We start from the raw sequence: 48,499 nt of genomic DNA, 5'->3' as shown, positions 1-48,499 counted from the left end.
GTGACCGGGGGCGCGACCGGCGGGGCCACCGAGCGGCGGCCGCGCTTCTGCTCGATCAGCTGCAGTGCGCTGGGCGGCAGCCAGTCGCCGGCGTCACCGAGCGCGTCGTCCCGGGAGAACAGGTGCGGGGCGAGCTCGGCCTGGATCTGCGCGGGCGTCGGCCGGTGCTCCGGCGCGGGCCGCATGCAGGCCCGGACGAGGTCGGCCAGCTCGAGCGGCAGCCCGGAGAGGTCCGGCTGCTCGCGCAGCAGCTGGAAGACCGTCTCGACCGGGTTGGCGCCGCGGTACGGGGGGTGGCCGGTCGCGCAGAAGACCAGCAGCGAGCCGAGCGAGAAGACGTCGCTGGCGCCGGTGACGCTGCGGCTGTCGCGGGCCTGCTCGGGCGACATGTAGGCGGGCGTGCCGACGGCGACGTTGGTCATGGTGAGCCGGGTGTGCGAGACGCCGGCCGCGATGCCGAAGTCGATCACCCGCGGGCCGTCCTCGACCACCAGGACGTTGGACGGCTTGAGGTCGCGGTGGACGAGGCCGGCGGCGTGGATCGACTGGAGCGCCTCGGCGATGCCGGCGACCAGCCAGCGGACCGCGTCCACCGGCAACGGACCGCAGTGGTTGACCAGGTCCTCCAGCGAGGGGGCCGGTACGTACGCGGTGGCGAGCCAGGGCACCCGGGCGTCCGCGTCCGCGTCGACCACGGCGGCGGTGTAGAAGCCGCCGACCGTCTTGGCCGCGGCGATCTCGCGGGCGAAGCGGACCCGGAACAGGTCGTCCTCGGCCAGCTCGGTGCGCACGGTCTTGATGGCGACCCGCCGGCCCGATGCGGAGCGCGCCAGGTAGACCAGCCCCATCCCGCCCGCGCCGAGCCGTCCCAGCACCTCGAAGGGCCCGATCCGCCTTGGATCGTGCGCCGTCAGCTGGTCCACTGAGCTGCCACCTCCCCGTTGTGCCGTCCCCCGTCCGGGGTGCGCACCCGATTCTCCAATGCCCACCCCCCGGGAGCCAATCTCCCCCGCCCGCGCCGCGCGGGCAGGCCGTTCCGGACGGGCCGCGTCCGCTCCGGACGTGCGCCCGGCGCCGCCCCGGGCGGTCCCGGGCACGACCGCGCGCGACCCCGGCCGGCCCTCCGGCGGAGCCGGGTCCGACCGCTCCGGCGATCACTGCCTGTCATCCGACCACCCCTCAGCAGACCGGTCGTCACGCTGTGGGGTCATCAGTGCACGGGGGGGCTACAACGGGAGCGCTGAATATCCGTCCAGGCGCTCCATTACCACCACGAGCGGCCTAATTGTCGCATCACCGAATCGCGCCAAGATCGTGCCACGGTAAGCTGACGGCATGACAGGACAAGTTCGCACCGTCGACGGTCGCGTCGCCGGGCGACGCGGACAGGAGACGCGGCAGAAGCTGCTCGACTGCCTCCGCGAGATGCTCAGCACGTCGCCTTACCGGGACGTCAAGGTCATCGACGTCGCCCGTATGGCGGGTACCTCCCCCGCGACCTTCTACCAGTACTTCCCGGATGTCGAGGGCGCTGTCCTCGAGATCGCAGAGGAAATGGCCGAGGACAGCGGCGGGCTCAAAGAGCTCGTCGAAGGAAAGTCCTGGGCGGGAAAGACCGGTGCCGCCACTTCGGAAGAACTGGTGGACGGTTTCCTCGCCTTCTGGCGCAAGAACGATGCCATTCTTCGAGTGGTCACTCTCGGTGCTGCCGAGGGGGACAAACGGTTCTTCAAGATCCGGATGAAGGTGCTCAACTCGGTGGTCGCCCCGCTCACCGAGGCCGTCCGGACGAACCAGGGCAAGACAGACAAGACGATCGATCCGGCCGCTGTGGCGGGCTCACTGGTCTCCCTGCTCGCCTCGGCGGCGGAGCACCAGAAGGCCTTCACCTCCTGGGGCGTCAAGGTGAAGGACCTCAAGCCCAACCTGGCCCTGCAGGTCTACATGGGCGTCGCCGGCAAGAAGCCGCCCAAGTAGGCCCGCTCCACCATCGTCCACCTCGCACGTGCGCCCCGGCCTCCTGTCCGGGGCGTGGCGGGCGGCGGCCGTGTCCTCGGGGGAGGTTCGCCGACGCACCGTGACGTGCCCGAGCAGCAGTGGGGCGCCGGAATCCGCGGATTCCGGCGCCCCACTGCTCTGTCCCCGGCCCCGACGCGCACCCGGCGCGCTACGGGCAGCGCACCACCTGGCCGGCGTAGGCCAGACCGCCGCCGAAGCCGAACAGCAGCACCGGGTCGCCCGAGCGCAGTTCGCCGCGCTCGACGAGCTTGCTGAGGGCGAGCGGGATCGAGGCGGCGGAGGTGTTGCCGGAGTCCACCACGTCGCGGGCGATCACCGCGTCCGGGGCGGTGCCGAGCTTGGCCGCGATGGCGTCGATGATCCGCAGGTTCGCCTGGTGCGCGACGAAGCCGCGCAGCTCGGACGGGTCCAGCCCGGCCTTGAGGCAGGTCTCCCGTGCCAGCGGAGCGATCTTGGTGGTGGCCCAGCGGAACACCGCCTGGCCCTGCTGGCTGATGGTCGGGTCCCAGCCGGTGATGACCACCGCGTCGCCCTTCTCGGGCTCCGAGCCCCACACCACCGGGCCGATGCCGGCACGCTCGTCGGGAACGGCCTCCACCACGGCGGCACCGGCCCCGTCGCCGAAGATCACGCAGGTGGAGCGGTCCGTCCAGTCGATGGTGTCGGACATCCGCTCGGCGCCGATCACCAGCGCCCGGGTGGCCGCGCCGGCGCGGAGCGCGTGGTCCGCGGTGGCCAGCGCGTACGAGAAGCCCGAGCAGACGGTGTTGATGTCGAACGCCGCCGGGGCGGTGATGCCGAGCCGGGCGGCGACCGCGGCGGCGGTGTTGGGGCTGCGCTCCACCGCGGTGCAGGTGGCGACCACCACGAGGTCGATCTCGTGGGCCAGGCGCCCGCTCGCGGCGAGCGCCTTCTGCGCCGCCTCGGCGGCGAGGTCGACGAGGGTCTCGTCGACCGCGATGTGCCTGGTGCGGATGCCCACCCTGGAGCGGATCCACTCGTCGTCGGTGTCGACCAGCTTCGCCAGGTCGTCGTTGGTGAGGACCTTGGGCGGCTGGTAGTGGCCGAGCGACACGATGCGGGAGGCGGTCATACATCAACTCAACCGGGTTACCCATCAGTCGCCCGGTGACGCACCGGAACAGTATCCGGGGAGTTTGGCTGTAGAAGGGTGACAAATCCCCGCAAACAGACGGGTCAGGCGGCCAGCGCTGCGGCGTCGCCCATCGCGATGACCGGGTGCGCCGCCGGGTCGAGGGCGCGGATCAGCTCGATCATGTTCGCCTCGGGCAGCGAGATGCAGGCGTGGGTGGGGCCGCCGTGGTCGACGTGCAGCCAGACGCCGCCGCCCTTGGCCTTGCCCTCGGGCGCCGCGGTGTCCAGCGGGGAGCGGCCGGTCACCCGGTTGTAGTTGATCGCCACGACGTAGTCGAAGGAGCCGGCCAGCGGCTCGCCGTTGAAGCCCTTGCCGCCGACCACGAAGCCCGGGTCCTTGTCGTAGGGCAGCTTGCTGCCCGGGTCGGCCTTGCGGCCGCCGGCGTCGGTGAGGCCGAAGACCCCGATCGGGCTGTGCAGGTCGCCCGAGCGCTTGTCCGCGGACCAGCCCTTGTAGCCGTTGTGGGCGGCCCACGCCTGGCCGGCCCGCCAGCGGCCGTCCGGGGTGCGCGTCCAGAGCGTGACGACGGTGTCCGAGGAGTCCTTGTCCTTGCCGGAGGCCACCACGACCTGGTTGGTCTCGGCGGGGATCTTGGCCAGGAAGGACGCGCCGAGGCCGGGGATGACCGCGACCGTGCCGTCGTTGCGGTCGGAGCGGTTCGCGGCCGCCGGGTCCTGGGTGTGGCCGCCGGCCGACAGCGGGGCGATGTCGGCGTGCGTCACGTCGGCCTCGGGCCGCTCGGGCGCACCGGCGCTGGTGAACGAGGGGATGCCCCGGCCCTGGCCGACGGTGAACCAGCCCGCCGTGGCGGCCAGCAGCACCGCCGTACTCCCCATCAGCGCCTTGCCGCCGCGGCGCTTCGGCTTGGCCTTCCGCCGGTGTCCGCGCGGCCGCGGTGCCTGACCGTCCGCACTGCTGCGGGGCCCCGGCACGTCGGCCGGGTGGAGGTGGCTGGTGGCGCGATGGGAACCGGACATGGGGACGATCCTCCCAAAGTCCCGGGCCTGGACGAAACCCGGGGCGTGTGGTGAGCCTGTGAGCATACGCGGTCGGCGGGGCGTCAGTGGTGAAGGCTGCGCCGATCGGACAAACCCCGCAGGGGTGTTGCCACGGCCGGGGCGCGCGGGCGACGGAAACGCGCCGGGGCCCGTCGGCGCGGTGCCGACGGGCCCCGGTGCGGCGGCGGAAAGGATCCGCTCCGACTGTCGGGGTGTCAGAGGCGCATGGCCTGCGGGGTCTCCCGGCGGGTCAGGTCCGGGCCCTCGTACTCGCGGATGATCTCGTAGCGGGTGTTCCGCTCGACCGGGCGGAAGCCCGCGTCGCGGATCAGTTCGAGCAGGTCGTCACGGCCGAGCTTGTTCGGCGTGCCGAAGTTGTCCGCGTCGTGGGTGATCTTGTACTCGACGACCGAGCCGTCCATGTCGTCGGCGCCGTGGCTGAGCGCCAGCTGCGCGGTGGTGACGCCGTGCATCACCCAGAACACCTTGACGTGCTGGACGTTGTCGAAGAGCAGGCGGGAGACCGCGAAGGTCTTCAGCGCCTCGGCGCCGGTGGCCATCTCGGTGCGGTCCATCAGTCGGTTGCGCACGACGCCGTCCTTGGAGTCGTGGAAGTCGTGCTGGTAGCGCAGCGGGATGAAGACCTGGAAGCCGCCGGTCTCGTCCTGCAGCTCGCGCAGGCGCAGCACGTGGTCGACCCGGTGCCGGGGCTCCTCGATGTGGCCGTACAGCATGGTGCACGGGGTCTTGAGACCCTTCTCGTGCGCCAGGCGGTGGATCCGCGACCAGTCCTCCCAGTGGGTGGCGTGGTCGACGATGTGCTGCCGGACCTCCCAGTCGAAGATCTCCGCGCCGCCGCCGGTGAGGGACTCCAGGCCGGCGTCGATCAGCTCGTCGAGGATCTCGCTCGCCGTCAGACCGCTGATCTTCTCGAACCAGTGGATCTCGGTGGCGGTGAAGGCCTTCAGCGAGACGTTCGGCAGGGCGGCCTTCAGCTCGCGCAGCGAACGCGGGTAGTAGCGCCAGGGCAGTGTGGGGTGCAGGCCGTTGACGATGTGCAGCTCGGTGAGGGACTCGACCTCCATGGCCTTGGCCAGGCGGACGGCCTCCTCGATGCGCATGGTGTACGCGTCCTTCTCGCCCGGCTTGCGCTGGAACGAGCAGTAGGCGCAGGAGGCGCTGCACACATTGGTCATGTTGAGGTGGCGGTTGACGTTGAAGTGGACGACATCGCCGTTCTTCCGCGTCCGCACGTGGTGGGCGAGGCCGCCCAGCCAGGCCAGGTCGTCGCTCTCGTAGAGCGCGATGCCGTCCTCGCGGGTCAGCCGCTCACCCGCGTAGACCTTCGCCTCCAGCTCGCGCTTCAGCCCTGCGTCCATGCGGTGACCCCGCCTCTCGTACCTGCCGAAACAATGCCGGAACCGAGCCTACGCCTCGGTATACGGGGGCCGGCCACAGGGGCGCGGGAAGCCCGCGGCGCGCCGCGGCCCTGCACGAGGCGGACTGGTGGCACTCGGGGGCGCCCTGCCCCCCCCCCCGGGGGGGACCGCTCAGCGGGCGAGCAGCTCGGTGAGGAGGGCGGGGTCGAGGTTGCCGCCGCTGACCACCGCTGCGGCGACCCGGCCGCCGACCTCGGAGGCCCGGTGGAACCAGGCGGCGGGGGCGACCGCGCCGGACGGCTCGGCGACCAGCCGGCCGCGGCGGGCCAGTAGGGCGACGGTGTCGCGGATCTCGTCCTCGGTGACGGTGACGATGTCGTCGACGTACGCCTGCAGGTGCTGGAAGGGCAGCTTGCCGACGGAGGGGGTGCGCAGCCCGTCCGCGACGGTGCGGTAGGTGTCGGCGACCGGCCAGGCGAGGTGCTCGCCGGCCCGCAGGCTGGCCTGCGCGTCGGCGGCGAGTTCGGGCTCGACGCCGACGATCCGCACGCCGGGGCAGGCGAGCTTGAGCGCGGCGGCGGTGCCGGAGATCAGGCCGCCGCCGCTGACCGGCACCAGTACGGTGTCCAGCTCGTCGGGGGCGTCCTCGGCGATCTCCAGACCGACGGTGCCCTGGCCGGCGATGATGTGGCGGTCGTCGTAGGGGGGCACCCAGACGTAGCCGTGCTCCTCGACCAGCTCGGCGGGCAGGGTGTCGCGCTCGTGCGGCGGGACGAGCACGACCTCGGCGCCGAAGCCGCGGGTGTTCTCGACCTTGACCGCCGGGGAGGTGTCCGGCATCACGATGACGGCCTTGATGCCGAGCAGGCCGGCGGCGTAGGCGACCGCCTGTGCGTGGTTGCCGCTGGACTGGGCGACCACGCCGCGCGAGCGCTCCTCGCCGGTCATCGCGGCGAGCCGGTTGTAGGCACCGCGGATCTTGAACGCGCCGGTCGGCTGGAGGTTCTCCGGCTTGAGCCAGAGCCTGCGCCCGCCGTCCGCCGCCCACGGGCAGGGCAGCAGGGGGGTGCGTACGGCCACCCCGGCGATCCGCTGCTGCGCGGCGCGCAGCTCCTCCAGTCCGACCAGCGTCATCGTGTCATTCCTCCGTCGTCCGCGGGGTCACTCGCCGGGGCCCAGCGGCAGGTCGCTGACCCGGCTCTCCCACTTGGTGGACAGTACGACGGTCGTACGGGTGCGGGCCACGCCCTTGGTACCGGAGATCCGCTTGACGACCGATTCCAGCCCCTCCACGTCCGGGACGCGTACCTTGAGCATGTACGAGTCGTCACCGGCGATGAACCAGCAGTCCTCCACCTCGGAGAGGTCCTTGAGGCGGTGGGCGACGTCCTCGTGGTCGGCGGCGTCGGTGAGCTGAAGGCCGATCAGGGCGGTCACGCCGAAGCCCAGCGACGCCGGGTTGACGGTGGCGCGGTAGCCGGTGATCACCCCGGCCTGCTCCAGCCGGTTGATGCGGTCGGTGACGCTCGGACCCGACAGGCCGACCAGTCGGCCGAGCTCCGCGTACGAGGCGCGGCCGTTCTCCCGCAGTGCCTGGATGAGCTGTCTGTCCACTGTGTCCATATACCTGCCAGCGCCCTTCCGAACCTCACCGGACCCGAGATCATTATCCGGATTCGAAGGCGGTGTACGCCGATCAACCCGGATATCGCAATGAACATACTCTCCCGATCCGCACGGTCTCACTCTGCCTTGGCCGCAGCGCCCAGTTCGCCCTCCCACCGGCGGTAGAGCGCGTGCGGCACGCCGACCGCGTCGAGCACCCGTCCGGCCACGAAGTCGACCAGTTCGCGGGCGGTGGAACCGCCCGCGTAGAAGCCCGGCGAGGCGGGCAGCACCACGGCGCCCTGCGCGTCCAGCTCGACCAGGTGCTTCAACGTCACCCCATTGAGGGGCGTCTCGCGCAGGCACACCACCAGCGGGCGGCGCTCCTTGAGGGTGACGGCGGCGGCCCGCTGGAGCAGGTCCTTGCTGAGGCCGAGTGCGATGCCGGCCACCGCGCCGGTGGTCGCCGGGACGACCAGCATGCCCTTGGCCGGGTAGGAGCCGGAGGACGGGCCGGCCGCGAAGTCGCCGGCCGACCAGTGGCGGACGCCGTCGAGGTCGTCGGTGCCGATCCAGCGGGCCAGGTCCTCGCGCCAGTGGGCGTCCCGGTAGGCGATGCCGGTCTCGTCCAGGATGGTCAGCCGGGCGGCACGGGAGACCACCAGGTCGACCGCCTCGCCGGCCGCGAGGAGCGCCCGGATCACGGACGCCGCGTACGGCGTCCCGGACGCGCCGGACACCCCGACCACCCACGGCCTGCGCACCTGCGAATCGTTCATGGTCCGACCCTAGGGGGTGGAACACCGAGGGCCGGGCAGTGGCCCGGGAGCGCTGCGCCGGGCGGGCCGGGCGGGGCAGGATGGACGGCATGGCGCCGACGCTGATCGACCTCACCCACCCGCTCACCACCGGCATGCCGGTCTACCCCGGCGACCCGGAGGTGGAGCTGCGGCCCGCGCTCACCACCGACACCGCCGGGGTCAACGTGCTGGCGCTGCACCTGGGTTCGCAGGCTGGTACGCACGTGGACGCCCCGTACCACGTGGACGTCACCTGGCCGACCCTGGACGGGCTGCCGCTGGAGCTGTTCACCGGCCCCGCGGTGGTCGCGGACCTGCGCGGGCTGGCCCCGCGCACCGCGGTGACGGCCGATCAGCTCGCCCCGGCGCTGGCGGAGTGCACGCCGGGCGCGGTGCTGCTGCTGGCGACCGGATGGCCCCGGCACTGGGGCAGCGAGCAGTACCTGGCGCACCCGTACCTGTCCCGGGAGGCCGCGGAGGCGATCGTCGCGGCGGGGGTGCGCACGGTCGGGGTGGACGCGCTGTCGGTGGACCCGACGCCGGAGCAGGGCCCGGCCGACCCGGCGGTGGCGGCGCTGCTCGCGGAGCTGGCGGACGAGCACGACCCGGCCGGCCAGGAGCCCTCGCTGGCGGCGCACCGGGTGCTGCTGGGGCGGGCCGGCGGAGGGGTGATCGCCGAGAACCTCACCGACCTGACCCCGCTGCTGGCGGCCCGGGAGGCGGGCGCCCCGGTGGAGGTGTCGCTGTTCCCGCTGCGGCTGGCGGCAGCGGACGGCGCGCCCGTCCGGGCGGTGGCGCGGGTGGGCTGACGGTCCGCCAATAGGTCTAGACCACGATCGGAGTGCCGGATAGGCTCCCGCCATGGCAGAGATCTCCGGCGTCGTGGAGCGCATCTGGCGCTACCCGGTGAAATCCACCGGTGGCGAACTCCTCGACGCCGTCGAGGTGGACGGGCGCGGCCTGGCCGGCGACCGGCTCTACGCGGTGCGGGACGGCTCCGGCAGATTCGGCTCCGGCAAGAACACCCCCCGCTTCCGGCGGATGGACGGCCTGCTGCGGCTCGCCTCCCGGCTCGGCCAGCGGCTCGACGCCCCGGAGCTGGTCGACCCGCTCGGCAGCCCGGTCGAGGACCCGGACGCCTTCCTCCGCGCCTACCTGGAGCGCGAGGACGTCTCACTGGCCCGCGAGGACGCCGTCTCGCACTTCGACCAGCTGCCCGTCTCCGTGCTCACCACCGCCACCCTGGACTGGGTGCGCGCCGAGGTCCCGGACGCCGTGGTCGACGAGCGGCGCTTCCGCCCCAACGTGCTGCTGCGCACCCCGCCCGGCACCCCGCCGTTCACCGAGGACGCCTGGCTCGGCCGCGAGGGCCGGTTCGGCGACGGCGTCCGGCTGGCCTTCGTCCGCGCGAGCGAGCGCTGCGCGATGGTCGGTGCGCCGCAGCCCGGGCTGCCGCACTCGCCGGAGATCCTCCGCGCGATCGCCCGCGGCCACGACAACCGGCTGGACGCACTGGCCACGGTGGCCGCCCCGGGCCGGCTCCGGGTCGGCGACCCGCTGGTCCTCACGGCCGGTGCGGACACCGCATAGGCCGGGCCCGGGCCGGGACTGGGGCCTGCCTTCACAGGGCGTGCGGGTACACGGGGCGTGTGGGGGCACCCCCCGGCGCCCCTGGAGTGACCACCCCGGCGCCTCGGAAGACGCGCCCTGGCCGACGACCGCGACCGGGGCGTCCCAGGCGTTGCGGTCGACGGTCGGCGTGACGCCGCCGCGGGTCTCCCGCTGGCCGATCCGGTACTGGTGGCCGCGGCGGTGGCTCCGGTGAAGAGGGCGGTCGCGAAGGGGAAGCTCGTCGTGGTGTCCTCGGCGCCGTCGTACTCGGCGTACCAGAGCGCCACCGGGAGGTCCGGCGCGCCGTCCGCCGCCGCCCTGGCGATGCCCGCGGCGCTGGACCCGGTGAAGCCGTACAAGCCCGGCAGGTAGCCGCGGGAGGTCAGCGCCCGGTCGAAGGACCGGGTGTGGACCGCCGCCGCGCACGCCGTGTCGGCGGCGTCGTAGGCCTCGACGTCCGGGTAGCGGGTGCTGCCGGGCTTCATGCCGAGGGCCGCGGCCCTGGCCGCCGCGTCCGCGCCCTCCGCGGCGCCGAGGGCGACCGCCGTCCCCGCGATGAGCTTCTCCGGGCTGCCGCCGGTCCGGCAGGGCGGCTGCGCGCCGACGTACAGCGGGATCAGCCGCCGGCCGGCGGCCGTCACGGAGGCCCCCCGAGGAGGTCAGCTGCGGCTGCGCGCAGCCGCGGTTCCTCCCGCCGATGCAGACGGCCGCCGCCCCGTACGGCAAGGCGGTGCGCCAGGCCGTCATCGCCGACAGTGCGGGGGCCGTGCAGGTGTCGAAGGCGAGGCCGGTGAAGACCGCTCCGCTGCCCGTCCCGCCGACCGCGGGCAGGGCGGACGCCGGGGGCGAGGCCTTGCCGGAGACGGTGGACGAGACCGGTACGGACGGCGACGCGGACGTCCCGCCGGCGGGGCGGACGGACCCGGGTCGGTGGCGTCGCCGGGTGCCCGGCCCTCGGCGACCGGCGGGGCCGCGGCGGCCGGGGCCTTCCGGTCGACCGTCCCGAAGATCTCGGCGCGGGCGGCCTGCGCCGCAGCGGCCAGCACGGCCGCGGCGGCGGACAGCACGGCGGTGCGCCGGCGCGGGGAGCGGTCCTTCGGCACGCGGGTCCCTCCCGGACGGACGACAGGTGGCACGAACACCTGTCACCCGCCGCCGCGAGGTCCCGCACCGGGCCCGCTCAGGCCGCGTCGCCGCCCGGGCCGACCAGGCAGAACGGGTGGCCCGCCGGGTCCACGTACACCCGCCAGCCGGACTCGGCGGCCTTGAGCACCGCGCCGAGCGCCAGCACCTTCTCCTCCGCGGCGTCGAGGTCCTCGACGTCGATGTCCAGGTGCAGCTGCTGCGGGTGGGCCGGGTCCGGCCACATCGGCGGGCGGAAGTCGTCGACCCGCTGGAAGCCCAGCACCACGCCGTCCGGGGTGTGCACGGTCGACCACTCGGCGTCCAGCGACCAGCGGGGGTCGGGGCGGTCGATGTCGCCGCCGAGCACGGCCGCATAGAAGTGGGCCAGTCCCGCCGGGTAGTGGCAGTCCAGGACGACACACTGCAACTTGCCGATCATCGGTGACCACTCCTCGGGGTAGCGGCGGCTCTGCCGTCCTTCCATGATCCCCCGCCCGCGCCCGCCACGCCCGGAGCACGCGGCGCACGGTGGCACTTCGCGTCGGCGCGGCGCCGTCGCCGCAGGTCGCGGCGGCCGCCGACGGCCCGTCAGGTGGCGTAATGCTGCGGCAACCCGGCCGCCATCGCCGCGGCCCTATGGTCGTGGCCGACCCCGGCCGTACCGCCACACCGACCCCGGAGCAGCAGCGATGACCAGCGAGAACACCGTCCGCCCCGGCGTGCGGCGGCTGCGCGCCGACCGTGCCCGACAGGTCGCGGACGTGTTGCGCCGCCAGGTGCTGGCGGGTGTGTCCACCGGTGGTGCGCTGCCCCACGAGGATCAGCTGGCCGAGGAGTTCGGCGAGTCCCGGAACACCGTCCGGGAGGCGCTGGACCTGCTGCGCACCGAGGGCCTCGTCCGCCGGGTGCCCGGCTCGGGGACGCTGGTGGTCGCCGACAAGGTGCCGCACGGGCTGAACCGCCTGCAGGGCCTCGCCGAGACGATGCACGAGCACGGCGAGGTGGTGAACGAGGTCCGCTCCTTCGGGCCGGTCCGGGCCCCCGGGCCGGTCGCCCGGCGGCTCGGCCTGCCGGAGGGCGCCGACGTCGTCTACGTCGAGCGGCTGCGCCGGCTGAACGGGCTGCCGCTCTCGCTCGACCTGACCTACCTGGCGCCCGATCTGGGCGCCGGGCTGGACGCCGCCGACCTGGCGCACACCGATGTCTTCCGGCTGATCGAGGAGGCCGCCGGGCAGCCGCTCGGCAGCGCCGAGATCACCCTGGAGGCGGTCAGCGCCGACGCGCACTCCGCGAGCGTCCTGGAAGTCCCGCGCGGTGCCGCCCTGCTGATGCTGGAGCGGCTCACCACGCTCGCCGACGGACGACCCGTCGACCTCGAATACATCCGCTTCCGCGGCGACCGGATCACCATGCAGGGCCGGCTGCTGCGCGACATCCCGTAGGGAGCCCGCCGATGGCGCTCGCCGACCACCGCGCCGACGTGCCCGTGACGATCGACGCCTCGCTCTGCATCGACGGGTGCACGCTCTGCGTCGACATGTGCCCGCTGGACTCACTGGCCGTCGACCCGGACACCCACAAGGCCTACATGCACGTCGACGAGTGCTGGTACTGCGGCCCGTGCGCCGCCCGCTGCCCCACCGGGGCCGTCACCGTCAACATGCCCTACCTGCTGCGCTGAGGAGAGAGCCCGCCATGCCCCGCCCAGGACGCGTCACCCGGCCGCTGCTGGCCGCCGCCCTGTTCGCCGCCGCGACCGCCTGTTCCTCCGCCTCCGCCACCGGCGACGGCACCGTGCAGGTCGTCGTCGGCTACCAGTCGAAGACCATCAACACCGTCACCGCGGGCACCCTGCTGCGCGCCCGCGGCTGGTTCGAGCAGCGGCTCGCCGAGCAGGGGAAGAAGGACGGGAAGACCTACCGGGTCGTCTGGCAGGACTACGACTCCGGCGCGCCGATCACCGCCCAGATGCTCGCCGAGAAGATCGACATCGGCTCGATGGGCGACTACCCGCTGCTGATCAACGGCTCCCGCGCGCAGGAGGCCGGCGGCCCAGGCACCCGGCTGGTCTCGGTGACCGGCTACAACCTGCTCGGCGCGCTCAACGGCGTCGTCGTGCCGAACGGCTCCCCCGCGCACACGCTGGCCGACCTCAAGGGCAGGAAGGTCTCCACCTCGGTCGGCTCGGCCGCCGACGGGACCCTCGTCCAGGCCCTGCGGAAGGTCGGCGTCCCCGACGGCGCGATCCAGAAGCAGAACCAGCAGCCCGCCGTCGGCGCCTCCGCGCTCAAGGCCGGCAGTGTGGACGCGCTCGCCCAGTTCGTCGCCTGGCCCGGCGCGGTGGTCTTCGCCGGCGACGGCCGGCTGCTGTACGACGGGGCCGCACTCGGCCGGCCCACCCTGCACGGCGTGGTGATCCGGCAGAAGTACGGCACCGCGCACCCGGAGGTCGTCCGGGCCTTCCTGAACGCCCAGGCCGATGCCACCGGGTACCTCAACGCGCACCCGCTGGAGGCCAGCCGCACGGTCGCCGAGGCGACCGGGCTGCCGCCCGAGGTCGTGCACCTGTACAACGGCCCGAACGGCATCGCGACCTTCGCCACCCCGCTGCGGCCCGAGCTCGTCGACGCGCTCCGCCAGGACGTGCCCTTCCTCAAGTCGGTGGGGGTGCTCAAGGCCCTCGACGTCGAGAAGTTCGTCGACCCGTCCTACCTGGCGGCCGCCGCCCTGCCGGAGACCGCCCCGGCCCGGATCACCGGCACCGACGGGACGTGCGGGCGGCCGGTCACCGACCCGAAGCAGGCCGGCGAGCTCTGGTTCCAGGGCGAGGAGACCACCCGGCCGGCCGCCGACCCGGTCTGCCTGCTCCGCGCGGTGAAGGCCGGGGCGTCCGCCGGGAAGAAGCTCCGCGCCGCCTACGTGCCGGACGCCGCCACCGGCACCCGCTGGTTCGCCGACAAGGACCACTGGGTGCAGGACGGCGCCGCCCTGCTGCCGTTCACCACCGGGGACGGCTCCGCCGTGTACCTCGCCGCCCACCCCGGCGCCCGCGCCGTGGGCTGGGACGAAGCCCTGGCGGCGGCATGAGCACCGCGGTGCGTCCCGCGCCGCCCGCGACCGACCGCGGGGGCACCGCGAGGCCGCTCCCCCGGCAGGCCGGCCGGCGCGCCGTGCGCGCCGCGGCCCTGCTCGGCTTCGTCGGACTGTGGCAGCTGCTGACCTCCCACCAGGTGCAGCTGTGGGTGCGCTTCGACCACCTGCCGACGGCCCTGCAGGTCGGGCAGGCCTTCGGCCGGCAGCTGGGCACCGGCCAGTACTGGCAGGACCTGACGGACAGTCTGCGACGGATCGGCCTCGGCTTCCTGCTCGCCGCCGTGCTCGGGACCGCCGTCGGCGTGCTCACCGCCCGCTCGCGGTGGGCCGCCGACCTGCTCGGGCCGGTGCTGGAACTCGTCCGGCCGATCCCGGCGATCGCCCTGGTGCCGGTCGCGATCATGCTCTTCCCGGAGAACGAGCAGGGCATCGTCTTCATCACCTGCACCGCCGCGTTCTTCCCGATCACCGTGTCCACCCGGCACGCCGTGCGGGCCGTTCCGCCGCGCTGGGAGGAGGCCGTGCGCACCATGGGCGGCGGCCGCGCCCGGGTACTGGCCTCGGTGGTGCTGCCGGGCGCCCTGCCGGGCGTGGTCGGCGGTCTGTCGGTCGGCATCGGGGTCTCCTGGATCTGCGTGATCTCCGCCGAGATGGTCTCGGGGCAGTACGGCGTCGGCTACCGCACCTGGCAGGCCTACACCGTGCTCGACTACCCCGGCGTCTTCGTCGGGATGGCCACCATCGGCCTGCTCGGGTGGCTCACCTCCGGCGCCGTCGAACTGACCGGCCGCCGGCTGACCGCCTGGCTGCCGCCGCGCGCCGGCGGCGACGACCCGAGAGGAGGCCGGGGATGACCCTCCGGCTGACCGCCCGCAACCTGGCCCTCGGCCACCCGGGCCACCCGGTGCTGCACGGCGTCGACCTCGACGTCGAACCCGGCGAGGTGCTCACCGTCGTCGGCCCGTCCGGCGGCGGCAAGTCCACGCTGCTGAGGGCGCTCGCCGGGCTGCTGCGGCCCGCGGCCGGCGAGCTGCTCGCCGACGGCGAGCCCGTCCGCGGCCCGGGCGCCGACCGCGCCCTGGTCTTCCAGGACGACGGTCTGCTGCCCTGGCGGAGCGTCCGCCGCAACGTCGAACTGCCGCTCGCCGTCCGCAGGGTGCCGCGGGCCCTGCGCGGCGCACCCACCGCCGAATGGATCGGCAGGGTCGGGCTGGACGGCCTCGCCGACCGCCTGCCGCGGGAACTCTCCGGCGGGCAGCGGCAGCGCGTCCAGCTGGCCCGCGCCCTGGTCGGCGAACCGCGGGCCGTCCTGATGGACGAGCCGTTCGGGGCGCTCGACGCCCAGACCCGTGCCGCCATGCAGCGGCTCCTGCTCTCCGTCCGGGAGCGGCAGCGCTGCACCGTCGTCTTCGTCACCCACGACGTCGACGAGGCCCTGCTCCTCGGCGACCGCGTCGCCGTCCTCGGCGGCGGCACGGTGGCCGCCGTCCACGAGGTGCCGCACCCGCGGGACGGTGCGCGCCGCACCGACCCCGCGGTGCTCGCCCTGCGCGAGCGGATCCTCGGCTCGCTCTGAGCCCGTGCCGCCCGCCGGCCCCGGACGGGGCCGGCGCCGCCCCCGATCGACTGCGCCGACCGTTTGCGTGCGCCGGCTGCGAAAGGCAGAACCCGATGGAGACACCCGACCTCGCCGACGCGCGGCTGCTGGAGTGCGACGTGCTGGTCGTCGGCGGCGGGACCGCCGGCACGATGGCAGCGATCAGTGCCGCCGAGGCCGGAGCGGACGTGCTGCTGCTGGAGAAGGCGCACGTCCGGCACTCCGGCGCCCTCGCCATGGGCATGGACGGCGTCAACAACGCCGTCGTCCCCGGCCGCGCCGACCCCGACGACTACGTCGCCGAGATCACCCTGGCCAACGACGGCATCGTCGACCAGCGCACCGTCCGGCAGACCGCCGTCCGCGGCTTCGCCATGGTCCAGCGCCTGGAGCGGTACGGCGTGAAGTTCGAGAAGGACGAGTACGGCGAGTACCAGGTCCGCCAGGTGCACCGCTCCGGCAGCTACGTGCTGCCGATGCCGGAGGGCAAGGACGTCAAGAAGGTGCTCTACCGGGTGCTGCGGCAGAAGCACATGCGGGAGCGGATCACCATCGAGAACCGGGTGATGCCCGTCCGGGTGCTCACCTCCGGCGGCCGGGCGGTCGGCGCCGCCGCGTTCGACACCCGCAGCGGGCAGTTCGTGGCCGTCCGGGCCGGCGCGGTCGTCCTGGCCACCGGCCCCTGCGGGCGGCTCGGCCTGCCCGCGAGCGGCTACCTGTACGGCACCTACGAGAACCCCACCAACGCCGGCGACGGCTACGCCATGGCCTACCACGCGGGCGCCGAGCTCAGCGGCATCGAGTGCTTCCAGATCAACCCGCTGATCAAGGACTACAACGGCCCGGCCTGCGCGTACGTGGCGAACCCCTTCGGGGGGTACCAGGTCAACCGGCACGGCGAGCGATTCGTCGACTCCGACTACTGGTCCGGGCAGATGATGGCCGAGTTCGCCGCCGAACTGGCCTCCGACCGCGGCCCGGTCTACCTCCGCACCACGCACCTGCCGGAGGAGACCGTCCGCGCCCTGGAGGGCATCCTGCACACCACCGAGCGGCCCAGCCGCGGCACCTTCCACGCCGGACGCGGCCACGACTACCGCACCCACGACGTCGAGATGCACATCTCCGAGATCGGCCTGTGCGGCGGGCACTCGGCCGCCGGCGTCTGGGTGGACGAGAACGCCGCCACCACCGTGCCCGGCCTGTACGCGGCGGGAGACCTCGCCTGCGTCCCGCACAACTACATGATCGGCGCGTTCGTCTTCGGCGACCTCGCCGGCACCCACGCCGCCGCCCACCTGCCGGCCGAGCGCGCCGAACTGCCCGAGGACCAGCTGAAGGCCGCCCACGAACTCGTCTACCGGCCGCTGCGGAACCCGGACGGCCCGCCGCAGCCCCAGGTCGAGTACAAGCTGCGCCGCTTCGTCAACGACTACGTCGCCCCGCCGAAGACCGGCGCCCGGCTCTCCGTCGCCCTGGAGCACTTCGAGCGGATGCGCGGCGAGATCGCCGGCATGGGCGCCCGCACCCCGCACGAGCTGATGCGGGCGGTCGAGGTCGACTTCATCCGGGACTGCGCCGAGATGGCCGCCCGCTCCTCGCTGGCCCGCGAGGAGAGTCGCTGGGGGCTCTACCACGAGCGCACCGACCACCCCGGGCGGGACGACCGGCGCTGGTTCCGCCACCTCAACCTGCGCAAGGCCGCCGACGGCGCGATGGAGTTCCTCACCCGGCCGGTCGCGCCCTACCTCGTCCCGGTGGACGGGCTGGAACCGCCGGACGGGGAGACCGAACTGATCGGCGAGGTCCATCCCCTCGCGGTCGGCCGCACCGGCACCTTTGCCGGCGTCCCGGCCGCACCGGCCGCCGCCGGCCCGGCCGCCGCCCCGCCCCGGCTGCTCGACCTGCTGCGGCTGGCCGAGGACGGACCCGGCCCCGAGGCCCTCGCGCCGTACCTCCGGGACGACTCGGCAGACGTGCGGCGCACCGCCGTCGCCGTCCTCACCGAGCACGCCGCCGAGGGGACGGGCCCCGCGCTGGCCGCCGCACTCCACGATCCCGACGAACGCGTCCGGAGCGCCGCCGTGGCCGGCCTGCGGGAGCTCGCCGACGTGCTCGACCCGGCGCTCGGCCCGGCCCTGGCCGGCGCCGCCGCCTCGGCGGACCCGGTCGTCCGGGCCGGGGTGCTGGAGCTGTCCCGGGTGCTGCGGACGGGGACCCGCGCCTTGTTCGCCGCCGGGGCGGCGGACGGGGCCGTTCCCGTCCGGCTGCAGGCCGTTCGGGGACTCGTCTCGCTGAACGCCGCGTCGGCTCTGGTCGGCGTCGCCGCGGACCCGGCCCGGGAGGTCCGGGTGGCCGTCGGCGAGGGGCTGGGGACGATCGGCGACCCGGCGGCCGAGGGGGCACTGCGGCGGCTCGCCCGGGACGGCGATCCGCTGGTGCGGGCCGCCGCCCTCGAAGGAGCCGCCGGGATCGGCTGCCCGCCCGCCCTCGCCGATCTGGCGGCCGTCCCCGACCCGGCCTGGCAGGTCCGCAAGGCCGCCGCCGGAGCGCTCGCCGCCGCCGGGCGGACGGCACCCCTGCTGGCCCTGCTGGCCGACGGGAACGCGGACGTCCGCAAGGCGGCCGTCCGCGCCCTGGCCCCGACCGCCGCCGAACCCGCCGTCGGGTCGGCCCTCCGCACCCGGCTGGCCGACCCGGACGCCGACGTCCGCGCCTACACCCGCCTGGCGCTCCGGGAGGTCACCGGCACGTAGCGGCACCGCCGGGGGCGCCCCCTCAGACGGTCAGGCCCCGTAGGATCAGGTCGAGCAGGGCGAAGCCGAAGAGCGAGATGCCGACGAAGCCGTTGGTGGTGAAGAACGCCCGGTTGAGGCGGGAGAGGTCGCCGGGCTTGACGATGCCGTGCTCGTACAGGAAGGCGCCGACGACCACCGCGAGGCCGACCCAGAAGGCCGGGCCGGCGTCGGTGAGGACGGCGTACCAGGCGAGCAGCGCGACGGTGACGGCGTGGCAGGCGCGGGCGCCGTACAGCGCGGCCGCGATGCCGAAGCGGGCCGGCACGGAGCGGACGCCCTCGGCGCGGTCCGCGGCGACGTCCTGGCACCCGAAGATCAGGTCGAAGCCGCCGATCCAGATGCCGACGGCGAGGCCGAGCACCACGGCGTCCCAGGACCAGGTGCCGGTGACGGCCAGCCAGGCGCCGATCGGGCCGGCGGCCTGGGCGAGGCCGAGGATGGCGTGCGGGAAGTCGGTGAACCGCTTGCCGTACGGGTAGACGATCATCGGCACCACGGCGACCGGGGCGAGCGCCAGGCAGAGCGGGTTGAGCAGGGCCGCGGCACCGAGGAAGACGACGAGGGCGACGCCGGAGCCGATGTAGGCGGTGCGCAGCGACACCGCGCCGGTGACGAGTTCGCGGCCGGCCGTTCGCGGGTTCCGGGCGTCGATCTCGCGGTCGATGATCCGGTTGGCGGCCATCGCGAAGGTCCGCAGGCCGACCATGCAGACGGTGACGACGAAGAGTTCGCCCCAGTGCACCCGGCCGTCGGCGAGGAACATCGCGGTGAGCGCGGCGATGTACGCGAAGGGCAGCGCGAACACCGAGTGCTCGATCATGACCAGCCGCAGGAAGGACTTGACCTTGCCGGGCGGGACCTCGAAGGCGGCCGTGGTCACAGTCCGTACTCCTTCCAGCGCTTGGTGACGAGGGCGGCGGTCGCCGGGTCGGAGGCGACCATCTCGGGCCAGCCGCCGTCGCGGGTGTAGCCCTCCTCGGGCAGCTTGCGGGTGGCGTCGATGCCGGCCTTGCCGCCCCAGAACTGCTGGTAGGAGGCGTGGTCGAGGTGGTCGACCGGGCCCTCGACCACGGTCAGGTCGCGGCTGTAGTCGACGTTGCCGAGCGCCCGCCAGGCGACCTCCTGGTAGTCGTGCACGTCGCAGTCGGCGTCCACCACGACGATCAGCTTGGTGAGCGACATCATGTGGGCGCCCCAGATGGCGTGCATGACCTTCTGGGCGTGCTTGGGGTACTTCTTGTCGATCGAGACGATCACGCAGTTGTGGAAGCCGCCGGCCTCGGGCAGGTCGTAGTCGACGATGTCCGGGATGATGATCTTCAGCAGCGGCAGGAAGAACCGCTCGGTGAACTTGCCGAGCGGCCCGTCCTCGGTCGGCGGCCGGCCGACCACGATGGACTGCAGCAGCGGGCGGCGGCGCATGGTGACGCAGTCGATGGTGAGCGCCGGGAAGGGCTCCTGCGGCGTGTAGAAGCCGGTGTGGTCGCCGAACGGGCCCTCGGGCAGCATCTCGCCGGGCTCCAGCCAGCCCTCCAGCACCACCTCGGCGTCGGCGGGCACCTGCAGCGGGACGGTCCTGCAGTCGACCATCTTCACCCGCTCGCCCTGCACGAAGCCGGCGAACAGGTACTCGTCGATGTCCCCGGGCAGCGGCGCGGTCGCCGCGTAGGTGACGGCGGGCGGGCAGCCGAAGGCGATCGCGACCGGCAGCCGCTCGCCGCGCTTGGCGGCGACGGCGGCGTGGTTGCGGCTGTCCTTGTGGATCTGCCAGTGCATGCCGATGGTGCGCCGGTCGTGCCGCTGCAGGCGGTACAGGCCGAGGTTGCGGACGCCGGTGTCCGGGTCCTTGGTGTGGGTGAGGCCCAGGTTGAAGAAGGAGCCGCCGTCCAGCGGCCAGGTGAAGAGGGCGGGCAGCTGCTCCAGGTCGACGTCGTCGCCGGTGAGGACGACCTCGTGGACGGGCGCGTCGGCGGTCTTCACGTTCTTCGGCGGCACGTGGGCCATCGAGGCGAGCTTGCCGAAGGCGTCCCGGAAGCCGGTGAAGCCCTGCGGCAGCTCGGGCCGGAGCAGGCCGGCGATCTTCTCCGAGATGTCGTCGGGGGACTTCAGGCCGAGCGCCTTGGCGAGCCGGCGCTCGGTGCCGAAGACGTTCATCGCCAGCGGCATCGAGGCGCCCTTGACGTTCTCGAAGAGCAGCGCCGGGCCCTTGGCCTTCTGCACCCGGTCGACGATCTCCCCGATCTCCAGGTACGGGTCCACTTCGGTCTTGATCCGCTTGAGGTCGCCCTCGCGCTCCAGGGCGCGGAGGAAGGAGCGGAGATCGTCGTATGCCATGCCTGTCAGTATCCGACACCGGTTACCCTGGCCCCGCCAAGAGGGGCCCTGTTCGCCGTTCCGGGGGAGATCGACGCCGTGTTGAGAGTTCTGCCGCCGCTGCTCGTGCTCGCGCTGTGGGTGTGGGCGTTCATCGACTGCCTGACCACCCCGGAGGAGGACGTGCGCCACCTCCCCAAGGTCGCCTGGGTGATCATCGTGCTGCTCTTCCCGCTGGTCGGGTCGATCGCCTGGCTGGCGGCGGGGCGCAACCGCGCGCGGTCCCGCGGCCGCGCCGTGGCCTGGCCGGCCGGCCCCACGGCGGGCTTCCCGGAGTACGAGCGGCCCGCGGGGCGCTTCGTCGCCCCGGACGACAACCCGGAGTTCCTGGCCTCGCTGAAGAAGGACAACGAGCGGCACGAGGACATGCTCAAGCAGTGGGAGTCCGACCTGCGCCGGCGCGAGGAGGAACTGCGCCGAAAGGACGAGCCGGAGGACGATCCGCGCGGCTGAGCTGAATTTGGCGCTTCCCTACCATCCGGGAGCCCGCAGGCGGCCGCGCGCCGCACGAACCCCACACCCCTGGCCCGCCCCGCGGACCGGGGGTGAGCCGTCCGCGCACCCTCCCCGCCACCCGTCCTGACCTGGACGATCAGGGGTCCGACCACCCCCTGTGACGACCCCTGCGGGCGACGCCGCCGCACCCCCGCGAACGGGCCGCGGGGTGCGGCCCACTGTGCGCCCTGCACAGCTTCTGGGGCCCGACCTTGTACGGAATCGACGCCGAGCGGCGGCGGCCCTCCCTCGTAGTGTCGTAGGTGAAGAAGTGTTCGCCGGAGCAGCAGCCGCGCACAGCAGGCCGCCTGCCGGGACAGTTCCCTCACACTTGGAGTGGTTCGAGATGACGGTTCTGCACGATGCGCCGGTCGGCGAAGAGATCCCCGCGATCCCGGCCGACGCGCGCGGGCGGGTGGCCGAGCTGCACGAGCTCCGGGAGCGGGTCCGGCGTGGTCCGAGCGAGAAGGCCACCGAGGCCCAGCACGCGAAGGGCAAGCTGACCGCCCGCGAGCGGATCGACCTGCTGCTGGACGAGGACTCCTTCCACGAGGTGGAGCCGCTGCGCCGGCACCGCGCGCAGGGCTTCGGCCTGGAGGCGAAGAAGCCGCACACCGACGGCGTGGTGGTCGGCTGGGGCACCGTGCACGGCCGGACGGTCTTCGTCTACGCACACGACTTCCGGATCTTCGGCGGCGCACTCGGCGAGGCCCACGCGCAGAAGATCCACAAGATCATGGACATGGCCATCGCGGCCGGTGCTCCGCTGGTGTCACTGAACGACGGCGCCGGCGCCCGCATCCAGGAGGGCGTCACCGCCCTCGCCGGCTACGGCGGCATCTTCCAGCGCAACACCAAGGCCTCGGGCGTGATCCCGCAGATCTCGGTCATGCTCGGCCCCTGCGCCGGCGGCGCCGCCTACTCCCCCGCGCTCACGGACTTCGTGTTCATGGTCCGCGAGACCTCGCAGATGTTCATCACCGGCCCGGACGTCGTCCAGGCCGTCACCGGCGAGAAGATCACCCAGAACGGCCTCGGCGGCGCCGACGTCCACTCCTCGGTCTCCGGCGTCTCCCACTTCGTCTACGACGACGAGCAGTCCTGCATCGAGGAGGTCCGCTACCTCCTCTCCCTGCTGCCGCAGAACAACCGCGAGATGCCGCCGGCCAGCGCCACCGACGACCCGGTCGAGCGCCGCAACGAGAGCCTGCTCGACCTGGTGCCCGCGGACGGCAACCGCCCCTACGACATGCGCAAGGTCATCGAGGAGGTCGTCGACCACGGCGAGTACCTGGAGATCCACGAGCGCTGGGCGACCAACGTCATCGTGGCCCTGGCCCGGATCGACGGCCACGTGGTCGGACTGATCGCCAACCAGCCGCAGTCACTGGCCGGCGTGCTCGACATCAACGCCAGCGAGAAGGCCGCACGCTTCGTCCAGATGTGCGACGCCTTCAACATCCCGATCGTCACCCTGCTCGACGTCCCCGGCTTCCTGCCCGGCGTCGACCAGGAGCACGGCGGCATCATCCGGCACGGCGCCAAACTGCTCTACGCCTACTGCAACGCCACCGTGCCGCGGATCTCGCTGATCCTGCGCAAGGCCTACGGCGGCGCCTACATCGTCATGGACTCCCGCTCCATCGGCGCCGACCTGTCCTTCGCCTGGCCGACCAACGAGATCGCCGTGATGGGCGCCGAGGGCGCCGCCAACGTCATCTTCCGCCGCGACATCGCCGCGGCCGAGGACCCCGAGGCGATGCGCGCCCAGAAGATCAAGGAATACAAGAACGAGCTGATGCACCCGTACTACGCGGCCGAACGCGGCCTCGTCGACGACGTCATCGACCCGGCGGAGACCCGCCAGGTGCTCGCCGCCTCGCTCGCCATGCTCCGCACCAAGCACGCCGACCTGCCCAGCCGCAAGCACGGCAACCCTCCGATGTAACCGGTTTTTACGCCGATCGGAACCCGTCAGACTTCACCATGGGGGAGAAACAAGGACCATGAGCGCTTCCGCCGAACCCCTTGTCCGCATCGTCCGCGGCTCGCTGAACGACGAGGAACTGGCCGCCCTGACCGCGGTGCTGCTCGTCCGGGCCGCCACCGCCCAGCAGGCCGCCGCCCCGGCGGTCGAGCCGATCGCCAACTGGCAGCGCCTGGAGCGCCGCCCGGCGTACTACTCCCCGGTCAGCTGGCAGCAGGCCGCCTGACAACACTTCGGGCCTCCGGCACGGTCACCGTGCGGGAGGCCCGAGTCGTTCCGCGGCCGCGCTACGCGGCCGCGAGGGCGGCCGGACGGCCCTCGTGCATGGTGGACAGGTGCTCGGCGAGCAGCTGCGGGTCCTGGCCCAGCCAGAGCCGCACGGCGGCGCCGAGCACGACGCAGGAGGAGCCGAGGCGCACCCCGGTGGTCTGGGCGATCCGGCCGGCCGCCGGGCCGAGCAGGTCGGCGAGGTCGGTCGGCAGCCAGACGGTCTGCGCGCACGGCGCCGGCAGCCGCACGGCGGCGACCAGGCGGTAGGCGTCCTGGGCGCAGTGCAGGGTCGGCAGGATGTCCAGCAACCCGTCGGCGACGACCTCGGAGACGTCGCTGCGATGTCCCTGGGCCAGCCGGCGGAGCAGTGCTCTCTCCGCAGCGGTGATCCGGACGGTCAGCATGACCTCGTCGCTCTCCATGGCGGCCCCTCCTCGCGGCTCACGGGACGTCCTGGTCAACGACCGGACGGGCGATCCCTCACGGTTCCTTCGGTGGAACGGTCCCCACCCGGGGCGGCGGCCGGTGACCGGCCGCCGCCCGCGGGCGTGCGGACGTGCGGGCGGCGTCTCAGACGCCGGCGTACGAGTGCTTGCCGGTGACGAAGATGTTGACGCCGTAGTAGTTGAACAGCCAGCAGGCGAATGCCAACAGGGCCAGATAGGCCGCCTTTCGGCCCCTCCATCCGGCGGTCGCCCGGGCGTGCAGGTACGCGGCGTAGGCGACCCAGGTGATGAACGACCAGGTCTCCTTCGGGTCCCACTCCCAGTACTTGCCCCAGGCCGCCTCGGCCCAGATCGCGCCGGCGATGATGGTGAACGTCCAGAGCGGGAAGACCAGGGCGTTGATCCGGTACGAGAGCTTGTCGAGGGTCGACGCGGCGGGCAGCCGCTCCCAGACCGAGACCGGGATGCGCAGCGGGCCGCCGGGCAGGCCGGCCTCGACCCGGCGCTCGTAGGAGTCCTTGCCGAGGTACAGGACGGTGGCCACGAAGGCCGCGTACAGCGCACCACCGCAGATGATCGCGGTCGAGACGTGGATGCCCAGCCAGTACGAGTGCAGGGCCGGGACGAGCTGCTCGGAGTCGGTGTAGAGCACCGAGACGGCCACGCCCAGGGTCAGCAGGACGGCCAGCACCACCGGCAGGCCGAGCCAGCGCACCTTCTTGCCCGCCACCAGCAGGCCCAGGTAGGCGAGCATCATGGTGAGGCCGAAGGCGCAGGAGAACTCGTACATGTTGCCCCACGGCCAGCGCATCACCGACAGGCCGCGGGTGAGCACACCGCCGGCGTGCAGCAGGACGCCGAGGACGGTCAGCGAGACGGCGATCCGGCCCGCGAGGTCGCCCCGCTCGCTGGTGCCCGCGGCGCCGGGGCCGTCGACCCCCGAGCCGTCGCCGCGGCCGCTGGTGACCACGGTGGCGCCGGCGTCGGCGAGGGCGGTGCGGGTGAGCGTGGTGGTGCCCCCGTCCGCGGCGGCCACCGTGACGGTGACCTTGCGGGCGGCCTTGGACTCCCCGGCGGCGGCCAGGGTCGCGGCCAGACCGCCGGACTGCTCGGCGGAGCGGACGGCGATCGCACCCTTGCTGCCGAACGTCCACTCGAAGAGGTGGGCGAACATCGCCAGGGTGTACACGGCCATCGCCGAGTAGATCAGCTTGTTGGAGAGGTCGGCCAGATGAGGGTCGACCGAGGCGAGATTCACCGTCTACTCCTTGGAGTCCGGGTCTGCGGGGGTTGCCGGTGCGGGGACGGCGGCGGGCTCGGGCCCGTCCGTCGAGGTGTCCGGGTCGGGCTCGTCGAGGGCCGGGGCGTCACCCTGGAGGTCGACCGCGAACTCGGCCAGCTCCTCGGCCGTGCGGGCCGACTCGCTGCGGGCGAGGCCGGCCAGCTCGACCAGCGTGGTGCCGTCCGGGGAGGCGGTGGCACGGACCCAGATCCGGCGGCGCTGCACGAACAGCGAGCCGATCAGGCCGAGGATCGCGCAGACCGCGCCGGTGAGCGCGACCGCGTTGCCCGGGCGGTGGGAGACGTTGAAGCTGGCCCACTGCTTGTACCCGTCGAAGGTGACGGTGCCGTAGCCGTCCGGCAGCTCCCAGCCCTGGCCGGGCTTGAGCCTGACGCGGGCGATGTCGCCGTCCTGCTTCAGCTGGGTCATGTGGCTGGTGTCGAGCTGGTAGACGTTCTGCGGCAGGCCGGAGTCGGTGCCGAGGTCGCCCGCGAAGGCGGTGAGCACCAGCATCGGCTCGGCGGCGTCCGGGAAGAGCGAGATCGGGCCGGTCTTCTCGAAGTTCACCGGCGCGGTCGGCAGGAAGTAGCCGTTGAAGCCCAGGTCGACGTCCTTGCCGTCCTTCTTGCCGTAGTCGCTGACCTTGATCACGCCGGTGGAGGTGAGGTTGCTGTCCTGCGGCAGGAAGGGCGTCGGGCCCTTGTAGACGACCTCGCCCTTGGCGTTCCGCACGGTGACGACCGGCGCGTAGCCGTGGCCGATCAGGAAGACCTTGGAGCTGCCGATCTCCAGCGGGTGGTTGACCTCGATGTCGCCCTTGGTCAGCTTCTCGGCGTCGGTGCCCGTCCAGTACCGGATGTGCGCGGTGAACTGGCGGGCGCTGCCGATCTGCTCGCCGGAGGTCTGGTAGCGGGCGGTGAAGCCGTCCAGCTTGAAACCGAAGGCGTCCAGGTCGTCGACGGAGTAGAAGGCGGAGCCGGTGAAGTCGTCGTACTGGGTGGTGGTGTTGGCGAAGCCCTGGCCCTCGATCATCAGCTTGCCGCCCTGGCCGCTCCACAGGCTCGCCCAGGCGAAGCCCGCCAGCAGGGCGAACAGCGAGAAGTGGAAGAGCAGGTTGCCGACCTCGCGCAGGTAGCCCTTCTCCGCGGCGACCGCGCCGCCGGCGAGGTTGGCCCGGAAGCGGCGTCCCCGCAGCAGCCGGTGCGCGGCGGCGTTGACCGCCTCGGGGTCGGCGTCGGTGCGCCAGGCGGCGTAGACCGGCATCCGGGTCAGGACGCGCGGGGCGGCCGGCGGCTGTGCCCGCAGCACGCCGACGAACTGCCAGGTGCGCGGGACGATGCAGCCGGCCAGCGAGACGAACAGCAGGATGTAGATCGCCGAGAACCAGACCGAGCTGTAGACGTCGAACAGCTGGAGCTTCTCGTAGAGCGGGGTGATGCCCTGGTGGGCGGCCTTCCAGGTCTGCACCTTGAAGGCGTTCTGGCTGTTCTGCGGGATCAGCGAGCCGGGGATCGCCGCCAGCGAGAGCAGGAAGAGCAGGATCAGCGCGACCCGCATCGAGGTGAGCTGGCGCCACGTCCAGCGGGCCCAGCCGAACACGCCGATGCCGACCGGGGCCTCGACCTCCTCGGGCGCGGTGCTGAGGCGCTCGACGTCGCCTTCGCCGCCGTCGGCGGTCACGGTCTTGGTGTCGCTCACGGTCAGATTCCGATCGTGGTGTCGCCGCTGAGTTGCCGCATGTGGTCGATCAGGACGTCCCACACGCCGGTGACCAGGAGCAGGCCGACCGCGACGAGCATGCCGCCGCCGATCCGCATCACCCACTGGTAGTGCTGCTTGACCCAGCCGAACGCCCCGAGCGCCTTGCGGAAGGCGAGCGCGGCAAGGATGAACGGTACGCCGAGTCCGGCGCAGTACACCGTCATCAGCAGTGCGCCGCGCCCGGCGCTGGCCTGGGCGGCCGAGAGGTTGAGGATGGAGGAGAGCGTCGGGCCGATGCACGGCGTCCAGCCCACGCCGAAGACCAGGCCCAGCAGCGGGGCGCCGGCCAGGCCGATCGCGGGGCGGCGGTGGGTGCGCACCTCGCGGTTGGTGAAGCCGGGCAGCAGTCCCATGAAGGCGAGGCCCATGAGGACGGTCAGCGCGCCCAGCACGATGTTGATGGTGCGCTGGTACTGCTGGAGGGTGTTGCCGAAGAAGCCGAAGAGCGCGCCGGTGGAGACGAACACGGCGGTGAAGCCGAGCACGAACAGCAGTGCGCCGAGCAGCATGCGCCCGCGCCGCGCGCCCTTGGCGTCGGCGAGGTCGACGGCGGAGAAGCCGGTGACGTAGCTGAGGTAGCCGGGGACGAGCGGCAGCACGCAGGGCGAGAAGAAGGAGAGCAGCCCGGCGGCGAGGGCGATCGGCAGGGCGAGGACGAGGGCCCCGCTGAAGACCGTCTCGTTGGTGCCGAAGGCCGCGAGCGCGCTCACTTCTGCTCCGCGAGGACCGGGGTGATCATCTTCTCCAGGTCCTCGGTGGAGAGGGCGCGCATCGCGCGGGCGGCGAGCCGGCCCTCACGGTCGACCACGATGGTGGTCGGGATGGACTGCGGGTTGAGGCTGCCCTTGGGGAAGCGCAGGATCTGGGTGCCGTCCGGGTCGTACAGGCTCGGGTAGGTGATGCCGGTCTGCTGCTCGAAGCGGACGGCGTTGGCCGGGTCGACGTCCCGGGTGTTGATGCCCAGGAACTGGACACCCTTGTCCTGGTACTTCTGGGCGACCTCCTGGAGGTTCTTGCCCTCGGCGCGGCACGGGCCGCACCAGGAGCCCCAGATGTTGAGGACGACGACCTTGCCCTTGTAGTCGGCGAGCGCGACCGGCTTGCCGTCCAGGGTCTTGCCGTCGATCGCCGGCGCGGCCGTCCGCGCGTCGGGGGCGGCGGTGGCGATGCCCGCCTTGCCGGTGATGAAGCCGGCCTGCCCCCCGCCGCCGGAGGTACCGGAACTGCAGGCGGTCAGCGCGAGCGCGGCGGCGGCACCGAGCATGGCGGCCAGGCGGGTGCGGCGGCGGGTCGTCCCAGACATGTGAAAAGTTTCGCATGGGACTTTGGGCAGGTTTGAGGGGGTCCGACGTTACGCGTCGAACCCCCTCTGACCTGCAGTTTCTGTACTTATGATCCGCTTATCCCTGGCATTTCACCGCTGTGTCGGCGGTCACTCGGGAAGCCGCGGACGAGCCCCTCGGACGCCCCCGCGAAGGGGCCCCGCGTCAGGCGCCGAAGCTCTTGCCGACCGGCTTGGACTTACCGCCCTTGCCGACCAGGTGCGCCGGCAGCAGGTCCCGGGCCGGCTCGCGGTAGCCGATCGAGACGATCCGGTCGCCCTCGTAGGTGAAGCTGGTCAGCGAGGCCAGCGAGCACTGCCGGTTGCGCGGGTCGTGCCACAGCCGCCGGCGCTCGGCGAACGAACGCACGATCCAGATCGGCAGCTGGTGGCTGACGCAGACCGCCTCGTGCCCGCGCGCGGCGTCCCGGGCCGCGGCGAGCGCGCCCATCATCCGCACGACCTGCTCGATGTACGGCTCGCCCCAGGACGGCTTGAACGGGTTGGTCAGGTACTTCCAGTGGCCAGGGTTCTTCAGCGAGCCGTCGCCGACGCCGAAGGTCTTGCCCTGGAAGATGTTGTCCGCCTCGATCAGCCGCTCGTCGACGGCCACCTCCAGGCCGTGCGCCTTGCCGATCGGCTCGGCGGTCTCCTGGGCGCGCTCCAGCGGCGAGGCCACCACGTACGTGATGTCCCGGTCCGCGAGGTGCTCGGCGACCCGGTCGGCCATCTGCCGGCCGAGCTCGGACAGGTGGTAGCCGGGGAGGCGCCCGTAGAGGATGCCCTCCGGGTTGTGCACCTCGCCGTGGCGCATCAGGTGGACGACGGTGGTCTCGCTCACGCGGTCTCCTCGGTGGCCTCGGCGGCGGCCCGGGCGGCCGCGGGCAGGGCAGCGGCGATCCGCTCGATCGCCCGCTCGTCGTGGGCCGACGAGACGAACCAGGACTCGAAGGCCGAGGGCGGCAGGTAGACGCCCTGGGACAGCATCGAGTGGAAGAAGGAGTTGAAGCGGAACGCCTGCTGGCGGCGGGCCGCGTCGTAGTCGGTGACCTGCTCCTCGGTGAAGAAGACCGAGAACATGTTCCCGGCCTTCTGCAGCCGGTGGACCACGCCCTCCTTGGCGAGCGCCTCGGCGACCAGGCCGGAGACCTGCTCGGCGACGCGGTCGACGGCGGCGTACACCTCGTCGGTGCAGTTGCGCAGCTGGGCGAGGCCGGCGGCGGTGGCGATCGGGTTCCCGGAGAGCGTGCCGGCCTGGTAGACCGGGCCGGCGGGGGCCAGGTGCGCCATGACGTCCGCGCGGCCGCCGAAGGCAGCGGCCGGGAAGCCGCCGCCCATGACCTTGCCGAAGGTGAGCAGGTCCGGCGCCCAGCCCTCGTGCGCGGCCTCCAGGCCGTACCAGCCGGCCTTGGAGACGCGGAAGCCGGTCATCACCTCGTCCGAGACGAACAGCGCGCCGTCGGCCCGGCAGAGCTCGGCCAGGCCCCGGTTGAAGCCGGGCAGCGGCGGGACGACGCCCATGTTGCCGGGCGAGGCCTCGGTGATCACGCAGGCGATCTCGCCGGGGTGGGCTGCGAAGGCCTGCCGGACGGCCTCCAGGTCGTTGTAGGGCAGCACGATGGTGTCGCCGGCCTGGGCACCGGTGACGCCGGGGGTGTCCGGCAGGGCGAAGGTGGCCACGCCGGAACCGGCGGCCGCCAGCAGCGCGTCCACGTGGCCGTGGTAGCAGCCGGCGAACTTCACGACCTTCGAACGGCCGGTGAAGCCGCGGGCGAGCCGGATCGCCGACATGGTCGCCTCGGTGCCGCTGGAGACCAGGCGGACCTGCTCGACCGGCGCCACCCGGGCGGTGATCTCCTCGGCCAGCTCGACCTCGCCCTCACCGGGGGTGCCGAAGGAGGTGCCGCGGACGACCGCCCGCTGCACGGCCTCGATCACCGCCGGGTGCGCGTGGCCGAGGATCATCGGGCCCCAGGAGCAGACGAGGTCGACGTACTCGCGGCCGTCGGCGTCGGTCAGGTACGGGCCGCTGCCGGACACCATGAAGCGGGGGGTTCCGCCGACCGCGCGGAAGGCCCGGACTGGCGAGTTCACGCCACCCGGGGTGACGGCGGAGGCGCGCTCGAACAGCGACCGGGACTGCGGGGCCTCGTACGGATAGCTCGGGGGACTGGTCCGCGGGTCGCTGTCGGACCCGCTCTCGGGGTTGCTCACGGGGTTGGTCACCTGAACATGCTCTCAAATCGTGTCCTTGCACTCTGCATGCCCGACCCGATCATCTGGAACGATGATCCGTGTGCTGCTGCCTCGGCAGGGGGTTCGGACTGTACGGTTGTCCGTGCGACCGTCGCGAAGGAGTCCGGCCCGCGGGCCGGAGGTCCTGGGCACAGCGGGACGCACGTCCCGGATCGGGCCGACGGACGCCGGGGGGCGACCGTTCGAACCGGCCGGCAGGCCGCGGCGACGCGGCCACTGGGCGTTGCGGCTCGCGGTGTGTACGGCGGCACAAGACGGGTAAGTGGCACGTTCGGAGGGACACCGGGCGTGTGGGGGTCTGTCGATTCCGGCGAATTCCGGTGAGGATGGTCCGAGTGTCCGAGGCGCAGGACGGCTTCGAGGAGGCCACGGGTGGCACCCGTCCCTCCGCGGAGGCCGCGCACGGCGGGGGTACGGGTACAGGCGGCAGGGGAAGGCGGGGCGAGGGACGCGTGGGAGTCACCTACAAGTACTTCGGCGCACCCGACCGTGCCACCGCGGCGAGAGTCCCCACCGCGCTGGGCCCGGGTGGCCTGGGCCTCGACGCCGGTGAGCTCGGCTCGCTGGGCCGGCTCGGCGACCTGATGGAGACGAGCGGCTCGCTCAACGGCCACCTGTCCACCAAGATCAAGCCCGAGACGATGAGCGCGATGGTGCTCACCGGCATCCAGGGCGTTCCGCTGCACCAGGTCCCGCCGCTGGAGCTGGTCGTCCTGCACCCCGACTACGCGGTCGTGCAGCTGCCGCACAACGTGGTCGAGCCGCTGCGCAAGGCGGACGAGACCCAGCTCGGCGCGGCCGCCTTCATCTGGTCGACCGTTCCGGACCGGCGCGGCCCGCGCGACGCCTTCGTGATCTACCAGATGCTGCACGAGTGGCAGGACTTCGCCAACCGCCTGCACGACGCCGGCCACCAGCTGTACTGCCTGGTCTGGCCGTAGGCCCCTCCTTCGGGCCCTCTCCTTCGGCCCGGGGTCGGACGGGCCGCGGCGCGGTGTCGTCGGACCGGGCCGTACGAGTCCGGCCGCTCCTCGGCATGCCCCCCCGGCAGCACCCGCAAGTGCCGGAACGACCCGTGGCACCCCGGCACGCGACAGGGGGCGCGCGGAGGCTCCCGACAGCCGGGTGGTGCCTCCGCGCGCCCCTCCGGGCGGCCTGCGCTTCTCCTCGGTGCTACGCCTCGGTCTGCGCCCGGACGGCGGTGAAGGCGGCGAGCGCCTCGGCGACCAGAGCCTCGGCGGCCGCGCGGTCGACGCCCAGACCGGAGAGCGGGCCGCTGCCGTCCTCCAGCTCCAGCAGCGCGAAGAGGATGTGCTCGGTGCCGATGTAGTTGTGGCCCAGCCGCAGGGCCTGACGGAAGGTCAACTCCAGTGCCTTGCGGGCCCGGGCGTCGTACGGGACGAGCTCGGGCCGCTCGTCCGCCGCCGGCGGGAGGGCCGCCGTGGCCGCCTCGCGGAGGGCCTCCGGAGTGATCTGCTGGGCGGCGAGCGCCTGCACGGCGAGGCCGTCGGGCTCGGCGAGCAGGCCGAGCACCAGGTGCTCCGGGGTGACCTCGGCGTTGCCGGCGGCGCGGGCCTCCTCGTGGGCGGCCGCCACCGTGTTGCGGGCCCGCGGGGTGAAGCGGCCGAAGCCCTGGCTCGGGTCGAGGTCGGAGGGCCCGCCCGGATCCTTCGGGACGAAGCGCTTCTGCGCGGCCTGCCGGGTGACCCCCATGCTCTGGCCGATGTCGGTCCAGGAGGCGCCGGAGCGCCGGGCCTGGTCCACGAAGTGGCCGATGAGGTGGTCCGCGATCTCGCCGAGGTGCTCGGCGGCGAGGACGGCGTCGGCGAGCTGGTCGAGCGCGCCGGTGTGGACCTTCTTGATGGCCTCGATGAGGTCGTCGAGGCGGACGGGATGCGTCAACTGGACCGGATTCACCATGCGTCAACCCTAGGTTGACAGTCCCACGGGTGTCAACCATCGGTTGACACCCGTGGTTCAGGCGCCCCGGGCCCCTCGGCGGTCAGGCGCCCTCCCACCAGCGGGGCGCGGCGTCGTCCGGCGCCTGCGGGCACGCGAAGTGGAAGGGCACACCGAGGTGCTCGGCGAGCGCCCGGCCGACCCGGTCCGCCTCGACCGCCTCCGGCCAGGGCGGCACCGCACCGTTGAAGAGCCGCAGGTCACCGCCGCCGCGGAGGACGGCGACCCGGTGCTCGGCACGCGGCTCGGCGGCCACCGCGAGGAGGACGACGAACCAGCCGAAGGTGTCGCCGTCCCAGACCGCCTCGATCGCCTCGGCACGGAAGGGCAGGGCGGCGACGGCCACAACCAGGCTCTCGGCGTCCGGAGGCGCCGTAGGCTCTACGGGGCCGGGGGCACCGAGCACCTGTCGACGGGCCTCGACCACGTCGAGCGCGGCGTGGATCCCGGGCCGCTCCCGGCCGGGGCTGCCGTCGTAGTCGTCGCGGACGGCCTTGACCGCCCGGATCAAGTGCCTCCGGGCCAGGCAGTCGTCCACCTCGGCCCGCGCCCCGGCGCCGAGTTCCTCCCAGGTCACCACTCCTCCTCGGCCCACTCCGCCGGCTCCCGCTCGTACGGGTCCGGCTGCTCCACCCAGCCCGCCGCCAGCACCAGCCGGGAGGTGCGGTGCACGGCGAGGAAGCCGAAGGGACGGTCCGTGCTGAACTCCACCCGGCGGACCCGGTACGGCGGTGGGGTCGGCGCACTGCCCGCGGCCGCCCCGAACGCGGTGACCGCCGCGGCGCGGAAGCCCAGCGCACCGAAGGTCGCCGTCGCCGTCTGCGCGGCCGCCCGGACTTCGAGCGGCGGATCCGCACAGATCCCGGGGAGATGGCCGCTGCCGTCCGGCTCCTGCCGGGACACCGTCCCCAGCCCGAAGCAGGCGGCGTCAGCGAGCAGGTCGTGCTCGGCCGTCACGGTGAATTGGGCCACCTCGGCGATCAGTTGGTCCTGCGGCACCTCGCTGCGGACGGCGCGGACCCGGACCCCGGGACCGGCCTCGCCGTAGGGCAGCAGATCGCCCGTCACCCGGCGGTGCCGGTTCGCGAGAATGCCGAGACCGCCCGCGAGGACCTCGCCCGGGCGGGCGCTCTCCTCACCGACGAGCAGATGGACGTCGATCCCGCCGCTGCCCAGGACCCGCAGTTCGGAGACCGGCCCGGCAGGCGTCTCGACCACGGCGACCCGGTCCGGCAACGAGGTGCGCCGGACCAGTCCGGCGAAGTCCCCGTCGGCCCAAGGCCCGGTCTCGGGGGAGAGCCAGGTCGGCTCGAACGGGCGGATCCAGTCGGTGCGGACGGCGAGCGCCGAGGCCAGCACCAACACGGTGTCCGGATCGACCCGGAGCGGGAACTCCTCGATCTGCCCGTTCGTGTGGCGGGCCGCCCACGCGTCCAGCTGCGGCTGGATCTCCGGACCGGTGAGCGGCTGGTGGAGGTGGGCCGGGAGGCCTGCCGTCCACTCCGGGGAGACCTGCAGAGCGGGCGCCGTCCACAGCCCGACGGCCGCGGCGACCCCGGGCAACCGGCCCAGCGCGCCCAGCAGTTCACGGGCCCGATCGGCAGCCGACGCGGCCGGCACCCCGAGCGCGTCGGCCAGCTCCTTGCCCGCGACGCCGTCCGCCCCGGAGGCGAGCGCGGCCAGCAGCGGCCACAGCCCGGCCGCGGTGAACACCGTGCCCCCGGCCGTCGGAACGCCCCGCGCCCAGCGCTCGGTCAGCGAATTGACGGCCCGTACCGTCGTGGTCGAAAGCATGCTCCCCGCCCTGCCGCACCGATGGTGCGCCGCAGCCTAGGAAACCCCCACGAACCTCACCACCGGATTTCCGGGTGCACCGACGCCCCGCCGCGCCCACCGTGCCGGGCATGACCAGGCCCTCCCGGTACGCCGGACCACCGGACATCGAGCTCAAAGCCCGGACGGCACCGCCCGGGGTGCCCGTCCGGACGGCGGCGGACCTCGCCGACCGGCTGGGTGGCCGCGAACCGGACGAGCTGTGCGAGCCCGTCACCTTCGGGGTGGACGAGCAGGGCGTGCTGCTGCTCGCACCGCGGCGCAGCGAGCACGTGGCCTGCGCGGGCGGTCGGCCCGTCCTGGCGGCGGGCGAGATCGCCTTCCTTCGTCCGTGGCCCGGGCGGCGGTTGGGAGGTCTCCTCGGTCACCAACATCCACCGGCTACGCCTCTGAGGGCAGGTGCTTCCCCTCGGTGGCGGCGGCCGTGGCGGCGCTGGGGCTGACGCCGCCGGACCGGTTCGAGCCGGTGCTTGTGTTCCGCCGCTGCCCGTCCTGCCGGGAGCTCAACGTGGTGCGCGAGGAGGACTTCCCGTGCGCCGTGCGGCTCTCCGCTGCCGCACGTGCGGAACGCGGACGGGAGGTGTGCCGAGCGGCGGCGGGCGGGGCGCGGTGGCGTCCCGCCCGCGGTGGACGGTCAGTCGGGCAGGTAGGAGATGCCGAGCTTGTCGAGCTGCCAGAGCTGGTCGGGGGTGCCGGCATCCGGGGCGAGGGCGAGGGTGCGGTTGCCCTGCGGGTCGAGGGCGGTGGTCGTGGTGGCGACCTTGGTGCGGTCCTGGGAGTCGGCGATCCGGTAGCGGCCGTCCCCGGTGGGCAGCAGCAGCCAGTGCTGGTTGCCGCCGCCGTGGCAGTGCCACTGGACGAGCCGGGTGCCGGGGGCGGTGGAGCCGCCGGTGGCGTCGAGGCACATGGACGTGTTGGCGGTGGAGGCGAGTTCGAAGCTGCCGCCGGCCGCCGCGCGCAGCAGGAAGGACTGGTTGAGCCCGCCGGTCGGCCGGTAGCCGACGGCGGCCCGGCCGTCGGTGGCGTCGCCGTACGTGCCGCCGCCCGCGATGTCGAGCACCTGGCCGGTCGCCGCGTTGGTGAACCGGTACCAGGAGCCGTCCTCGGGCGTGTCCGGGAAGGGCTGCCCGGCGGTCAGCGGGGCGATCGAGGTGGTGTTCGTCCGGTCGAGCGCGCAGTACGCCTGGTCGAGCACGGGCCGGCGGTAGAACTGGGCGAGGCAGGCGGCCTCGCCGCGGTAGCCGGCCACCCGCAGGTGGTACGACTGCCGGACCATGTTCATGCACACCCCGGGGATCCCGATCTCCTGGTCGCAGCCGTTGCGGGTGCGCTCGGAGACGTCGATGACGTCGCCGTTGGTGTACTCGTAGGGTGAGCTCGTCCAGCGGGCACAGACCTCGTGGCCGTAGCTGACCCGCCGCTGGTCGAGGTAGCGCACGCCGGGCACCCGGCCGGCCGCCTCGCGCAGTGCGTCGCTGAACGCCGGGACGACCAGGTTGTGGCCCCAGGCCAGGTCCTCCGGGAAGGCCGGGCAGCCGTCCGCGATCTTGCCGAGGTAGTCGTTGCGCCGGATGTCGGGCGTGATCGGCGTGAAGTACGACTGGTAGACCAGCTGGTAGGCGGAGTCGGCGTAGCCGGCCCGGCGCATGGTGGCCCGGACGTTCGTCAGCGCGGCGGCGACCTTGGGCTTGACCCGCTCGGCGCGGGCGGCGATCTCCGCGGTGCCGATGGTGTCCCGGCAGCCCTGGGACTTGGGGACGGGGAAGTACTGGCCGAGACAGGCGAGCATGATGCCGCTGAAGTCGAAGTCGTCGTTGGCGCCGATGGTGACGACCACCATCTTGACGTCGTACTTGGCCGCGGCGTCGGCGAGTTGGACGTCCTGCTTGGGCTCGCCGAAGTCGCCGCTGCCCGGGCCGGTGATCTTCGCCAGCCCGGGGTCGCTGACCAGGTCGCCGGTCTGCGCACCGGAGCAGGCGAGGTCGAGCGGGACGACGTCGGGGAGTCCGGTGAGGAAGATCTCCGACCTGGTGGAGCGGTGGCAGTAGTTGCCGGGGGTGTCGGTGCCCGGCACGTAGTCGTCGCCGGTGTCGGTGCCGGCGCCCTCGCCGGAGATGGCGCTGTCGCCGAGGGCGACGATCGCGGCGGGGCGGGCGCCGGTGCCGTCGGCGGCCCGGGCGGGCGCGGCGGCCGGCAGCCCGGCGAGGCCGAGGACGGCGGCGAGCAGGACGGCGGCCGGAAGTCCGGCGGCACGGCGTCTGCGGAGGCCGGGCAGGGGTGATCTGGTCACGCGTGACTCCTGTGAGGGTGGGGGCCGCACGGCGGGGCGCCGGGCGGTGGAGCGGTGCGTGGTGCGGGTGGTACGCACGGTGCGGGTGGAACGCGCGGTGCGGGTGGTACGCGCGGTGCGGGCGGCTCTGTTCAGCGGCACTGCTGTGGGGGCTGTGGCGCGGAACTCCGGTGCGCGGGCGCGAATATGAGCCTGGCTCACATGCTAGGAACTGACACCTCGTCCAACAAGCCTCGGCGCGCGACGGAACGGGCCGCCGCCCGGCCCCAGGAGGAGGGGGCGCGGGCGGCGGCCCGGTGCGCGCGGACCCGGCCGGCGGACCGGCCGTCGGGCGTGGGACCCGGTCAGCCGACGTTCGCGCAGGAGTTGCCGAACGCCGGGTTCAGCAGGCCGATGACGTCGATCGAGTTGCCGCACAGGTTGACCGGCACGTGCACCGGGACCTGGATGTTGTTGCCCGAGGCGACACCGGGGGAACCGGCCGCGACGCCCTCGGCGCCGGCGCTCGCCATGGCGGTGCCGGCACCGGCAGCGACGATGCCCACGACGGCGGCGCCGACAGCGGCGGCCTTCTTGACGCTCATATGAGTCTCCTCGTAGTTCAGGTCTTCCATGGGCCGCTCGGGTGGACCGCTCGGGCTCCGCACGGAAGGGCACGGGGCGTGCACCGGGCCCAACGAGACCTGCTCGGTGCGGTACCGAACAGACCGGCACATTCACCCGGACGTAGTAGTGAAGGCATTCGGGTGATCGTGGGATCAGCCCGTTTCCCCCGGCGGTCGCGGTCGTTCTTCCCTGCGTACCGGCTCGACCGGTCCGGACCGGGGATCCCCGGTCCGGCCGGCCCCTCCCGCCCGGGCGGGTCCGCGGCGCCCACGGCCCACGGCACGCCAGACGCGGGACTCGCGAACAGAAAGAGACTGCACCATGCGCAAGATCGCCTACGGCGCGCTCGGCACCGCGGCCGCCGCCGCCATGCTGTTCGGCGGCGCGGCCACCGCGTCCGCCTCGGGCGCGACGGCCGAGGGCGTCGCCACCGGCTCCCCCGGTGTGCTGTCCGGCAACCTGATCCAGGTCCCGGTGCACATCCCGGTCAACGTCTGCGGCAACACCGTCAACGTGATCGGCCTGCTGAACCCCGCGTTCGGCAACGCCTGCGCCAACGTCTGACCCCGGGCCGCCCCCGGCGGCGCCGCGGTGCGCCGGATTCCCGGCCGTGCGGGAACCGGTGGCGGCGCACACGACCGCATGCGGCCGACGGCTCGCCCAAGCCACGGGCGACACGCGCCAGTTGAGCCGCGGGAGTGACAATCACGGAGCACCCAGGAAATGCCGGGCGATGACTCCGATTCGCCCGGCGCCCGGCCTCCCGAAGGAAATCCGGGCACGAACCTAAGGACAATTCCATGCGCACGTTCAAGAAGGCCACCGTCCTCACCATCGCCGCCGCCGGCCTGGTCGCCTCCGGCGCCGGTGTCGCCGCCGCCAGCTCCGGCGCCGAGGGCGTCGCCACCGGCTCCCCCGGTGTGCTGTCCGGCAACCTCGTCCAGGTCCCGGTGCACGTCCCGGTCAACCTGTGCGGCAACACCGTCAACGTCATCGGCGCCCTGAACCCGGCGTTCGGCAACTCCTGCGCCAACGCCGGCTGACCAGCCGTCGGCTGACGCCGTGTCCGCGCCGCACCCGGCCACGCCGGGTGCGGCGCACCCTCCCCGTGTGTGATTAGGAGATCGACTCCCATGCAGAACGTGAAGAAGGCCGCCGTTCTCACCGCCGCGGCCGGCATCGTGCTCGGCGGCGCCGGTGCCGCCAGCGCCAGCTCCGGCGCCGAGGGCCTCGCGGCGGGCTCGCCCGGCGTGCTGTCCGGCAACCTGGTCCAGGTGCCGGTGCACGTGCCGGTGAACGTCTGCGGCAACTCGGTCAACGTGGTCGGCCTGCTGAACCCGGCGTTCGGCAACACCTGCGCCAACCTCGACGCGCCGCAGGTCCAGGAGGAGGACTGCTGATCACCGCGATCGGCACGACTCGTGCGTCTGCCCCCCGGCCGCCGGCCGGGGGGCAGTTCGCGTAGCCCCGGCGGACCGGCCGGCGGCCCACCCACCCATCACCGACAGAAGGAATCCCCCATGGTGCTGAAGACGGCCCGTACCGGCCTGCTGGCCGCGCTCGGCGCGGCCGCCGCGGTGGGCGCGGCGGCCGGCCCGGCGGCCGCCGCCGAGCAGACCGCCCCGGCCGGACTGCCCCGACCCACCGCCCAGTTGCAGTCCCCCGACACCGGGGAGGTGGTCGGCGGCACGACCGGTGCGCTCGGCTACGCGGTGGCCCCGGTGAAGAATCTGCGGCTCGACCCGTGGGCGCAGTCCTCGGCGGACGTGCTGAACAACGGCGTCGCCGTCCAGCCCGACAACGGGGTGCCGGCCGTGGGCACATCACCGCTGACCTCGCCACTGAGCGCGGGCGGCGGCCCGCAGAGCCTGCCGGTGGTCGGCCCGGCGCTCGGCCTGCTGCCCGGCTGAGCCGCCCGGGCGGTGCCGCGGCGGGCCCGCGGACGCCGCGGCACGCCGACGGAGCCCGGCGCCCTCGGGGGGTGCCGGGCTCCTCGGTGCACCGCCGCACGGCTCAGAACGCGGGCTGTGCCAGCACGTCGGAGGAGAGCGCCCCGGTGGCGGCCGCCGTCAGGTTGCCGACCGTGTCGGTGACCGAGACCCGCTGGTCGTCGCCGCCGAGCGAGGCCTTGGCGCCGGGCACCGCCTGCACCGGCGCGGTGACCAGCTGCGGGTCGAGCTCGCCGAAGGAGAGCGCGCCGTCCGCGAACTCGCCGCTGTGGTCGGTGGCGTAGCGCAGCGGCTGACCGAGCTCCAGGGCCGGGCCGGCCGTCCGGATCGGCGCGGCGGGCACGGTGAGGACGGCCTGGCCGAGTTCGGTGCTCCGGTCGGCGGCGGGCAGCGGCACCACCGCGTCGACGGCCGGGCCGACCCGGCCGGTGTTGACCGCGGGGACGATGCGGTCCGGGACGAGCTGGGCGCCCGGGTGCTCCTCGGGCACCGGCGGCTGCAGCGGCGAGGCGGGCAGCCCGCCGGAGAGCGTGCCGGTCTGGGTGAGCAGCGGCAGCGGCACGTTGAACGGCACCTCCTGGCCCGCCAGGCCGTTCTCGACGGCCGCCACCTCGCCGGGAGTCATCGGCCGGGCCTCGGCCGCGCCCTGCGCGGAGACGACGCCGGCACCGACCGCGAGCAGCAGGGCGCCGGTCGCCCGCTTGGAGAGCTTCATGCAATTCACCGTTCTGTCCGAGTGCGTTCTACCGAGGCGGTTCCGCAGGAAGAGCCCCGCGGAAAAGCAATCTGCGCAACGACCGACCACCGGCGGGATTGCGTCGGTTAACCGCTACGGGCTAATAGTCGGACTGGAATACCACCGACCTGATGATCAATCAGACGCCTGCGAAGAATCTGCGTAACTTTCCCGGCGGTCACTCTTTGAATGGGATGTCGCAGCTCGACGGCGACGCGACCGGATCACACCAGCACCGCGCACGGCCGCCGAGCCGCCGCACCCGAGCGTTTCAGAGAGGTATCCCATGCTGAAGAAGACCTTCGCGGGCCTCGGCCTGGCAGCCGCCGCCCTCGCCACCGCCGCGGCCCCGGCCGGCGCGATCGGCAACGCGGACGGTTCCGCCGGCTCGATCCAGGGCAACGGCGGCACCAACGCCACCGGCACCTGGGGCAACCACAGCCCCAACTTCCACTTCGCCGACAACCCGAATGTCTGCCTCCCCGAGATCCACAACATCGGTGTGGCCGTGCTCGGCGTGGCGGTTCCGGTCGAGGTCGACGCCCTCAACAACCAGCCCAAGCAGACCTGCGTGGTCGGCCAGGGCACCCTCGGCAGCGGCGACGGCGGCGTCTCCCACCTGATCGGCTGACGCCCGCCCGCTGCCCCCGCGGGACCCGTGCGCCCCGCCCCCGCACCCCCCGGTGCGGCCGCTCCCCCGGCCACACCGGCGCAGGACACCCGGCGTGAGCCACCCGTCGGGCCGAGGCTCCACTCCCTACCGAAGATCCCACGAAGGAACGCAGAAATGATCAAGAAGGCTCTCGCCGCCGCCGGCGTCGCCGCCGCCGGTGTCGCCATGGCCGCCGCCCCCGCGATGGCGATCGGCGACGCCGACGGTGCTGCCACCTCCATCCAGGGCAACGGCGGCACCAACGCCACCGGCACCACCGGTGACCACAGCCCGAACTACCACACGCTGGACAACCCGAACCTCTGCCTGCCCGAGGTCCACAACATCGCGGTCGGCGCGGTCGTCGGCCTCGCCGTGCCGATCGAGGTTCCGGTCCTCAACAACCAGCCGCAGCAGACCTGCGTGGTGGGCCAGAACACCGTGGGCAGCGGCGACGGCGGCGTGTCCCACCTGATCGGCTGATCCTGCCGGTCCGATCTGCCGCCGGGCCCGGGGGAGCCGCTCCTCCGGGCCCGGCGGTTGCCGTTCCCCGGCCGGGTGTCCGTCGGCCGGGTGTCCGTCGGCCGGGCCGCGGCCGCCCCTCCGCCGCCGTCCGCCGGGTCCGCTCCGCACAGCGGTCCCGGCGGGGCGTCCGGGTGACGGGGCGTCGTACCGGGCGCGTGGTTGCCGGGCCGGGGCGGCTTGTTGTGATCAGTTGAGTCCGCATCACCGTCGTAGAGAGGACCCCTCCATCATGAAGAGCATGCTCGGCAAGGCCCTGCTGACCGCCGTCGGCGCGCTGGCCGTGGCCGGCGTCGCGGCGCCCGCCCAGGCGCACGTGGACGCGGGCGGCGGCGCCCACCTGGTCGCCACCGCCGACGACCCGTTCGTCGCGGGCGAGGGTCACGGCTGGGCCGAGACCGACAACATCTCCGTGATCGGCCAGCAGTGGGGCTGGGCCACCAGCACGTCCATCGGCGGCGGCGCCGAGGGCGAGGCCCACATCGGCTGACCGGCCGCAGACGCACCGGAGGCCGGGCCGCGGGGATCCCGCGGCCCGGCCTCCTGCCGTCGGCACGAACGGGGCGCTCACTGCTTCAGGGGCGCGCGGGGGCACCTGGTGGTGCAGCCGCGCCCCCTGAGGGCACGCCCTAGCGCAGCATCCGGGCGGCCTCGACCGCCCAGTAGGTGAGGATCTGTTCGGCGCCGGCCCGGCGGATCGAGGTGAGGGTCTCCATGATGATCCGCTCGCGGTCCACCCAGCCGTTGGCGGCGGCGGCCTCGATCATCGCGTACTCGCCGGAGACCTGGTACGCGGAGACCGGGACCGGGGAGGCGTCCGCGATCTGCCGCAGCACGTCCAGGTAGGACATGGCGGGCTTCACCATGACCATGTCGGCGCCCTCGGCGATGTCCTGCTCCAGCTCGCGCAGCGACTCGCGGGCGTTGGCCGGGTCCTGCTGGTAGGACTTGCGGTCGCCCTTCAGCGAGGAGCCGACCGCCTCGCGGAACGGCCCGTAGAAGGCCGAGGCGTACTTGGCGGTGTAGGCGAGGATGCCGGTGTCCTGGTGGCCGGCCTCGTCCAGGGCCCGTCGGATCACGCCGATCTGACCGTCCATCATGCCGGACGGGCCGACCAGGTGGACGCCCGCGTCGGCCTGCACCACGGCCATCTCGGCGTAGCGCTCCAGGGTGGCGTCGTTGTCGACCGAGCCGTCCTCGGCGAGCACGCCGCAGTGACCGTGGTCGGTGTACTCGTCCAGGCAGAGGTCGGACATCACGACCAGCTGGTCGCCGACCTCGGACACCACGTCGCGGATGGCCTGCTGCAGGATGCCGTCCGGGTTGGTGCCCTCGCTGCCGACCGCGTCCTGCACCTCGGGCACGCCGAACAGCATGATGCCGCCCAGGCCCGCCTCGGCGGCCTCCACGGCGGCCCGGCGCAGGGTGTCCCGGGAGTGCTGGACGACGCCCGGCATCGAGGTGATCGGCCTCGGCTCGGTGACGCCCTCGCGGACGAAGGCGGGCAGGATCAGTTCGGCCGGGTGCAGGCGGGTCTCGGCGACCAGCCGGCGCATGGCCGGGGTCGAGCGGAGGCGGCGCGGGCGTACGGTCGGGAATTCGGCGGACAACTGCTGCTTCTCTCTCCGGTACGACACGAGGCCGCCGGGGAGGCTCGGGGCCTCCCCGGCGGCGGGGTTCAACGGGCGGCCTTGCGGCGCGACCCGGGGCGGCGCTCGCTCGGCCGGTAGACCGGCTCGCCGGCGGCGACCGCGGTGTCCCGGCGCCGGGCGCCGAACTCGGCGAGGGCCTGGGCCAGCGCGGCGGCGGACGGCGCGGGCGCCATCACGTCGACCCGCAGGCCGTGCTCCTCGGCGGTCTTGGCGGTGGCCGGGCCGATGCAGGCGATCACGGTCACGTTGTGCGGCTTGCCGGCGATGCCGACCAGGTTCCGCACGGTGGACGACGAGGTGAAGAGCACCGCGTCGAAGCCGCCGCCCTTGATCGCCTCGCGGGTCTCGGCCGGCGGGGGCGAGGCGCGCACGGTGCGGTACGCCGTCACGTCGTCGACCTCCCAGCCGAGCTCGACCAGGCCGGCGACGAGCGTCTCGGTGGCGATGTCGGCGCGCGGCAGCAGCACCCGGTCGATCGGGTCGAAGACCGGGTCGTACGGCGGCCAGTCCTCCAGCAGGCCGGCGGCCGACTGCTCGCCGGAGGGCACCAGGTCGGGCTTCACGCCGAAGTCGACCAGCGCCTGGGCGGTGGTCTCGCCGACCGCGGCGACCTTGATGCCGGCGAAGGCGCGGGCGTCCAGGCCGTACTCCTCGAACTTCTCCCGGACGGCCTTCACGGCGTTGACCGAGGTGAACGCGATCCACTCGTAGCGGCCGGTCACCAGGCCCTTGATCGCGCGCTCCATCTGCTGCGGGGTGCGCGGGGGCTCCACCGCGATGGTCGGCACCTCCTGCGGGACGGCGCCGTAGCCGCGCAGCTGGTCGGAAAGGCCGTGCGCCTGCTCCTTCGTCCGCGGGACGAGGACGTTCCAGCCGAACAGCGGCTTGGTCTCGAACCACGAGTGCGAGGCGCGGTGGGCGACCTGCTCGCCCACCACGGCTATCACCGGGGTGGCCGGGTCGACCGGGGCCGACACTGGGGAGGGCAGCACCCGGGCCGCCTTCAGGTCGGCGGCGATGCCGGCCAGCGTGGAGGTGAAGGTGCGCTGACGGGTGGTGGTGCCCGACAGGGTCGCGGAGAGCGCGGCCTCGGGCTTGCGGCCGTTGGCGACCAGCGCGTTGGCGGTCGCGGGCAGCTGGCCGAGGGTGGTGCGGACGACCAGGGTGGTCTCCAGCGCGCCGAGGTCGACGCCGGCGCCGCCGAGCAGCGCCGCCGCGTCGACGAAGCGCACGTCCGCGCCCTGGCTGCCGCGCAGCGGCACACCGGCGTAGGCCGGGACGCCGACCGACTGGGCGACGCCCGGGATCACCTCGAAGGCGATCGCCGCGCCGGCGCAGCCGAGCATCTCCTCGGCGGCGCAGCCGTCCAGGCCGGGGTCACCGTCGACGGTGCGCACCACGTGCTTGCCGGCGCGGACGGCGTCCGCGACGATCCTGGCGACGTCGAGGCCCGCTTCCTCGGCGGGGTTGTGCACCTGGACGCCGGCCGGGCAGTGTGCGCGGACGGCGGCTGCGGTGAGCGGGTCGGCGATCAGCACGTCGGCGGAGGCCAGCACGTCGACCGCGCGGAGGGTGAGCAGACCGGGGTCGCCCGGGCCGGCTCCCAGGAAGGTGCAGCGGCCGGCGGGCTGGGCCGGGCCGTTGGAGGGGCTGGTGGCGGCGGTGGGGCTCATCGGTTTCGCTCCCCCATCAGGCCGGCCGCCCCCTGGTCGAGCAGCCGGGCAGCCAGCGCGCGGCCCAGGGCCGCCGCCTGCTCCTCGGCCGTCCCGTCCAGGACGAGCGGGCCGGTGGCGGTCATTCTCAGCAGGGTGGCGCCGTCGGTGGTGCCGACCACGCCCTCCAGCCGCAGTTCGGTGCCGGCCCAGGTGGCCAGCGCGGCGACGGGCGCCGAGCACCCGGCCTCGAGGGCGGCCAGCAGGGCGCGCTCGGCGACGACCGCGGCCCGGGTGGGCGTGTGGTCGAGCGCGGCGAGCTGCGCGGCGAGTGCGGCGTCCGTGCACTCGACGGCGAGGGCGCCCTGGCCGGGGGCCGGGACCATCACCTCGTCGTCCAGGTGCTCGGTGATCTCGGCGCTGCGGCCGAGCCGGTTGAGGCCGGCGGTCGCGAGGACCACCGCGTCCAGCTCCCCGGAGGCCACGTAGCCGATCCGGGTGTCGACGTTGCCGCGTATCGCGACCGTCTCCAGGACGGTGCCGCGGGCGGCGGCCCAGGCGTTGAGCTGGGCCATCCGGCGCGGGGAGCCGGTGCCGACGCGGGCGGTGCGGCCGCTGCCGGCGAGCTTCTCGACCAGCTCCCCGAGCGTGAGGCCGTCCCGCGCGACGAGGGCGTCGCGGAAGTCCTCACGCTCCGGGACGGCGGCGAGCAGCAGGCCGGCCGGGGCGGCGGTGGGGAGGTCCTTCAGGGAGTGCACGGCGAGGTCGATGCGGCCCTCCAGGAGGGCGTCGCGCAGCGCCGAGACGAAGACGCCGGTGCCGCCGATCTGCGCCAGCGCCTCCCGGGAGGTGTCGCCGTAGGTGGTGATCTCGACCAGTTCCACCGGGCGGCCGGTGACCCGGCTCACCTCGCGCGCGACCATGCCGGACTGCGCCATGGCGAGGGCGCTGCGCCGGGTGCCGAGGCGCAGCGGCTGCTCGGGGGCGCCCGGGGGGCTGCTCAGTTGACCATTCATGGGGTGCTCGTCCAGGTCGTGCCGGTGGGGGTTTACGGGGTTCATCCGGCCGCTCCGCCGCGGGGGGCGTGGCCGGTGCCCGGCGAGGCCGCCGGGGTGCCGGAGACCGCGTGCACGGCCGCCGGGTCCAGGTCGAAGAGCTCGCGCAGCGCTTCCGCGTAGGAGGCGCCGCCGGGCTCGGCGGCCAGCTGCTTGACCCGCACGGTGGGGGCGTGCAGCAGCTTGTCGACGACGCGGCGGACGGTCTGGCCGATCTCGGCGCGGGAACGCTCGTCGAGGTCGGGCAGCCGGGACTCCAGCCGGGCGAGTTCGCCGCTGACGACGTCGGAGGCCATCGAGCGGAGCGCGACCACGGTGGGGGCGATCCGGGCGGCGCGCTGGGCGGCGCCGAAGGCGGCGACCTCGTCGGCGACGATGCCGGTGACGGCGTCGACGTCGGCGGCGCCCGGTCCGGCGGCCGAGTGCGCGTGGGAGAGGCTCTCGATGTCGACCAGCAGCGCGCCGGGCAGCTCGTGGACGTCGTGGTGGACGTCGCGCGGCATCGCCAGGTCGAGGAAGGCGAGCGGGCCGTCGCCGGTTCGGGCGGCGACCGCGGCGGCGACCTCCTCGGCGGTGACGACCACACCGGCCGCGCCGGTGCAGGAGACCACCAGGTCGACGTCGGCGAGCGCCTCGGGGACCTTGGCGAAGTCGACGGTGCGGCCGGTGCCGAGGATGGCGACCAGCCGCTCGGCGCGCTCCGCGGTGCGGTTGGCGATCAGCAGGTCGGTGACGCCGGAACGCACCAGGGTGGCGGCGGCGAGCGAGCTCATCGAGCCGGCGCCGACGACCAGGACGCGCTTGCCTGCGATGTCGCCGGCGCCGGCGGCGACCTGCTCCAGTCCGAAGGTCACCAGGGACTGGCCGGCCTTGTCGATGCCGGTCTCGCTGTGGGCGCGCTTGCCGACCCGCAGGGCCTGCTGGAAGAGCTCGTTGAGGCCGCGGCCGGCGGTGTGCTCGTCCTGGGCGCGGGCCAGGGCGTCGCGCAGCTGGCCGAGGATCTGGCCCTCGCCGACGACCATCGAGTCCAGACCGCAGGCCACCGAGAAGAGGTGGTGGACGGCGCGGTCCTCGTAGTGGACGTAGAGGTGGGCGGTGAGCTCCTCCAGGTCGACGCCGCTGTGGTGGGCGAGCAGCAGGGAGAGCTCGGCGACGCCGGCGTGGAACTTGTCCACGTCCGCGTAGAGCTCGATCCGGTTGCAGGTGTTGACCAGGGCGGCCTCGGCGACGGTGGCCGAGGCGGCGGCGTCGTGCAGCAGGCGGGTGGGGACCTCGCCGGTGAGGGCGGCGCGCTCCAGCACACCGACCGGGGCGGTGCGGTGGCTCAGTCCGACGACGAGCAGGCTCATGCCGGCATCACCGCCGAGAGGTCGCCCTCGCCCGCGGCGGCGGGCTTGGCACCGGCAGCGGTCTTGGCGGCCCGGCCCTGGGCGGACCGGTCGGCGCCCTTGGCGGGCTCGGACTTGGCGGCGCCGCCCGCGGCGCGGCGCAGCTTGGCGGCCGCGGCACGGACCGGGCCGGGGGCCCGGTCGAGGACGGAGTCGCCGCCGCCGGGCTCCTCGCCGGCCTTGCGCTGCTCGTGGAAGGCGAGGATCTGGAGCTCTATGGAGAGGTCGACCTTGCGCACGTCCACGCCGTCGGGGACGGTCAGCACGGTGGGGGCGAAGTTGAGGATGCTGGTGACGCCTGCCTCGACGAGCCGGTCGCACACCTGCTGGGCGGCGCCGGGCGGAGTGGTGATCACGCCGATGGAGACCTGCTGGCTCTCGACGATGGACTCCAGCTCGTCCATGTGCCGCACGGGCAGGCCGGCGGCGGTGGTGCCGACGACGCCGGGGTCGGCGTCGAGCAGGGCGGCGACCCGGAAGCCGCGGGAGGCGAAACCGCCGTAGTTGGCGAGGGCGTGGCCGAGGTTTCCGATGCCGACGATGACGACCGGCCAGTCCTGGGTGAGACCCAGCTCACGCGAGATCTGGTAGACCAGGTACTCGACGTCGTAGCCGACGCCTCGGGTGCCGTAGCTGCCGAGGTAGGAGAAGTCCTTGCGGAGCTTGGCGGAGTTCACGCCGGCGGCGGCGGCCAGTTCCTCGGAGGAGACGGTGGGGACGGACCGCTCGGAGAGCGCGGTCAGGGCCCGCAGGTAGAGGGGGAGGCGGGCGACGGTCGCCTCCGGGATGCCCCGGGCACGCGAGGGTCGGCGCGCGGCGCCGGTGTCGGGCGCCTGCGAACTGCTCTGGGTGGGTCGGCCGATTGCCACGGTGCTCCCGAGGGTGAAGCTGGGCTTTGGCAGCCAGGCTATGCGTTTGTGAACGTGTGCACAAAGATGGTGTCCGATTTGTCCCTCCACAGTGATGCGCATCACTCGCCTCCCTGCGGGGCCGCCGCCGTTCCGGGCCCCGCCGGAGCGCCTGCCCCGAATCCGGCCGGACCTTGCGGCCAGGGCCCGAGCGGGGCCTCCCTGCGCTGCAGCGGGACGAGCTCGCCGCCCGCCAGCGAGCGGGCCCGGCCGAGCCGCGGCCACGGCGCCGGGGCAGCGTCCCGCGCCGGCTCCGAGTGGTCGGCGGGCGGGAGCGCCCCGGCCCGGGCGTAGTGGCGGAGCAGGTCGGCGGCGGCCCGGGCGTCGCCCATCGCGGTGTGCGCCGGGAACCGGTCGAGGCCGGCCGCCTCGGCGCAGGCGGTGAGGCCCCAGCCGGTGGCGGCGGGCAGCCGGGTGCGGGCCATGCGCATGGTGCACAGCAGCGGGACGGGCGGCAGCGGCACCCCGATCCGGGCGTACTCGCGCTCCAGGAAGGCGTGGTCGCAGGTGACGTGGTGGCCGACCATGACCCGGTCGGCGAGCAGGTCGAGCAGATACGGGGCGACCTCGCGGAAGCGCGGGGCGCCGACCACGTCGTCCTGGGTGATCCGGTGCACGTGGGTGGGCCCGACCGGGCCGCCGGGGTCGATCAGGGTGGCGAAGGCCTCCTCGGTGCGGAGTGCTTCGTCCAGCAGGACGACGGCGACCTCGACGATCCGGTGCCGCCAGGGGCTGCGGCCGGTGGCCTCGACGTCGACGACGGCATAGCCGCCCATCGCGCTCTCTCCTTCGCCTGTGGCCCCCGGCGGACACGAAACAGGCTCGATCGTAAGCCGACGAATTCACCGATTCGGCGGGTGATCTCTATCGGGTCGGCAACGATTCGACCCGCCACCCCCGCCGATCGGCGGGGGGGGGGGGGGGG

General features: G+C 73.6%; 49 protein-coding genes and 1 pseudogene. 20 read left to right on the top strand and 30 right to left on the bottom strand.

Annotated features, from left to right (window positions below; all coding sequences use genetic code 11):
• The coding region (locus KSNIM_RS21750) for a serine/threonine-protein kinase (RefSeq protein ID WP_263104861.1) at window positions 1–923 on the bottom strand (923 nt) is incomplete at its 3' end.
• Between the two features lie 412 nt (window positions 924–1,335).
• Here KSNIM_RS21750 and KSNIM_RS21745 point away from each other — a divergent pair.
• A complete protein-coding gene (locus KSNIM_RS21745; protein ID WP_263104860.1) occupies window positions 1,336–1,977 on the top strand; it encodes a TetR/AcrR family transcriptional regulator in 642 nt (213 codons plus the stop codon).
• 190 nt (window positions 1,978–2,167) lie between these two features.
• On the opposite strand, the gene KSNIM_RS21740 is transcribed toward KSNIM_RS21745, so the two are convergent.
• The 6 genes from KSNIM_RS21740 to KSNIM_RS21715 form a co-directional block, all read right to left on the bottom strand.
• Window positions 2,168–3,112: a beta-ketoacyl-ACP synthase III gene (locus KSNIM_RS21740; RefSeq protein WP_263104859.1), complete on the bottom strand. Its 945-nt coding sequence runs from the start codon at window positions 3,110–3,112 to the stop codon at window positions 2,168–2,170.
• Window positions 3,113–3,216: 104 nt separating this feature from the next.
• Window positions 3,217–4,152 carry a hypothetical protein gene (locus KSNIM_RS21735; RefSeq protein ID WP_263104858.1) on the bottom strand — a complete coding sequence of 312 codons (936 nt, stop codon included), beginning with the start codon at window positions 4,150–4,152 and terminating at the stop codon, window positions 3,217–3,219.
• A gap of 236 nt (window positions 4,153–4,388) precedes the next feature.
• On the bottom strand, window positions 4,389–5,552 hold the full coding sequence (gene mqnE, locus KSNIM_RS21730; protein WP_030276085.1) for an aminofutalosine synthase MqnE: 1,164 nt from the start codon (window positions 5,550–5,552) through the stop codon (window positions 4,389–4,391).
• Between the two features lie 171 nt (window positions 5,553–5,723).
• Entirely contained in the window at window positions 5,724–6,686 is a 963-nt protein-coding gene (locus tag KSNIM_RS21725) for a threonine/serine dehydratase (RefSeq protein ID WP_263104857.1), read from the bottom strand.
• A 27-nt stretch (window positions 6,687–6,713) separates the two neighbouring features.
• Window positions 6,714–7,175 carry an Lrp/AsnC family transcriptional regulator gene (locus KSNIM_RS21720; RefSeq protein WP_263104856.1) on the bottom strand — a complete coding sequence of 154 codons (462 nt, stop codon included), beginning with the start codon at window positions 7,173–7,175 and terminating at the stop codon, window positions 6,714–6,716.
• A gap of 119 nt (window positions 7,176–7,294) precedes the next feature.
• Window positions 7,295–7,936: a UbiX family flavin prenyltransferase gene (locus KSNIM_RS21715; protein WP_263104855.1), complete on the bottom strand. Its 642-nt coding sequence runs from the start codon at window positions 7,934–7,936 to the stop codon at window positions 7,295–7,297.
• An 89-nt stretch (window positions 7,937–8,025) separates the two neighbouring features.
• On the opposite strand from KSNIM_RS21715, the gene KSNIM_RS21710 reads away from it, so the two are divergent.
• Window positions 8,026–8,766: a cyclase family protein gene (locus KSNIM_RS21710; RefSeq protein ID WP_263104854.1), complete on the top strand. Its 741-nt coding sequence runs from the start codon at window positions 8,026–8,028 to the stop codon at window positions 8,764–8,766.
• Window positions 8,767–8,818: 52 nt separating this feature from the next.
• On the top strand, window positions 8,819–9,547 hold the full coding sequence (locus tag KSNIM_RS21705; RefSeq protein ID WP_263104853.1) for an MOSC domain-containing protein: 729 nt from the start codon (window positions 8,819–8,821) through the stop codon (window positions 9,545–9,547).
• A 308-nt stretch (window positions 9,548–9,855) separates the two neighbouring features.
• Here KSNIM_RS21705 and KSNIM_RS21695 read toward each other — a convergent pair.
• Window positions 9,856–10,209 (bottom strand): annotated as a pseudogene (locus KSNIM_RS21695) (glycoside hydrolase domain-containing protein); the annotation flags it as partial.
• A 539-nt stretch (window positions 10,210–10,748) separates the two neighbouring features.
• Complete coding sequence (locus KSNIM_RS21690; RefSeq protein WP_263104851.1) at window positions 10,749–11,132, bottom strand: VOC family protein; 384 nt, start codon at window positions 11,130–11,132, stop codon at window positions 10,749–10,751.
• A 250-nt stretch (window positions 11,133–11,382) separates the two neighbouring features.
• Here KSNIM_RS21690 and KSNIM_RS21685 point away from each other — a divergent pair, with 250 nt between their 5' ends.
• The 6 genes from KSNIM_RS21685 (at window position 11,383) to KSNIM_RS21660 (ending at window position 18,139) form a co-directional block, all read left to right on the top strand.
• Complete coding sequence (locus KSNIM_RS21685) at window positions 11,383–12,135, top strand: GntR family transcriptional regulator (protein ID WP_263104850.1); 753 nt, start codon at window positions 11,383–11,385, stop codon at window positions 12,133–12,135.
• A gap of 11 nt (window positions 12,136–12,146) precedes the next feature.
• Window positions 12,147–12,374: a ferredoxin family protein gene (locus KSNIM_RS21680; RefSeq protein WP_263104849.1), complete on the top strand. Its 228-nt coding sequence runs from the start codon at window positions 12,147–12,149 to the stop codon at window positions 12,372–12,374.
• A gap of 14 nt (window positions 12,375–12,388) precedes the next feature.
• A complete protein-coding gene (locus KSNIM_RS21675; RefSeq protein ID WP_263104848.1) occupies window positions 12,389–13,780 on the top strand; it encodes an ABC transporter substrate-binding protein in 1,392 nt (463 codons plus the stop codon).
• Window positions 13,777–14,640, top strand: a complete 864-nt coding sequence (locus KSNIM_RS21670) for an ABC transporter permease (protein ID WP_263104847.1) — start codon at window positions 13,777–13,779, stop codon at window positions 14,638–14,640. The genes KSNIM_RS21675 and KSNIM_RS21670 overlap by 4 nt, the downstream gene beginning before the upstream one ends.
• Entirely contained in the window at window positions 14,637–15,362 is a 726-nt protein-coding gene (locus KSNIM_RS21665; RefSeq protein ID WP_263104846.1) for an ABC transporter ATP-binding protein, read from the top strand. The genes KSNIM_RS21670 and KSNIM_RS21665 overlap by 4 nt, the downstream gene beginning before the upstream one ends.
• A gap of 95 nt (window positions 15,363–15,457) precedes the next feature.
• Window positions 15,458–18,139: a fumarate reductase/succinate dehydrogenase flavoprotein subunit gene (locus KSNIM_RS21660; protein ID WP_263104845.1), complete on the top strand. Its 2,682-nt coding sequence runs from the start codon at window positions 15,458–15,460 to the stop codon at window positions 18,137–18,139.
• 22 nt (window positions 18,140–18,161) lie between these two features.
• Here KSNIM_RS21660 and mqnP read toward each other — a convergent pair whose 3' ends face one another.
• Entirely contained in the window at window positions 18,162–19,061 is a 900-nt protein-coding gene (mqnP, locus tag KSNIM_RS21655) for a menaquinone biosynthesis prenyltransferase MqnP (RefSeq protein WP_263104844.1), read from the bottom strand.
• Entirely contained in the window at window positions 19,058–20,515 is a 1,458-nt protein-coding gene (locus KSNIM_RS21650; RefSeq protein ID WP_263104843.1) for a menaquinone biosynthesis decarboxylase, read from the bottom strand. The genes mqnP and KSNIM_RS21650 overlap by 4 nt, the downstream gene beginning before the upstream one ends.
• Window positions 20,516–20,593: 78 nt before the next feature.
• On the opposite strand from KSNIM_RS21650, the gene KSNIM_RS21645 reads away from it, so the two are divergent.
• The 3 genes from KSNIM_RS21645 (at window position 20,594) to KSNIM_RS21635 (ending at window position 23,262) form a co-directional block, all read left to right on the top strand.
• Window positions 20,594–21,007 carry a PLD nuclease N-terminal domain-containing protein gene (locus KSNIM_RS21645; RefSeq protein ID WP_263104842.1) on the top strand — a complete coding sequence of 138 codons (414 nt, stop codon included), beginning with the start codon at window positions 20,594–20,596 and terminating at the stop codon, window positions 21,005–21,007.
• A 388-nt stretch (window positions 21,008–21,395) separates the two neighbouring features.
• Entirely contained in the window at window positions 21,396–22,997 is a 1,602-nt protein-coding gene (locus tag KSNIM_RS21640) for an acyl-CoA carboxylase subunit beta (protein WP_263104841.1), read from the top strand.
• A gap of 58 nt (window positions 22,998–23,055) precedes the next feature.
• Complete coding sequence (locus KSNIM_RS21635; RefSeq protein WP_263104840.1) at window positions 23,056–23,262, top strand: acyl-CoA carboxylase subunit epsilon; 207 nt, start codon at window positions 23,056–23,058, stop codon at window positions 23,260–23,262.
• Between the two features lie 61 nt (window positions 23,263–23,323).
• Here KSNIM_RS21635 and KSNIM_RS21630 read toward each other — a convergent pair whose 3' ends face one another.
• The 7 genes from KSNIM_RS21630 to hemL all read right to left on the bottom strand — a co-directional run bounded on the left by KSNIM_RS21630 (window position 23,324) and on the right by hemL (window position 30,330).
• Window positions 23,324–23,728: a hypothetical protein gene (locus tag KSNIM_RS21630; protein WP_263104839.1), complete on the bottom strand. Its 405-nt coding sequence runs from the start codon at window positions 23,726–23,728 to the stop codon at window positions 23,324–23,326.
• Window positions 23,729–23,876: 148 nt separating this feature from the next.
• Window positions 23,877–25,010 carry a c-type cytochrome biogenesis protein CcsB gene (gene ccsB, locus KSNIM_RS21625; protein WP_263104838.1) on the bottom strand — a complete coding sequence of 378 codons (1,134 nt, stop codon included), beginning with the start codon at window positions 25,008–25,010 and terminating at the stop codon, window positions 23,877–23,879.
• Between the two features lie 3 nt (window positions 25,011–25,013).
• Window positions 25,014–26,732, bottom strand: a complete 1,719-nt coding sequence (locus KSNIM_RS21620) for a cytochrome c biogenesis protein ResB (RefSeq protein ID WP_263104837.1) — start codon at window positions 26,730–26,732, stop codon at window positions 25,014–25,016.
• A gap of 2 nt (window positions 26,733–26,734) precedes the next feature.
• Window positions 26,735–27,505 (bottom strand): cytochrome c biogenesis CcdA family protein, encoded by a 771-nt coding sequence (locus tag KSNIM_RS21615; RefSeq protein WP_263104836.1) that lies wholly within the window; start codon window positions 27,503–27,505, stop codon window positions 26,735–26,737.
• A complete protein-coding gene (locus KSNIM_RS21610; protein WP_263104835.1) occupies window positions 27,502–28,098 on the bottom strand; it encodes a TlpA family protein disulfide reductase in 597 nt (198 codons plus the stop codon). The genes KSNIM_RS21615 and KSNIM_RS21610 overlap by 4 nt, the downstream gene beginning before the upstream one ends.
• A 184-nt stretch (window positions 28,099–28,282) precedes the next feature.
• Entirely contained in the window at window positions 28,283–28,930 is a 648-nt protein-coding gene (locus KSNIM_RS21605; RefSeq protein ID WP_263108059.1) for a histidine phosphatase family protein, read from the bottom strand.
• A gap of 23 nt (window positions 28,931–28,953) precedes the next feature.
• On the bottom strand, window positions 28,954–30,330 hold the full coding sequence (gene hemL / locus KSNIM_RS21600; protein ID WP_263108058.1) for a glutamate-1-semialdehyde 2,1-aminomutase: 1,377 nt from the start codon (window positions 30,328–30,330) through the stop codon (window positions 28,954–28,956).
• 494 nt (window positions 30,331–30,824) lie between these two features.
• Between hemL and KSNIM_RS21595 the strand changes: the two genes are divergently transcribed.
• Entirely contained in the window at window positions 30,825–31,313 is a 489-nt protein-coding gene (locus KSNIM_RS21595) for a hypothetical protein (RefSeq protein ID WP_095874334.1), read from the top strand.
• Window positions 31,314–31,545: 232 nt separating this feature from the next.
• On the opposite strand, the gene KSNIM_RS21590 is transcribed toward KSNIM_RS21595, so the two are convergent.
• The 5 genes from KSNIM_RS21590 to KSNIM_RS21570 form a co-directional block, all read right to left on the bottom strand.
• A complete protein-coding gene (locus KSNIM_RS21590) occupies window positions 31,546–32,292 on the bottom strand; it encodes a Clp protease N-terminal domain-containing protein (protein WP_263104834.1) in 747 nt (248 codons plus the stop codon).
• Window positions 32,293–32,374: 82 nt separating this feature from the next.
• Window positions 32,375–32,908, bottom strand: coding sequence for a hypothetical protein (locus KSNIM_RS21585; protein ID WP_263104833.1), 534 nt, complete (start codon window positions 32,906–32,908; stop codon window positions 32,375–32,377).
• Window positions 32,905–34,125, bottom strand: coding sequence for a serpin family protein (locus tag KSNIM_RS21580; RefSeq protein ID WP_263104832.1), 1,221 nt, complete (start codon window positions 34,123–34,125; stop codon window positions 32,905–32,907). The genes KSNIM_RS21585 and KSNIM_RS21580 overlap by 4 nt, the downstream gene beginning before the upstream one ends.
• Window positions 34,126–34,798: 673 nt before the next feature.
• Window positions 34,799–36,454 (bottom strand): RICIN domain-containing protein, encoded by a 1,656-nt coding sequence (locus tag KSNIM_RS21575; RefSeq protein WP_263104831.1) that lies wholly within the window; start codon window positions 36,452–36,454, stop codon window positions 34,799–34,801.
• A gap of 344 nt (window positions 36,455–36,798) precedes the next feature.
• A complete protein-coding gene (locus KSNIM_RS21570) occupies window positions 36,799–37,068 on the bottom strand; it encodes a chaplin (protein WP_411543752.1) in 270 nt (89 codons plus the stop codon).
• 313 nt (window positions 37,069–37,381) lie between these two features.
• Between KSNIM_RS21570 and KSNIM_RS21565 the strand changes: the two genes are divergently transcribed.
• From KSNIM_RS21565 to KSNIM_RS21550, 4 genes are all read left to right on the top strand, one after another.
• Window positions 37,382–37,624, top strand: a complete 243-nt coding sequence (locus KSNIM_RS21565) for a chaplin (RefSeq protein WP_317634043.1) — start codon at window positions 37,382–37,384, stop codon at window positions 37,622–37,624.
• 236 nt (window positions 37,625–37,860) lie between these two features.
• Window positions 37,861–38,103, top strand: coding sequence for a chaplin (locus KSNIM_RS21560; protein WP_263104830.1), 243 nt, complete (start codon window positions 37,861–37,863; stop codon window positions 38,101–38,103).
• A 90-nt stretch (window positions 38,104–38,193) separates the two neighbouring features.
• Window positions 38,194–38,460 carry a chaplin gene (locus KSNIM_RS21555; RefSeq protein ID WP_263104829.1) on the top strand — a complete coding sequence of 89 codons (267 nt, stop codon included), beginning with the start codon at window positions 38,194–38,196 and terminating at the stop codon, window positions 38,458–38,460.
• Between the two features lie 120 nt (window positions 38,461–38,580).
• Window positions 38,581–38,970, top strand: a complete 390-nt coding sequence (locus tag KSNIM_RS21550; protein WP_263104828.1) for a hypothetical protein — start codon at window positions 38,581–38,583, stop codon at window positions 38,968–38,970.
• A 103-nt stretch (window positions 38,971–39,073) separates the two neighbouring features.
• Here the strand turns inward: KSNIM_RS21550 and KSNIM_RS21545 are convergent, their stop codons facing one another.
• Window positions 39,074–39,724, bottom strand: a complete 651-nt coding sequence (locus KSNIM_RS21545) for a hypothetical protein (protein WP_263104827.1) — start codon at window positions 39,722–39,724, stop codon at window positions 39,074–39,076.
• A gap of 307 nt (window positions 39,725–40,031) precedes the next feature.
• On the opposite strand from KSNIM_RS21545, the gene KSNIM_RS21540 reads away from it, so the two are divergent.
• The 3 genes from KSNIM_RS21540 to KSNIM_RS21530 all read left to right on the top strand — a co-directional run bounded on the left by KSNIM_RS21540 (window position 40,032) and on the right by KSNIM_RS21530 (window position 41,409).
• Window positions 40,032–40,376, top strand: a complete 345-nt coding sequence (locus tag KSNIM_RS21540) for a rodlet layer protein (protein WP_263104826.1) — start codon at window positions 40,032–40,034, stop codon at window positions 40,374–40,376.
• 156 nt (window positions 40,377–40,532) lie between these two features.
• Entirely contained in the window at window positions 40,533–40,880 is a 348-nt protein-coding gene (locus tag KSNIM_RS21535; RefSeq protein WP_030267856.1) for a hypothetical protein, read from the top strand.
• Between the two features lie 271 nt (window positions 40,881–41,151).
• Window positions 41,152–41,409 carry a hypothetical protein gene (locus tag KSNIM_RS21530; RefSeq protein ID WP_263104825.1) on the top strand — a complete coding sequence of 86 codons (258 nt, stop codon included), beginning with the start codon at window positions 41,152–41,154 and terminating at the stop codon, window positions 41,407–41,409.
• A gap of 139 nt (window positions 41,410–41,548) precedes the next feature.
• Here the strand turns inward: KSNIM_RS21530 and hemB are convergent, their stop codons facing one another.
• The 6 genes from hemB to KSNIM_RS21500 form a co-directional block, all read right to left on the bottom strand.
• Window positions 41,549–42,529, bottom strand: a complete 981-nt coding sequence (gene hemB, locus KSNIM_RS21525; RefSeq protein WP_263104824.1) for a porphobilinogen synthase — start codon at window positions 42,527–42,529, stop codon at window positions 41,549–41,551.
• A 68-nt stretch (window positions 42,530–42,597) separates the two neighbouring features.
• Window positions 42,598–44,244 (bottom strand): uroporphyrinogen-III synthase, encoded by a 1,647-nt coding sequence (locus tag KSNIM_RS21520; protein WP_263104823.1) that lies wholly within the window; start codon window positions 44,242–44,244, stop codon window positions 42,598–42,600.
• Window positions 44,241–45,239, bottom strand: a complete 999-nt coding sequence (gene hemC / locus KSNIM_RS21515; protein ID WP_263104822.1) for a hydroxymethylbilane synthase — start codon at window positions 45,237–45,239, stop codon at window positions 44,241–44,243. Before hemC ends, KSNIM_RS21520 begins: the two co-directional genes overlap by 4 nt.
• A 41-nt stretch (window positions 45,240–45,280) precedes the next feature.
• Window positions 45,281–46,627 (bottom strand): glutamyl-tRNA reductase, encoded by a 1,347-nt coding sequence (locus tag KSNIM_RS21510; protein WP_263104821.1) that lies wholly within the window; start codon window positions 46,625–46,627, stop codon window positions 45,281–45,283.
• Window positions 46,624–47,535: a redox-sensing transcriptional repressor Rex gene (locus KSNIM_RS21505; RefSeq protein WP_263104820.1), complete on the bottom strand. Its 912-nt coding sequence runs from the start codon at window positions 47,533–47,535 to the stop codon at window positions 46,624–46,626. Before KSNIM_RS21505 ends, KSNIM_RS21510 begins: the two co-directional genes overlap by 4 nt.
• 101 nt (window positions 47,536–47,636) lie before the next feature.
• Window positions 47,637–48,350 carry a 3'-5' exonuclease gene (locus KSNIM_RS21500; RefSeq protein WP_263104819.1) on the bottom strand — a complete coding sequence of 238 codons (714 nt, stop codon included), beginning with the start codon at window positions 48,348–48,350 and terminating at the stop codon, window positions 47,637–47,639.
• Window positions 48,351–48,499: the final 149 nt, after the last annotated feature.

The sequence above is a fragment of the Kitasatospora sp. DSM 101779 genome (assembly GCF_025655475.1).
Taxonomy (GTDB): domain Bacteria; phylum Actinomycetota; class Actinomycetes; order Streptomycetales; family Streptomycetaceae; genus Kitasatospora.
The sequence above is the reverse complement of the archived record's forward strand: the minus strand, read 5'-3'. Positions and strand labels throughout refer to the sequence as shown.

Coding starts and splice junctions, on each gene's coding strand:
- KSNIM_RS21745 (WP_263104860.1), top strand. CDS start 1,336: ATGACAGGACAAGTTCGCACCGTCGACGGTCGCGTCGCCGGGCGACGC.
- KSNIM_RS21740 (WP_263104859.1), bottom strand. CDS start 3,112: ATGACCGCCTCCCGCATCGTGTCGCTCGGCCACTACCAGCCGCCCAAG.
- KSNIM_RS21735 (WP_263104858.1), bottom strand. CDS start 4,152: ATGTCCGGTTCCCATCGCGCCACCAGCCACCTCCACCCGGCCGACGTG.
- mqnE (WP_030276085.1), bottom strand. CDS start 5,552: ATGGACGCAGGGCTGAAGCGCGAGCTGGAGGCGAAGGTCTACGCGGGT.
- KSNIM_RS21725 (WP_263104857.1), bottom strand. CDS start 6,686: ATGACGCTGGTCGGACTGGAGGAGCTGCGCGCCGCGCAGCAGCGGATC.
- KSNIM_RS21720 (WP_263104856.1), bottom strand. CDS start 7,175: ATGGACACAGTGGACAGACAGCTCATCCAGGCACTGCGGGAGAACGGC.
- KSNIM_RS21715 (WP_263104855.1), bottom strand. CDS start 7,936: ATGAACGATTCGCAGGTGCGCAGGCCGTGGGTGGTCGGGGTGTCCGGC.
- KSNIM_RS21710 (WP_263104854.1), top strand. CDS start 8,026: ATGGCGCCGACGCTGATCGACCTCACCCACCCGCTCACCACCGGCATG.
- KSNIM_RS21705 (WP_263104853.1), top strand. CDS start 8,819: ATGGCAGAGATCTCCGGCGTCGTGGAGCGCATCTGGCGCTACCCGGTG.
- KSNIM_RS21690 (WP_263104851.1), bottom strand. CDS start 11,132: ATGATCGGCAAGTTGCAGTGTGTCGTCCTGGACTGCCACTACCCGGCG.
- KSNIM_RS21685 (WP_263104850.1), top strand. CDS start 11,383: ATGACCAGCGAGAACACCGTCCGCCCCGGCGTGCGGCGGCTGCGCGCC.
- KSNIM_RS21680 (WP_263104849.1), top strand. CDS start 12,147: ATGGCGCTCGCCGACCACCGCGCCGACGTGCCCGTGACGATCGACGCC.
- KSNIM_RS21675 (WP_263104848.1), top strand. CDS start 12,389: ATGCCCCGCCCAGGACGCGTCACCCGGCCGCTGCTGGCCGCCGCCCTG.
- KSNIM_RS21670 (WP_263104847.1), top strand. CDS start 13,777: ATGAGCACCGCGGTGCGTCCCGCGCCGCCCGCGACCGACCGCGGGGGC.
- KSNIM_RS21665 (WP_263104846.1), top strand. CDS start 14,637: ATGACCCTCCGGCTGACCGCCCGCAACCTGGCCCTCGGCCACCCGGGC.
- KSNIM_RS21660 (WP_263104845.1), top strand. CDS start 15,458: ATGGAGACACCCGACCTCGCCGACGCGCGGCTGCTGGAGTGCGACGTG.
- KSNIM_RS21650 (WP_263104843.1), bottom strand. CDS start 20,515: ATGGCATACGACGATCTCCGCTCCTTCCTCCGCGCCCTGGAGCGCGAG.
- KSNIM_RS21640 (WP_263104841.1), top strand. CDS start 21,396: ATGACGGTTCTGCACGATGCGCCGGTCGGCGAAGAGATCCCCGCGATC.
- KSNIM_RS21635 (WP_263104840.1), top strand. CDS start 23,056: ATGAGCGCTTCCGCCGAACCCCTTGTCCGCATCGTCCGCGGCTCGCTG.
- KSNIM_RS21630 (WP_263104839.1), bottom strand. CDS start 23,728: ATGGAGAGCGACGAGGTCATGCTGACCGTCCGGATCACCGCTGCGGAG.
- KSNIM_RS21610 (WP_263104835.1), bottom strand. CDS start 28,098: ATGTCTGGGACGACCCGCCGCCGCACCCGCCTGGCCGCCATGCTCGGT.
- KSNIM_RS21605 (WP_263108059.1), bottom strand. CDS start 28,930: ATGCGCCACGGCGAGGTGCACAACCCGGAGGGCATCCTCTACGGGCGC.
- KSNIM_RS21590 (WP_263104834.1), bottom strand. CDS start 32,292: ATGGTGAATCCGGTCCAGTTGACGCATCCCGTCCGCCTCGACGACCTC.
- KSNIM_RS21580 (WP_263104832.1), bottom strand. CDS start 34,125: ATGCTTTCGACCACGACGGTACGGGCCGTCAATTCGCTGACCGAGCGC.
- KSNIM_RS21570 (WP_411543752.1), bottom strand. CDS start 37,068: ATGGAAGACCTGAACTACGAGGAGACTCATATGAGCGTCAAGAAGGCC.
- KSNIM_RS21565 (WP_317634043.1), top strand. CDS start 37,382: ATGCGCAAGATCGCCTACGGCGCGCTCGGCACCGCGGCCGCCGCCGCC.
- KSNIM_RS21560 (WP_263104830.1), top strand. CDS start 37,861: ATGCGCACGTTCAAGAAGGCCACCGTCCTCACCATCGCCGCCGCCGGC.
- KSNIM_RS21555 (WP_263104829.1), top strand. CDS start 38,194: ATGCAGAACGTGAAGAAGGCCGCCGTTCTCACCGCCGCGGCCGGCATC.
- KSNIM_RS21550 (WP_263104828.1), top strand. CDS start 38,581: ATGGTGCTGAAGACGGCCCGTACCGGCCTGCTGGCCGCGCTCGGCGCG.
- KSNIM_RS21545 (WP_263104827.1), bottom strand. CDS start 39,724: ATGAAGCTCTCCAAGCGGGCGACCGGCGCCCTGCTGCTCGCGGTCGGT.
- KSNIM_RS21540 (WP_263104826.1), top strand. CDS start 40,032: ATGCTGAAGAAGACCTTCGCGGGCCTCGGCCTGGCAGCCGCCGCCCTC.
- KSNIM_RS21535 (WP_030267856.1), top strand. CDS start 40,533: ATGATCAAGAAGGCTCTCGCCGCCGCCGGCGTCGCCGCCGCCGGTGTC.
- KSNIM_RS21530 (WP_263104825.1), top strand. CDS start 41,152: ATGAAGAGCATGCTCGGCAAGGCCCTGCTGACCGCCGTCGGCGCGCTG.
- KSNIM_RS21520 (WP_263104823.1), bottom strand. CDS start 44,244: ATGAGCCCCACCGCCGCCACCAGCCCCTCCAACGGCCCGGCCCAGCCC.
- hemC (WP_263104822.1), bottom strand. CDS start 45,239: ATGAATGGTCAACTGAGCAGCCCCCCGGGCGCCCCCGAGCAGCCGCTG.
- KSNIM_RS21510 (WP_263104821.1), bottom strand. CDS start 46,627: ATGAGCCTGCTCGTCGTCGGACTGAGCCACCGCACCGCCCCGGTCGGT.
- KSNIM_RS21500 (WP_263104819.1), bottom strand. CDS start 48,350: ATGGGCGGCTATGCCGTCGTCGACGTCGAGGCCACCGGCCGCAGCCCC.